The sequence below is a fragment of the Terriglobales bacterium genome, assembly GCA_035487355.1.
Classification (GTDB): Bacteria; Acidobacteriota; Terriglobia; order Terriglobales; family Acidobacteriaceae; genus QIAW01.
This window is the reverse complement of the sequence record DATHMF010000009.1, coordinates 57,672-109,768: the sequence shown is the minus strand read 5'-3', so window position 1 is coordinate 109,768 and position 52,097 is coordinate 57,672. Positions and strand designations below refer to the sequence as shown.

26 protein-coding genes and 1 tRNA gene (1 of these 27 only partly in view) are annotated in these 52,097 nt (G+C 54.7%); 8 read left to right on the top strand and 19 right to left on the bottom strand.

The genetic code is table 11. The features are described from left to right. Positions 1-15 precede the first annotated feature (15 nt). The 4 genes from VK738_02165 to VK738_02150 form a co-directional block, all read right to left on the bottom strand. The gene (locus tag VK738_02165) at positions 16-6,537 is read right to left on the bottom strand and encodes a SpvB/TcaC N-terminal domain-containing protein (protein HTD21427.1); all 6,522 of its coding nucleotides are present in this window, start codon (positions 6,535-6,537) and stop codon (positions 16-18) included. An 18-nt stretch (positions 6,538-6,555) separates the two neighbouring features. Next, positions 6,556-14,868, bottom strand: a complete 8,313-nt coding sequence (locus VK738_02160; protein ID HTD21426.1) for a neuraminidase-like domain-containing protein — start codon at positions 14,866-14,868, stop codon at positions 6,556-6,558. Positions 14,869-14,953: 85 nt separating this feature from the next. Further along, positions 14,954-16,804 (bottom strand): hypothetical protein, encoded by a 1,851-nt coding sequence (locus VK738_02155; GenBank protein ID HTD21425.1) that lies wholly within the window; start codon positions 16,802-16,804, stop codon positions 14,954-14,956. Positions 16,805-16,901: 97 nt separating this feature from the next. Next, positions 16,902-17,447 (bottom strand): hypothetical protein, encoded by a 546-nt coding sequence (locus tag VK738_02150; protein HTD21424.1) that lies wholly within the window; start codon positions 17,445-17,447, stop codon positions 16,902-16,904. A gap of 512 nt (positions 17,448-17,959) precedes the next feature. Between VK738_02150 and VK738_02145 the strand changes: the two genes are divergently transcribed. Then, positions 17,960-20,326 (top strand): BamA/TamA family outer membrane protein, encoded by a 2,367-nt coding sequence (locus VK738_02145; protein HTD21423.1) that lies wholly within the window; start codon positions 17,960-17,962, stop codon positions 20,324-20,326. An 18-nt stretch (positions 20,327-20,344) separates the two neighbouring features. Next, positions 20,345-21,565 carry a hypothetical protein gene (locus VK738_02140; protein HTD21422.1) on the top strand — a complete coding sequence of 407 codons (1,221 nt, stop codon included), beginning with the start codon at positions 20,345-20,347 and terminating at the stop codon, positions 21,563-21,565. Positions 21,566-21,590: 25 nt separating this feature from the next. Here the strand turns inward: VK738_02140 and VK738_02135 are convergent, their stop codons facing one another. Next, a complete protein-coding gene (locus VK738_02135) occupies positions 21,591-21,764 on the bottom strand; it encodes a hypothetical protein (protein ID HTD21421.1) in 174 nt (57 codons plus the stop codon). 257 nt (positions 21,765-22,021) lie between these two features. Continuing rightward, entirely contained in the window at positions 22,022-23,851 is a 1,830-nt protein-coding gene (locus VK738_02130; protein HTD21420.1) for a FlgO family outer membrane protein, read from the bottom strand. 203 nt (positions 23,852-24,054) lie between these two features. Between VK738_02130 and VK738_02125 the strand changes: the two genes are divergently transcribed. After that, a complete protein-coding gene (locus VK738_02125) occupies positions 24,055-25,647 on the top strand; it encodes a hypothetical protein (GenBank protein ID HTD21419.1) in 1,593 nt (530 codons plus the stop codon). Next, positions 25,644-26,108: a tail fiber domain-containing protein gene (locus VK738_02120; GenBank protein ID HTD21418.1), complete on the top strand. Its 465-nt coding sequence runs from the start codon at positions 25,644-25,646 to the stop codon at positions 26,106-26,108. Before VK738_02125 ends, VK738_02120 begins: the two co-directional genes overlap by 4 nt. A 252-nt stretch (positions 26,109-26,360) precedes the next feature. Here VK738_02120 and VK738_02115 read toward each other — a convergent pair. The 6 genes from VK738_02115 to VK738_02090 form a co-directional block, all read right to left on the bottom strand. Next, positions 26,361-26,437 (bottom strand) — tRNA-Asp (locus VK738_02115). Between the two features lie 247 nt (positions 26,438-26,684). Further along, positions 26,685-27,971: a hypothetical protein gene (locus VK738_02110; protein HTD21417.1), complete on the bottom strand. Its 1,287-nt coding sequence runs from the start codon at positions 27,969-27,971 to the stop codon at positions 26,685-26,687. 321 nt (positions 27,972-28,292) lie between these two features. Continuing rightward, entirely contained in the window at positions 28,293-29,312 is a 1,020-nt protein-coding gene (locus VK738_02105; protein ID HTD21416.1) for a hypothetical protein, read from the bottom strand. Positions 29,313-29,364: 52 nt separating this feature from the next. Next, positions 29,365-30,639 (bottom strand): selenium-binding protein SBP56-related protein, encoded by a 1,275-nt coding sequence (locus VK738_02100; protein ID HTD21415.1) that lies wholly within the window; start codon positions 30,637-30,639, stop codon positions 29,365-29,367. Between the two features lie 69 nt (positions 30,640-30,708). Next, complete coding sequence (locus VK738_02095; protein ID HTD21414.1) at positions 30,709-31,941, bottom strand: vanadium-dependent haloperoxidase; 1,233 nt, start codon at positions 31,939-31,941, stop codon at positions 30,709-30,711. 166 nt (positions 31,942-32,107) lie between these two features. Then, positions 32,108-34,723 (bottom strand): Ig-like domain repeat protein, encoded by a 2,616-nt coding sequence (locus tag VK738_02090; GenBank protein HTD21413.1) that lies wholly within the window; start codon positions 34,721-34,723, stop codon positions 32,108-32,110. Positions 34,724-35,094: 371 nt separating this feature from the next. On the opposite strand from VK738_02090, the gene VK738_02085 reads away from it, so the two are divergent. Continuing rightward, a complete protein-coding gene (locus VK738_02085; GenBank protein ID HTD21412.1) occupies positions 35,095-35,670 on the top strand; it encodes an ECF-type sigma factor in 576 nt (191 codons plus the stop codon). Beyond that, positions 35,667-38,210 carry a protein kinase gene (locus VK738_02080; protein ID HTD21411.1) on the top strand — a complete coding sequence of 848 codons (2,544 nt, stop codon included), beginning with the start codon at positions 35,667-35,669 and terminating at the stop codon, positions 38,208-38,210. Before VK738_02085 ends, VK738_02080 begins: the two co-directional genes overlap by 4 nt. Before the next feature lie 393 nt (positions 38,211-38,603). Here VK738_02080 and VK738_02075 read toward each other — a convergent pair whose 3' ends face one another. The 6 genes from VK738_02075 to VK738_02050 form a co-directional block, all read right to left on the bottom strand. Further along, a complete protein-coding gene (locus VK738_02075) occupies positions 38,604-40,448 on the bottom strand; it encodes a phosphoenolpyruvate carboxykinase (GTP) (GenBank protein ID HTD21410.1) in 1,845 nt (614 codons plus the stop codon). A 531-nt stretch (positions 40,449-40,979) separates the two neighbouring features. Continuing rightward, positions 40,980-44,186, bottom strand: coding sequence for a carboxypeptidase regulatory-like domain-containing protein (locus VK738_02070; protein HTD21409.1), 3,207 nt, complete (start codon positions 44,184-44,186; stop codon positions 40,980-40,982). A 156-nt stretch (positions 44,187-44,342) separates the two neighbouring features. Then, positions 44,343-45,758 (bottom strand): TIGR00366 family protein, encoded by a 1,416-nt coding sequence (locus tag VK738_02065; protein HTD21408.1) that lies wholly within the window; start codon positions 45,756-45,758, stop codon positions 44,343-44,345. Between the two features lie 31 nt (positions 45,759-45,789). Continuing rightward, positions 45,790-47,334 carry an alkaline phosphatase family protein gene (locus VK738_02060; protein HTD21407.1) on the bottom strand — a complete coding sequence of 515 codons (1,545 nt, stop codon included), beginning with the start codon at positions 47,332-47,334 and terminating at the stop codon, positions 45,790-45,792. A 256-nt stretch (positions 47,335-47,590) separates the two neighbouring features. Then, the gene (locus tag VK738_02055; protein ID HTD21406.1) at positions 47,591-49,060 is read right to left on the bottom strand and encodes an ATP-binding protein; all 1,470 of its coding nucleotides are present in this window, start codon (positions 49,058-49,060) and stop codon (positions 47,591-47,593) included. Then, positions 49,057-49,737 (bottom strand): response regulator transcription factor, encoded by a 681-nt coding sequence (locus VK738_02050; protein ID HTD21405.1) that lies wholly within the window; start codon positions 49,735-49,737, stop codon positions 49,057-49,059. The genes VK738_02055 and VK738_02050 overlap by 4 nt, the downstream gene beginning before the upstream one ends. A gap of 168 nt (positions 49,738-49,905) precedes the next feature. Here VK738_02050 and VK738_02045 point away from each other — a divergent pair, with 168 nt between their 5' ends. Then, on the top strand, positions 49,906-50,922 hold the full coding sequence (locus VK738_02045) for a WD40 repeat domain-containing protein (GenBank protein HTD21404.1): 1,017 nt from the start codon (positions 49,906-49,908) through the stop codon (positions 50,920-50,922). Positions 50,923-50,967: 45 nt separating this feature from the next. Then, positions 50,968-51,996: a substrate-binding domain-containing protein gene (locus VK738_02040; protein HTD21403.1), complete on the top strand. Its 1,029-nt coding sequence runs from the start codon at positions 50,968-50,970 to the stop codon at positions 51,994-51,996. 12 nt (positions 51,997-52,008) lie between these two features. Here VK738_02040 and VK738_02035 read toward each other — a convergent pair whose 3' ends face one another. After that, positions 52,009-52,097, bottom strand: the end of a protein-coding gene (locus VK738_02035; protein ID HTD21402.1) for a serine hydrolase domain-containing protein. 982 nt of this gene lie beyond the right edge of the window; 89 of the gene's 1,071 nt are visible here — the last part of the coding sequence; its start codon lies off the right edge, out of view; the stop codon is at positions 52,009-52,011.

The window sequence follows — 52,097 nt, the reverse complement described above, 5'->3', positions numbered from 1 at the left end:
TTGGACTCGCGGATCTCAGGGACCATAGACGCCTCCATGTGCTTGCTCATACATCCATACGCCACCGGTATGCGCCGGAGCGTGGTCAGCGACGGTCATGAGATACATCCTGCCTCGTCCGGTTGCCGGCGAGTAGTTATGATAATGATGCCAGACGAAGCCGGCGGGGGTGGCCCCGATGCCAGCGGCAGCGTTGGCTGCAGCGTAATCTCCCGTGCGGTTGCCGATGTATGTGATGGTCACTACATGCAAGTATCTGTTGCCTGGATGCAGCCCTCGCTTCTTGACTCCCTGGAACCAAAAGTATGGTCGGCCATAATGGCCTCCGGGTGGCGGAGGAGCATATCGGGCTGGCGGTCTAATCTTCCGTGCCTTTCGTCCTGCGTTGTTTATGCCCAGATCCCGGCGCCGTTTGATTTGGCCTAGAGTTGCTGCTTTTCTCTTCTTCTTCTGCTTCGAGACGAAGCCGTAGGGGTCGGTCAGGGTTACCGGATTGTCGTGTACATAAAGGAAGAGGTTGGGTCCGTCTATCTCTCCCATAGGATCGGACGTCAACCACCGCCCCCAGGCAGAGAGGTAATAGCGCCCGCCGAAGTAGGACATTCCGGTCTCTTGGTCACGTTCTTTGCCGTTGAAGCCCAAATCCAGATAGGTGCTTCCATTTACCAAAACGCTCAACTGGCCAAATGGATAGTAGTCACGGCAGCGCAGCACCTGCGCCTGATCGTCAAACTCCACGGTGACCGAGCCGAGATGATCGCACAGCAGATGCCGGTCGAGCCGGCTGCCACCGGCTCCATCGTGGCCCGAGATGAGCAGATCGTCGCCGAAGGCCCGCACCACTACCTGGAACCTGCGGACATCGGGAGCACCGGGTACACGTAGGGTTTCAATATACGTTGAGCCAACGTGCAGGCGTTCGGTGACTTTGTTTTGGGCGTCTGCAACACGCTGACGCAGGCGGATGCCGCGCCTATCGTACCAATAAGAGACTTTTGGGGCAGCCGTGCTCGGCGGGTTTGCGGCGACGAGGCGATTGGCAAAATCGTAGCTAAACGACGTGCCTTCTTCGAGAGATTGCAGATTGCCGGCAGCATCAAAGAAGCTGTCTACACTCTCTCCGGGCTTGATCATGGAGGCCGCCACGCCACGATTCGAATTGCTGGCTACCGTAAGCCTCCGGCTATTGGCGGCAGCGCCGGGATTTTCGTTGATACCAGTCAGATTTCCGCCCGCGTCGTATGTGAAACTCTGTAGATAGGCGCCGACAGTTCTACCCTCGGATCGCTCCCACCCAGTCGCCTCAGTGAGCCGGTAAAGCGCGTCGAAGCTATAGACTTTTTCTGGCGTTGGAGTGGGAGCAACGCCGACGAGTTTGGCCGCGGCCCGATCTTGAACCGAGCAGACATTCTCAGTGGGATCAAGCGTAAAAGTGAGGTCTTGCAACGCACTTTGATCGGAAAGCCGTGTGGTGGCGCTCTGAATCAGTTTTTCTGTGAGTGGATCGTAGGTCCAAGCGATCTTCGCCTGCGGACCCAAGTTGGCTGAGGCAGGAGATGCCGCGGGTGTGTATACCACTGAAGCTGCCGCGGTCACCGGCGCGCCTCCGCCCACAGGCTCGACCTGAATGCCAGCCAGCCAATTATTCGAATAAAAGTTGTAGCGAATCGTGGAGCCATCGGCGCAGTGTTCGGCCAATACCTGCTGGACTGGATTGACCTCCCATGCCATGCGCCACGTCTCGGGTTGAAGAGTGATCTGTGAGGATTTACTCCAGTCCACGATTTGAGCATCGGTCTGCTGTATAAACTGATGGGCCTCTTCAGCAGGATGGCTACCAATGAAGCAGGAGCCTATCGTGTGAATCGCAGTTTGATCCTTTACTTGGGTCAGCCGGTTGACGGTGAGAGTGGCAGGATCGTTGCCGTAGGTGTACGCGGTAATGGTCTGCGGGCCGCTTCCGGAGTCCAGGAGCTGCGCGATCGGCCTTCTCAGGGGCTGATCATAGATGGTTTGCAGGTGATCGCCGCGGGCCGTCCATTCATGAACCGGCAGATCCATGGCGTCGCGCAATAGATGGATGATACCGGCATCGGCACGTTGTATACGGACCGGATGCTGCCGCATGTCAAAGACCGCCGTGTAGTTGTTTTCGCCAGCGGCACCCAGACGAGGATCTGTGCTCTCGACTATCAGGCCTCTAATATCCACGGCCGAATTAAAGTCATAGCGAACGATCTGCCCGTTCTCGACATTCAGATGCTGATCTACGATGTGGTAGCCCTGCGAATCTACTTTCACAATGCGCGGTGTGTTGTAAAAGGAAGCGGCCTGTTGTAGGGCGCGCTGCTCGGACGGAGGCAGATTGGGATCATTAATATGTAACTTGTAATATGTGGAATCGAGCACCGTATCATTATGGTCGAAGTGTTGTTCTTCCCAGGCATTGGGCCGTTCGATGCGGGAAAAATAACCCTTGGGACTGTCAACGCGTGACTGACGATCCCGCCCATCGTAGAGGTACTGCATATAAGGACGGCTGCCGGCTGGCTGGAAGAGGAACGATTCCATGAAAACCGGCAGATAAGAGCGGCACACACGATCATCGTCGCTCAAGGCCATGCGTTTCGTACTTACCCATGCCCAATCCCCGGTTCCGGGAGAATTCTGTGCCGCAGCACGGTCGACGCGCTCGATCAGCTCTAAAGGACGAGAGAGCGAATCCAGATATGTGACGCGGAACTGGGGAGTCGCTGCCGGAGTTGTGGCTGCTGGACCGTTGACATACTGTGCGGCTTCTATGGCAACTGCTGCACGTGGCTGCGAACCTGTGCCGTTCCATGCTGAATCCTGGTGCAGAATGTATGTTCGCGCCCCTTGAAGATAGAGCCCAGGATTAGCTGTTAGAGTCGGCAAATCGGGAACAGGCTGCCGCCGATAGTTGGCCAATTGCATAGAACCCTGATATACGCCTTTCAACTGGCCATGTTCGCAAAGTAACACGACGCGACGGAGCGGATCGAATTGCGCCTCGCGGGTAACACCGTTCTCGTCTGTCACAGAGGCTGGCTCCAGGGCCTGGTAATCAGTTTGCGCTGTCGTCTTATTGCCTAACGCATCCGTGATATGCAGGGGCATCAGCCAATAGGGCTGGTCATAAACAACCATTGTCAACGCCGCAGGAGTTTGAAAGGGCGTCTGGAAAGTTTCGGGAAGAAAGTATCCATTGGCGGCATATTCGATGATGGTGCCGTTGCGCCACCAATATCCGGCATCTTGGTTCAATCCGGCATCCTGGCTCAGCATCGCGGCAGTGATACGCCCTCCGGAAATATCTGTGGGAAAAGTCGTTGGGAAAACGGCATCGCGCTGATGATGCAGCAACCCACGTGAACCACTCGATCCGGCGACATCAGGTCCACTCAGATCATTGTTCCAAAACAGGACCTGACTCCATTCAAAGAGCCGGGTTTGCGCTCCGGCATCAAAGGTTGTTCCGTAGAGAATCCGGTTTGCGCCAGCGGATGCGATAGCGATTTGCGCAGCCAACTCACTGTAACTGAAACCGATCGCATTCGCCGGAGTAAGGCCGGCGACCTCTGACCGGCGAACCTGCCAGGGCAGGTGTACAAGGAACAAGTTACCATTATCCAGGTTGATGTAGTCATTTTCGTGGAGCAGCGTGTGCATCGCCGCTTGCCCGGGCACATCCGGCTTTCGGCGTGGATAGTGAACCTCAACCGACTGCGTGGGTGAGCCGAGCGTATCCCACTGGAGAACTGCGTTGTGTTGGACGCGAGGATCGTTCGCAACGCCCTCGTAGGCGCTGCTGACGGTCTCGCGCAGTAAGACCTGAAAGCTGGCGAGGCCGCCGGGCAAGGCCGGTTGCAGCATCTCGACTATGAATCCATGATCTTCTACCAGCAACGGTACTGCCTGTGGCTGTCCGTTGTCATCGAGTGTGTACAATTCGCGATGCAGTTCCAAACCGGCAAGTGCGACGTATGCTTCGCGTACTGTCTCGCTGCTTTGGGTGGAGATCGTTGAGGCGAAAACGGTCCCTGCAGCGCTTATCGCTTGGTCGTCGCCGTTGAAGAATTTTGGGCGTCCGCTGAGGGTCAGATCCTGAAGATCGGGAGTAACACCTGCGTCCAACCACAAGCGCGTCTGCCGAGTGGCAGCAACAGGAAGCGGGCCTGACGGACCGGCGATCGTTTCCGAAGTCACCGTTTCGACATAACTGAAGCCCCGGAAAATCTGCTCCACGGGATCGTAATAGCCATCACGATAGTGAAACGTCTCGGTTTTGCTGATGCCGGTGGTTTCGTCGCGCTGCTCGAGCCTGGCCAACAGGATGACGGGACTCGACAATGCCGTAGTCCAAGGGACTCCCCGGGCCTGGTCGGCCAGATAAAAGCTGGTGGAGCTGCGGTATTGGAACGAGCTTATGCCGCTCGCGCCGTTGGCACATGTTGCGAGCCGGTAAGGCTGGGCGTCTTCGTCTCCACAGAAATCGAGATATGCATTCAGCTCGGGCCGGTCTGGTTTGATCACAACCAGGCATTCACGGCCTGTGCCACGCATATCTGCCGTGGTCAGTTCGTCAAATCGATCGCTGCCGTTAGGTAGAGCAAGCAAGATGGGTGGTGCAAAGCTGTTTCCGTTCTGGTTGCGATACAACTCCAGGCGACTGGGATAGACAAGCAACAGGTCTGCGCATCCAGAGCCGGTAAAATTCCCAAAAAGGATACGGTCGGGGGTAATCTCCGGCCCGAGGCGCGGTGAACCCGGCATGACATACATGGGGGCGAAACTTCCGTATCCCAAATTCAACCAAACCTGCACGCTGCCATCGCTGACCTTGACACAGTGTGAAAGCCCGTCGCCAAGAATCTCGGTGAATATCGTCAAGGTACGGGCATCGGGAAAATCCAAAGCCGGGAAGCCAGCAGGAGGAGAAACAGTAAGCGGGGCCTGGAAACCGGCCGATCCCTCTGACAGGTAAACTCGCATGCTTCCATTCTGCGGAGCGATCACATCCTTCTTTCCGCCACCATTCAAGTCTACCCAAAAAACCAGGGCGGTTGCCGCTTCAGGAGCATGCTGTGCGAAAGGTTGAAATGCATCCCAGTTTCCATCCAGGCGGTTTTGGAAAAAGCCGCCCATTTCCGGCGCCATCACCATAACGGAATCGTTTTTGTCACCTTCCACATCGTGCAGTGTGTAGCGTATGTCGTCCAGCCAGGGAACGTTGGGAGCCTGTAACAAATTTTTTGGAGCGGCAAAGCTGCCATTAGCTTGAGGCCCGGAATACGACGTGCCGCCATTGGTAAAGCGTAAAATCCCGGGCAGTCCTTCGCCGCGCAGATCAGAGAGGTGCAGGTCCTGGTCCAAGCGACCAGGGATTGTGCCGTGATTGTTCAACTGCAGCGGGTTCCAAGCGGCCTGCGATATATCAACATGCACATACTCGAAGGTAAAGGGCTGCAATGATGCTTGCTCGTATCCGCCTGCTTCGCGACGATACCCGGTGAACTGCAACGAGACCAGAGTAGTATGTACCGGGTCTTCGGCATAATGCAATCCGGCTACCATCGCAAGCGATGGCCCTGGCGCGGGCAGTTCGGGTAGGTGATTTACCAGCAGAATGTTGCGGCACAAGCGCAGGTTCTGAATGGGAAAGCCCGAACGGCAGGTCGTAGATGGATCGGGGCGCAGCGCCCAGGCGCGAGCGGGAGTCAGGTTCTGGTTCGTGAGATCATATTCGCCGTAGTCAAACAGCAATTCAAACGCAAACAGCTCCTCGCCACCGCCTGCAGGCGTATAGTTCGAATAACGGATGCTGGCAATATATTTGTTGGCGAATCCGCCCGGCGGCACCCAGCCGGTCCAGCCGGTCCCATCTTCGGCTTTATAGATGTACACGACGCGATTGCCAAGCGCGTCGCTCTCCTCTTCGAGGAGCCATTCGCAATCATGGCTGGGAGTGACAGGGTCCGAGATCCTGGCTGCCTTGGAGCGGCCGAAGATCGCGACGCCATTAGCTTGATCGCGCACTTTCCAAAAAAAGGAACCATCAGGTGCGTTCCAGCGTTCGATGCGCTCAAGACTCGGGTTGGTTCTAGCCCTGTATGTGCGCACGATATAGGTAGTTCTATTTTCAATCTCGTTGCGCTGGTCAGGCGTCCAGTATGGATCTGTGCCTTTGACGCCGGGAGTCAGCTCCTCTCCGCCGGGACCAAGGAAAACATCTTGATCGTCATAACGCGGAAAGCCGCTGCTGGTGTGCCGCACAATGCTGGGGATATCCAGACGCATTCCCGCGCCGAAGCTTCCGAGTGGAGCATCGTCCGTGTATACGAGTGAGAGAGCAGGAGTGCCGCGCGCCGGCGGAATCGAAATAGGAACGGTTACAGAAAACGTGCCGGTAAAAGGATGCACGCCCAGAACCTCGCCGTAGCCCGGATGTGCGCTGGGCTCCGGTAGTTTCAGTGTGGGAGGCTCCGGCGTCGTTTCTGTGATTTGTGTTCTGATCACTGTCGATCCTTATGCCGTTTAGTTGGAGGAGAAGAGCTTTACTTTGCAATCGAACAGCAGCTCAACATCGAGGAGCTTGGCTGGATCGAACCATTGACCATCAGCCAGCAGCGACGACAATGTAGTCGATTGACGGATTTGCTTCAGGTCAAAAACGATTTTCCATGGACCACCCGCAGGCTCGCGTTTCCATCCTGGGATTTTGACGGTTGCCAATCCGTTGGTGAGCTGAATGTCTTGCGCCGCGGTCTTGTCCCAGGTCAGAGTGCCGATCTTGACTTGCGGTTGATTATCCAATGGGACTGAAGAATCGGTCGTGAGCCGCAGGCTTACGCTCACCAAATCCATCTCGAGCAGATAACCCAGCCACGCCGGCGTGTAATTGAACTGCAGGGTTTGTGAATCGGCTTGAGAATGGTCTGCCAGGAAACTCTGCCACTGCACGCCAAAAGATTGCTGAACGGAGAGGTAGTATCCAACATCCAAAGGATGCGTGGAAAGGGTGGTTCTCACGGACGTTTTCAGCCCGTCATCTTCTAGAGCCGTGTAGCGCAGCGTGATGATGACGTCGGAAAGCTGGTTGAAATCAAAATGATTGGTTTCACGGGGCAGTTCCAGAGTCCAACTGGAGACCGCACCGGTGCCTTCGAATGGCAGGTAACGTTCATCATGAAAATCCAACTGGAACACGCCGGAGTCATCCATCCCGTGGGACACGGCAATTTGCCGGTTGTTGGCCTGCCAATCTTTCCATACGGTCGAAGGCATGTTTCCGCTTCCTTGGCCATTTTTCAGACCCAAAAGGTATTTGACATTGGCTGCGTCGTTGGTCGCCGCAACGTAGCTGTGATTTTGTGTGAGGCTGGCCCTGATGTTCTGGTAAGGACCAACGATCGCGGGAATGGACATGGAAAGAGACTGGATCTTACGCACGTAGTGGCCGGGATAATCGTAATCAAACATGATTTCCGGAAACTCGAAGTTGCACGTTCCCGTTGTCTTGAGGGCATCGAGGGCCAACGGATCGAGCGCCGCAAGTGAAATGGTGCGTTCGATCTCGAGCCGGCGCGTGTTCCCCTGCGCATAGGCGGATTCTATCTGGTCGAGCGAGAACAAGAGCCCATCGGCGGCACGCAGACCCTTGTGAGCGCTATCCCAATAGTCGAAGTTGATGAAGGTGTTGCTGTTATCCATCTCGTATTGGAAGGATTTTTGAGCAGATAGCGCGCTTTGAACGGCGAGTTGATAGGACTGATAGTAGAGAGCTGACAACCGGCCGGCCGTCCACAGATACAGATCCTCATTGGTAAATTTGCCGGCCAGGAAATCATCCGTCTCCTTGTTTTGTGCGATTGCCTTCTTGTGAATGACGAGGTCTTGCTGGGCTGTGGCAAGATCGGCCGCGGCAGCGGCGATCTGCTGCGTGAGAGAGTCGTATTCGTTCTGAGCGACGGTCTTGGCCAGATTCCAATCGTCGGTGCGGCGCTGATATCCGGCCATAGTGAGGGCGCGTTGCGAGACGTAGGCCGATATCTCAGCGCCTATCTCTGCAGCCCCTGCGGTGGCATCAACGACAGCCCCGATTTGCTGGCCGCCATAGGTCATGGCAAAGGGCGAGCCCGCCTGCGGAACCGCATAACCGATGGCAGATGAGGTCTTGAGAATATTGGCGGCTAGCGTAAACCGCAAGCCGGTGGCGCTTGCATCCAGGTTGAGTTGCTCCTCGGGAATGAGCCCGGTACTGAGCGCATTCGTATAAAAATCGATTTGCGCCTTGGCGGTCTGCTGGCTTACCTTCAGGGCCTCAACAGAGGTACTCATGCGCGTGATCTGACTCTGCTTCATCTGCGTGGTCAGAGCTAGGATCTGGGCCTCCTGGGTGTTGCGCAGCAAGGCGAGCGCTTCGCCGTCTTTTGCCTCGAGTGCCGACTGCAACAATGTTCCCAACTGAGCTGCTGTTGAGGCCAGACGCCGCGCCCGGTCGAGTGCGACCTGGAAGCGATAGGGCGGAACTGTGTTCGCCGCGCCGCCTCCTGCCGTAAGAAAGTTATTCGTTGCACCGGCCGCCCGAATGAGCGCCAGCGGATCAATCGGCGGCTCAAACAGCGCCAACAGACGGAATCTTCCGTGGATATCTTGCGAGTGGCGAATCTTGTTCAGGCGGTCTTCCACACGGTCCCAGTAGCTGATGAAGACGTCGTTTTCAGGTACACAGAAATAAGTGCCAAGATCGTTGAACGCATGCGCCTGGACAGAAATCGCCTCGCCCTGGGGCGCCTCAACGGAAGGCAGCATGGTCTCAAGGTCAATCAGGAACTCGGGAACGGGTTTGTCTTTGTAGTGCTGGACGATATCGGCGTAAGTCGCAGTCGCAGAGGCTTCGCACACCCCGACCTGCTGCGGGCGTGGGCCCAACAGATTGTAGGCATACACATAGACCATAGTGGCGGCAACGATTGCTTCCCAGGTGTCCTGGCCGAAATAGTAGTCTCCCCAGTTCAAGAGCGTGTCTATGTACTGCATGACCGTGGCCTTTTCAAAGGCTCCGATACGCAAGCGCGCGATCGCAAACGGATTAAAGGGATCGTTCTCGTAGGCCTGCACCGCTGGACTGCCGTCGGTGAGCATGGCACGCAGCGTTTCCAGGTTATAGGTGCGAAACGGACGAAAGCGCCAGAACCTAGCAGACGGCTTAGCGAGTTGGTAGTTGAGAACGACGTTCGTCACCATCTGCATCTGATCTGGAGTAAATGAGGTGGACGATAAACCGAGATTCGTCGTCGGAGTGAGCGCCGGATTCACTCGTCCATTCGCATCCACGATGGGGGCAGATGGATTGCCGATCATCGTGCTCTGCAAGGTCGTAAGCGCTTCCGCCGAGCCCTGCGGCGAGATCGCCTGATTGGTTGCGTCGGAGAAAGTCGTTGAGGTGATGAACGACTCCTGCACGGTCGGATTGAAAACATACTGGAACCACGAGATGGCTTCGCGGAACTGGAGATTGGCAGCCAGCGAATTGGCCACAAGCATGGGACCGTGATAGAAGACTTCCCAGAAATACTGGCCATAGAGTCCGTCAAAATCCACTTGGGCGCCGTCAATTGCGCCGGGCCAGGCCACACTCGTCGATGGACCCAGGCGACCGAAGGGCAACACTGGAATCGCCGGAATATTTTGTGTGTCGAGGCTCAGCAGCCGGTCAATGCCTCCGGTGAAGAGCGCGCGGCTCATCGGCTGAATGGCCGAAGTGGTCAACCGTGTGACAGTAAAATTGGCGCTGGAGAGTGTGGAGAAGCTGGAGGCATCTCCCGGGTTCCAGTAGCTGAAGGTGAATGCGACCGGAGTTCGCACCACGGTACGGTAGATCGCTGCGACGTCTTTTTGCAGAATGGTTTGCTTCATGACCAGATTCGCCAGAATCCGGTTCACGAGCGTGCTTGTCACCATATCCAGGTGCAAGCGGTTGTTTCTGTCAATCAGCGAGAACTGCTGCATCAGCGTGTAGATCTGCAATGAGACATCTTTGCTGATGCGGCTTGAGACGAATGTGTCACTGAAGATGACCGGATAGTTGTAGACAATGCCGTTCACCATCGCGAGCTGATCATCAGACAATTGAAGATTTGCCAGCGCCGTAGCAAGTCCTTTGGGAAGCTTCTTGATTGAGGCGAAATCGGGAATGCCGCGCGCGTCAACCAGACTGAAGCTCTGCATCAAATTGAAAATCTGGACCGAGACAGAACCGTTGATCTTCGGGGCACTAGGATTGGCGGGATCAGGAACGACGAACGAATTTGAGTTCAGGGGTGGTTGAGAGACGAGCAAAGATTCGTTAATGGCGCCGAAAGCAGTGCCGGGTTGGGGCTCTAGCAGGAACATCTCATCGCCGTTGTTAAATACGAACCAGCCGGGCTGGTTCTTCACGGTAAACACCTGTGCGTTGGAATTAGTGGCGGATGAGAAAAGAACCGGACTGCCCAGGTTGCGCAGCAGTACGTCTAATATTCCGGGAAGCTGAGTGGCGTTGATCGTCCCGTCGGCGAGCAACGCGCCAAGAGCGATGGTGAGATCAAGGTTAGCCATCGCCGTAGCCGAAATGTTGCCCCTTTGATCCAGCACTTGAGCGGCGATCAGGGCATTGTAGATCTTGGTTGCCGCATCGTTGGAGACGGTCTCGGTTGCAAAGAATGCCGAGCTCACTTGCGTGGGTTGTGCGGGAGAACTGGCGAAGCCCGGAAGATCGGCCGTATAGTTGGCCGAAATGGGGCTTGTAGTGCGCACCAGTTGTACCTGCAAGCTCAGATCGTCCATGTTGGGGGCAAAGCTGGAAAGTGGCGCGCCGGGTACGTAAGGATCAAGCAGAATAAACTCGGCGTTGTGGCCGACAAAATTGCTTTGCAGACCGGAATCCAGCACCCAATAACCGTTCACCGGAAGCTCACCGGACAATCGGCCTGCAGTAGTGAGCGTGTGCTCGAACACACGCTGCTTCAAATTGTTGACAAATGCAACTGCGTCCCGGTTTGTCGGCTGGTCAATGGGTGGAGTCTCTACACCCTCTGCGCGCACGTACGGCCCGAAGCTGACGACGATGCGGTCGCTGTCACTGATCGGCCCGTTGCCGCCAGGCCAATTGGCTCCTGTCACCGACACTGCAAAGACCTTGCTCCAGGGGATGGAGTCTAAATCAAAACATCCGTTGAACAACGGGTCGTTGGTCAGCTTAACGGCGTCGGTGCCCTGTCCCGTAAAAAGAACCACAATGTCTTTGGCCAAGGTTTGCGCCGGGACCCACTTGCCCTGATGGTTCTGAAACGAGTATTGGATCGTTGCCCGATAGACCTGATTGTTGTTGGTCTGGCCGCCGGTGGTCCCTACCTGAATGCTGGGAGTGCTCTCGGATTTCACCTCGACCCAGAAAACGAACAGGCGGGTGAATGCGTATACCAGTGTGACAGATGGAGCATTGATGGTCAGATCAATCTTTTCCCATTCCGTCCACGGTGTAGCTTCGAGCTGCCGGCAAAGGAAAAAGGTAAACGGAGCAGTTTCGGTCCGGGCCAGCAGATACAAGGCCCTGATCTTTCCCTTTTTGGGATCTTCCACTGTACAACGATAGGAATCAACAGGCTTCAGGCGGGCCAACTCCCCGAAGCCATCCATATAGTTGTTATAGACCGACTCGACGTAGTCGCTGGTGATATCCGATTGCCGCAGATCGCTGCTCAGGGTCCTGAAGACGCTGGTTTGATCGCGACGGAGTGAGGGCAGGAGATAATTTTCGGGATACAGGAAGATTCGGCGGTTTGCCTCCCAGACGCGGTAATTCAGCATCCAGTCCCACCAAATGGGAGGAATCTCGTCGAGAATCTCGACGCCAGGCTCAAGTCTCAGCCGGCAACGCTGCAAATAGAGCTGCACAGCGTTAAGGGCTTCCTTGATGTAGGAAATCTGCGCTTCCGGCCCGGTTTCTACGTCGGTCAGTAGAAATTCATAGACATTGTTGGGCGTCTGGATGTCTTTGTAGGTCGCGCGCAGAGCCGCAAGTTCCAACCCGACTAACGCGTCGCGCAGGTTGACTTGCAGCTTGCCTTCTACTTGTCCACCTAACTGCTGCCAGCGGTTTTGTCCATAGCGTCCACTCACCTTCGATTGGCACAACGCTGCCTGCTGGAGGTAGACGTTCCAATCCTGGTTTGTGGCCAAGCCGACAATTCCTTGCATGAAAGCAACGTCAGCGCCCAGTGTCGAGATCTGGCCAAAGCAAGCTTTGAGACGCTGAAGACGCTCTGGCACGCTCTTTATACCCACCACGACTGAACTGAGCAACTGGGTCACTTGAGATGGATCCCAGCCGGTGGCATCGGCGAGTTTCGCCAAAGCATTTGCGTCGCCGTCTTGCGCCGGTGGCTGGGACAGCGCGACATACTGCAGCAGATTGCCACGCCGGTCACCGAACTGGCGTGTGAGCGCAGCAAAGCGTTCTATGCCCTGCGCAGCCGCCCAGGGAAGAGCAGAAAAATCGGCAGGCAATCCATACGAGGCCGCATATGTAGCTACACTGTTTAACAATTCAGCTGTCAGGTTTGCCTGCTGTGCAAACACCAGCCATCGTGAGACCCAGCGTAAGACCTTGGTGACATAGTCGGCATACGGGGTGTTCGCGGCCAAGAAAGCTTTGATCCAATCCTTCACATTGACAGGTGGAAGCGTTTTTACGGCATCGGGTACAGGCACGGCCTTGATTGCCATTTGCATACAGACCGTGGCCAGTTGCACCGAGACGCTGAAAAAGACCGCCACTTGCTGCATGATCGTTGCCTCTGCCGTTGGCGCAGAGAGATCTGGAATGGTGCTTACCAGTCCTTGCAGCCAAGGTGTGACGGCTGAGTCCTGGAAAAGAGGATCAACAAACACGCTGGGAGTCGCCTGCAAGATATAGTTCAGAGTGTAAAGATCCAGGCCGGCAGTATTCATCCATTGCCAGGCGGCGACGAGGCTGTCTAGATCCGGGCCAGCAAAGGGATTCTTGCCTGTGATTCCCTGCAGAGACAACAGAATCAGATATTGGTCCATCGGCAGGTTAAGGGCCTGGCTCAAAAGAGCATGCCGGTAGAGACTCGATAGCACATCCACTGTGAGCTGCTGGCTAGTCGTGCCGAAAAGCTGCGCTCCCAGAGCATTGGCTGCGGGAAGAGTGAGGCCTAGTCCTGGCGCTACACGCGTGATGCTAGCAATGTCCGCTGCATTCTTCGATCCAGGCTGCCAGGAAAGAGGCGTATCGGTGTAGGTGGAATTGAGGGAATTGCCCGACGGATGATAATCGCTGCCACCGGACAGGGTGCTCGGGTCGTTGAACAGGCGATCAAAGAGTGATACCGGATCGGTGCCGTCGCCTCCATATGTTTTGATCGGTCCGAAGAACACTGAGGCCTGAATGGGCGACAAATTGAATGCAGCAGCCAGACGGTTGACTCGTTCGAGGCCTGCCAGGGCGTCAGCATCTATCGCGGGAGCTTTACCGGGCTTGACCGCTCGTACGCACCAATCGGTGGTTTCGACCGACCAGCCAAGCGTGGCGGCCAGTCTCCGCAGGCGGTTGATCTGATCCAGCGCAGTGTTGCTCATGTTCTGGATCGTTGAGGAACTTTGGTCGTCAGCAGAACTCAGCTTGAGAAAGGCCGCACCCAACCCTTGATTGATAAATAGGTTCTGTGGAACACCGGCGGTGATCTCGGTGGCGCTCATGTTCTGCTGGATCAGGTCAATGACGTCTTTGACCGCCAGACCGGTCTGCTGCATGAATACGCCAACCTGGGCCAGGGTGCTGAGGCTGGCGGCCGGAACGCCGTAAAACTTTGCCAGCGTCCCCGGGTCCGAAACAGTGTTTTTGACAATCGCGAGTTGCTCCAGCGAAAGACCGAGACGTTCCCGTACAACTGCGTCTGCTGCCACTCCCCAGGCAGCATAGATATCACCCAGAGGAACTTTGATCTGCTGCAGCAATACCCGCACACGATCGAGCGGATGATTAAAAGGCAGATTGAGTGGATAAAACATCGAGGTCGCCATCTGCTGCAGCAGCGCATCTGAAGTCTGTATCTGCAGAGCGCTTTGGACGGCGTCCATCAGCCGCTCGTTGACAATCTGCAGATAAGGAAGGGTGTTATTGGTCATCGCGCAGGTGAGCGGCAATTTCCATAGATCGGGACGGCGCGATTGCAACAAGAATGCAGCCGGAATTGTGCCTTTGTTCGGCGTCGTAATGTAGCGGTCGGTAATCCGCAGCAGGTCAACCAGATAAGCTGCCGGGCCGAAGATGGACTTACACTCGTCGCAGGCACAGAAATTCAGGCTTCCAAACAGATCCTGATAACTGGGCAGCTTTTCGAATTGCTGCACGAGTTCGTCGCTGACGTTCGCTACGCGTGTAGACCGGAAATAGGTTGAGGTCACAGCGCTATGCGTCGCGGCAAACATTTGCATGGTGCGGTTATGCACGCGGACAGCACGAGCATGCATGGCGCTCGCCTGCTGTTGAGACGCTCCCAACGCCTTCCCCGGGCCCGAGACAAAGGAGCGCCGGGGCATCATGGCAATCTGCGCTGCCGATGAGATGCCCTGCTGAATCAACCCGTGGCTTACATTGATATCCGATGTAACGCTGTACAGACGCGCGTGGGTCGCGAGCACCGCTTGCGGGATTTGTGTTTCCGTTCCCTTGCGGCGTGGAGAGTGAAGAAAGTCAATATCCTTGGGCGTAGCATGCCCGTGCGCCACGAGGTATTGCTTGATTTGATCAGGGGAATAGTCCCGTGCCGCATCCGTCATAACAATCGTCTCCTGGTTACTCAAATCTTGTCGAGAAAAAGCAGGGGGCCGCCGCGGATAACCGGCAGCCCTTGCCTGTGTGGACTTATTTCGCAGTAAATTCGGCGCTGGCATGGTCAGAATCCACGCCATCTCCGAGTAGAGTTGTCAGGTTTTGAATCGTTACCTTGTACTTCGTTCCAGATGTCAGGTCAGCTTTTAGGTGAATGATGAAGTCCTTGCCGGCATCTATCGTGGCAGAGATCACAGTAGCCTTGGGCTCGAAGACGTAGTTGGCGGCATTGACGGCCCCGGTCCTCTCTGGCGCAACGTTCAACGTCAGAGCGACGCCACCGGTTTCAGGCGATGCTGCTTGCAACGCTACTAGCGTTGGCGGCGGACCGCCTGCGCAAGCCGGCAAGCCACCGGCGGCAAGGGCGGACTGTATTGCCTCTAACCGGCACTCGATGGACGGATGACCAATCGGATCGTTCGGATCGCCGCCGGCATTTTCGGAGCTGATTTGAGAGAACAGCTTGTTAATCTGCTGGAAGGCAGGCTGAGCCGACCGCCACCAGCTGTTGCCATACCAAATGGCCCGACTGATCACGCCGAAAGCAAAGTAGTCTGCGGCGCCGGTGCCCACGTAACCGTTGGGGTCTTTGGGCGGCTGACCAACGAAGCGCGCGATGCCATGAGCGACAGCCATGGCCAAGCCTTCGTAAGAAAGCCCTACCATGCGCGCCAAGCCACCTGTGACCACAATGATTTTTTGGCCATATTCCTCAATCGCGTAAACGTTGGGCTCCATCTGATACCAGTCGAGGTAGTAGACAAATTCGGGATAGAACCCTTTCATGATCGCGAATATGTTGGCGATTTCCGTTTTGGGAATTGGATTCGACAAAGGCAGCTGCTGGCCGTTCTCCAGCAGGTCGATTGCTTGCTCCCTGGTAAACAGGCTGGCTCCAGTCTCGGCGGTGCTGGCCTGAAGAAGATGACTGCTCTCGGTATAGAAGGTGAACAAACCGGAGTGGGTCTGTACCCGTTTGGCGGTCTGTTGGCCGGTGGTTGTTGTGAACAGCACTTTCGCTGATGCCTGGCGCAGATGTGTGTACGCTTTGGCGTACGCCGCGGTACCAATTTCCGGCCGGGCGGCGAGATTGCTCGTCTTCAAAGCAGCGGGAATGCTGTCGAAGTGCAGTTGCAGAGTATAGTCGCCCGCGACGACCCCGCCGGCGACTAAAAGATGGCCGTCAACATTGCCATTGAAGGGCAGACCGGTGCTGATATGGTGCACGCCGCCGGTGTAACTGCCGGCGCTGACCGTTTTCACGGTCAATGGGTTCCCATCTTTGTTAATGAGTTGGTCGCCTGGGAAGAGACGTGATGCTGTGGTCAATCCGCCGCTGGCCAGCATGAACACCTGATCGGGTGTGCAGATGAGGTCGCCTCCATCATGAACGACATACATCATGGAGGAATGCTCGCCTCCGGACACGCCTGCGCTGAAATTCACCGGAACAGGATTCCATGCGAATTTCGGCGAGGAGCCGCCTTTGGAGAGTGAACCAGCCAAAACATTGTCGCCAACGGCTATGAATTGGATGGCCTCGACCCCGCTCGGAACCGCGATCAAAGTGTCATAGGCGAAGCAACTGCAGCAGCAGTAGCAATTGTCTACAGCCCATGGATCGCCGAGAGCGGTGCACTTCTTGATAAGATCTTTGGGAGGAAAATACTTCCACTGGTCCGGCTGACCTTGCGGATTGTAATGAATACACACCAGCGCCTGGACTGGTGCGTAATATTGCTGAACTTGTCCGCAGAACGCGTGAACGACAGGGCTGATCTGCTGTAAATCGTCACAGTGAAATGGATTGGTTAAAGCTTCGCAAGCCGGTGTAAGACCCGCAGCTTGAAGCTTGTTCAAACACACAGTTGGGCTATATCCCACGGAGCATCTCCTTCATTGATGTTTTTGTACCGAATGAGTTGATCTTTCAAAATTGAATTAACGACAATAGCGGACCATTCCCTTTGGCATAATGCGGTCATACCATGGGTTCATTCCAACGACTGAGCCCTGGAACGGATGGATGCGGTTCAGGGCACGATTCGCTCGTCAATCGAGCCTTTCGGGCGACTACACAGCCGCAACGGGAACAAACGGCCCTATCCTTGCTCGCGGCGCCTGCGATCATGTAAAGGAGCCTGTTGCCTTCGCGGGGAGAAGATAAATGAGGACACTCCACGCAGGCGGAAAGCCGTTCGCGAAAGATCTCGTCACTCACAACGGAAAAGCCCGTGCATCCCCAGCGCAGAAGGGCCTCCGCGCCTTTGCGAATCAGCTCCATGCCTGAATTTTCCGACGGCTGCCGCGCCTGCGGCTTGGATAAAAGTACCTTCAGGAATTCCTGGTTTCCGCGGCACACCAAGAGGTTGTTGGCATAAGCTGAATCTTCGATGGCGGCTTTCAAAACCTCCTTGCGAACCGGCCCATCCAGACCGAGGATTCTGCCTAGTTCTTCGCATTGTTGCGATAGAGACGGAAGTTCGGCTTCTACCTTGTCATTGAGCAAAGTGATTTCCTTTTTCATACAAAAATTAATTTCTCCAAATCTTTAGGTCCGGTTACTCTAATCCAGTTTTTTGCATCATGCTAGAATGCTCTTTTCTTTTTACTGAAAATTTATTTCGTTTCTACTTTGGGAAAAGTACCGATTTGGTACGGAATTGCTTGCTCAAAAAGTCATAGGAACTATAAACGAAGGTCTCCACGATATCCCTTCGGTTCAAAGGCTTTTGGGATGCTTTTTCGTTTAGGCTTTTGTCGGCTCACGAAAGTTCAGCTATGAGAGGCTATGTGACTCCGCCTAATGCCGGGGTATTCCTATATATTTTTGGACGACGGCACATGACAAGGCCAACCTTATCGCGCATGCTCGGGATTGCATTTGTGTTTGTGATATGGCTGCTCAGCGGTCCATGGACGCATGCCGAGGACAAACTTCCCTGCCGAGTTTTTGGGGCCACTGCTCCCAAGCTATGTGTTTCTGTTGGGGTAAACAAAGGGTATTTGCATGTCGTGAGTACCCAACTGAGAGGGCCATTGTCTAAGTTTCCGTGGGGGCGTTATACGTCGCAGAGTGATGTGTTGGCACATCTGACTCCGTATGTTGAGGCCATGTTCAGAAAACAAAAACTTTTCGAAATGGACTTGCCCATGCCCACCTCAGGGTCTGAGAGCCCGCCGGCATCTGTTCCTCCCGAGGTCCAGACCATCACTGCGGATACTCTGTGCCTGGCAATCGTCAAACTCAAACAAGTGTGGCCCCAAGGCCGGGAGCTCGACCTGTTTATTGCCAACGCGCTGCCAAAAAGACTGGAAGATTTTGGCCTGACGATGGAAACACCGCTATTTCGCCCCTCAACCCAGGGTTCATGTGAGGCTCCGGCCAATGTTGCCGTGTTGACGTTCGATATTGATCCGCCCATGGAGAGCATGAATGCCGACAAAGTTGACATAGGCTTTGACATGGGGGCAAAGGCCTTGGATCACGATGGAAGGCTGTTGAAAGAGATGGATGTCCGATCATGGCTTCACGACAACTACGAGAAGAAGTTTTGGGTTGCCAAGGAGATCAAGCAGCATTTCGAGCGTTTGTATCAAGCCAGCGGACTGAGTCCGACCGTAATCGTCGCCCTTTCGACCGCGAAGAAAAAGTTCTTTGTCGTTGCAGAATCGTTTCGCATTGGCCGTATTCGTTTGCCCGCGAGTGCCGATGGCCTGAGTCCAGATCCCAATGTTTACAAAATCGTATATTCGCTTGTGGATGAGTCACGCTGGAGACAGTTTCGAAAGATTTATAACGGGAATCAAAACGGCTTGCTCATCAAGGCTGGAGATGGCTCTTACCTCCTCTGCTTACCGCAGTTGGACGGCAAGGTATGCAGTGATCCTCCGGCATTCCTTCCTAATGGAGACGAGCAACAGCGTTCTTTGGAATATCTGACGACCTTTTGGATGGCAGACAGAGGAGCCGCGCTGCAAAGCCTGGGGTATGGACTCGGCACTCAACAAGAAGACTTGCCACCCGTGGATAATCCTGAGAAAAGAACCAGCGCGGTTGATCTGGTCGTACAAAAACTCGCTACGAGCACGGGCGCAGCAACGCCTCAACCGACTCCAACGCCAACGCCGTCACCGAATCCTGTTGTACCGGTTGCGACAACTCCTGGTGAGGCTCAAATCACAGAGCCCCAATCTACGGCCGAGTTTCCGTCTCCGCCAGCGCCGCCTTCGGTGGCCAGCAGTCCTGAAAAACCGGGCAAGAACGGGCGGATCAATCCCGCGGGAGTGGAACTCTTGGGCGCGGCAGGCCAACGAATTGCTCCGTTGCCGGCAGGCGCCCCAAATCCACAAACCCAGGCCAGGAGCAAGATTGAATATGCCGTGGGCGTGCAATACCGATCCAACCAGGCGTTACGATTTTTGCTCAACGCGCAAACCATCGAGAAAGCGCTGGGACCGTCACTCCTATCGGCATCCGGCCAAGTTGGAACGGATGGTGCTCATCCCATCGGTAACGGCAATATAAATCTCGACTGGCTCTGGTTTGAAAAGCTTGGCCGACGACTATCGCTTCAAGGATCGGGCTCGAGCGACGCAACCGCGAAGCGACTTTTAGGAGGACAAGAAACAGACGAGCGGCGCGTTGGAGGCAATCTTCATGGCGAACTGGAGCTTCGCCGCGACGACAGAGGTTTTCAGTGGAGCATTTTCGCTGAGCCGCGCAGGGAGTCCGTTTCTTTATCACGCAAAGACACAACGGTCGGCAAGTTAAACCTCAACACCATCAAACTGGGGTCGCCATTTACATACGAGGATCGTATTGCGCTTCATCCCATGCGCATCATGCTTGATTCGGAAGTGCGCACGGGAAGCTCGGGAGCATCGTCGTATGTGGTTTTTACTGTTGACGAGGGATTGCATCGCAGAGTCTCCAACGATTTTCTGATTTCCGTTGATCTGGCGGGCCATTTTCAAGCAGCAACACTGCATACGCCCATCACGGAGGTACCAAGCCTTGGGGGCTCTGAGACTTTGCGCGGATTTCGTACCGACGATGCATTAGGGCGAAGGTTGTGGAGTCTGCAGAGCGAAGTATGGACTCCCATTCCAGGAACTCTCGACGGCAGCGACGCAATCCGGGACTTCCTTCGGCGGAATGTACGGCTGGCTGCCATTTTCGATTTTGGGGCCGTTTCCGCAACGGATTTGAAAAACTCTCCAGGCCTGGCAACGACGGGACTTGCCTCGCGAGAGAACATCCTCAAGAGCCCTGGTCTGGGGATTCGATTCATTCAAGGTCTGGTTGCCCTGAAATTTGATTGGGCATATGGATTTGGCACTGGGATCTCTGGTCCTGGACATGGACGTTTCACTATCTCTGTTAGCAGAAATGGCGCCTTCTAAGGCGCCGGGAGGAATTTTATGGCTGATTTTAGTCTCACAAACGGTACCGACACTTTGGACTTCGATATTCAGGGAAATGTAACCAGGGCTGGAGCATCATTCGGAGCCTGGACGGTGGCTGACGATGCTCAGATCAGCGTCACAGATAACACAGGAACGACTACGACCATTCCCGTTGTCTGGCAGTTTAATACAGGCAATCAACTCGAACTCCGTCAATCGGGGAACGTGGTCTTCAATTTTCACGCGAATGCCAATGTACGCCCCGATCTGCAAGTCGCAAATGGAGTGCTGCATATTGCGCCTGACCAGAACGGCGTTTTTTTCTTCAGCCTGCATGGTGATTGGAGCATGGACAACCAGTTCAATCTCATTTTCACGGTTGCGAGTGTTAAGTCCACCATTAACGGAATTCTGCGGGACACTGACTCCAGTGAATTCATCTACATCTTTATCACGCAAGGTCCTGTGGCCCGCAACTATGAACTGGACTTCACCGGGAAGTGGGAGCAAAACGGCAGCGGCTTAGATGTGGACTTCAGGTACGACAAGGATGGAGGCGCCAGCGGAACCATCCAATTGCCCCCTGGTCTGACGATGGATCCGGTCAAGAACATCTTGGTTTATACCTACAACAAAGGCACGCACAAAGGCAGTCTTGAACTAGCCGGCTCGATTCGGGTCAATTCCAATTTCAGCGTGACGTATGTTCTCGACCAGCAAGACCAGGCAGGGATTCAGTCCACCACATTTTCCCTCGCGGCGCAGATCAAGACAGATACGGTCGGCGAGGGAAACCTTCATCTGCTCATACAGCGGACCGATGGAAGCCAAACCATCGAGATAGGCGGGGACTACCATGGAGCCATCGCTGGTCTTGATTTGACGGTCGGGTTTAACTATAAGAGAACCGTCTCGGGAACAACGATTCACGACTCGGTCGCATTCGACGGCAAGGTGGTCAATCCCAATAATGGAAACCAATTCACCTGGAACTTTGAAATGGGTGGGAACCAGATCTCGGTGGATATTACGGCCCACATCACGTTGCGATCGGGAGCATGCTTGAACGCTTCACTCACGTTCAACATCAGTGGCCAGCAGGTAGGAATTACGGCAATGTTCGGAATCTCGACAAACTGTGGCGCGGCGAGTGCGGCGAATCCTTCGAGTCTTCTCCTGGCGCCAAAAAGCACCGCGCGCAAAGCGACGCTGGCTCGGTTGACCAGTGTGATATAGAGCAGTTGGGGTTCTGATCGAGATCTCAATCAGCAAAAAACTGTAGTGCCTGGTTGGTTGCCGGATTCACCGCTACGCCGATCGGGTTGGTGCCCACGGTAACAGTTGCGGTGGCATTGGTGCCGCCATCAATGACGGTTACCGTGTTATCCATCGCATTGGCTGTATAGATCTTATTGGTGATGGGATTGACCGCCATGGCGCCGACAAAGGGCGCCCGCCAGTACGGTTGTCGCGCTGTTAGAGATGCCGTCGATTACCGTGACCGTACTATCCAGTAAGTTGGAGACATATGTCTTATTGGTTGCAGAATTGACTGCGACGAAACCAGGTGAGGCTCCCACCGAGACGGTTGCGGTGGCATTCGTAGCGCCGGAGCGGCACTCGTCCGAAATCCACCCGATGCGGTGCTGGCGACGAACGAGTATGCAGCGCGACTCCGATTAAATAACCTGTTTATCTCAGCACCGTCTCGCTTTGCTCAGCGGGATTCGGAACTGCATCACCCATAATTGTCGCGACCAAACGATTGAAACGCGGAAGCTTGCGCAGCGGATCAAATGCCGGATCCACCGCCGCGCAAATGAGCCGGGTCGCCCGTTCCTTGTGGGCTTTTTCCAGCCATTCCAGCGCACGGTCGTAGTTTTCCAGCCGGATAAACAAATCAGCCACAAGCCCGGCCAGGGGAAATGGCGTGAATCTCGCCATCCAGGCCATTTTCCGCGTGGTACGTTCGGCGGCGAGGGGATTTCCCAACAGAATCTGTTCTACAGCGTTGGTCCAGGTTGTGGTAAAGGAAAAGGAAAGCAGGCGTTCCCAGTGACGATAGGCTTCCAGCGCCTGCTGCTTCATGCCCATTTGTTCACGGACAAAGGCCAGCATGACCCATGCATTGCCATGTTGCGGGTTGCTATCGAGGACCGCTTGCAACATCTCGGCCGCCATATCGAAACGCCGCTCGTAGTAGAACACCCTACCAAGGTTGATCAGGGCTTCGGCATTCAACGGGTCGTTGCTGAGCACTCGCTCCAACTCATCCTCAGCCTCATCGAGTTGCGCTGTGGGAGCGCACCACAGCATCGCCCGGCTTATCCGGGCAAAACCATAAACGGGATTGGCATCGAGCGCGCTATCGAACCAGCGCCGGGCTTCGGCCCAATTGAAGTCGGCCAGCGCGGCCACAAGCCCCAGCGCAGCATGCGCATCGGGTGAGAGGGCATCGAGCTCAAGGGCTTTTTGGGCGGCAAACCGCGCGCGGGCGATCAGCGAATCCGGATTGCGCAAGCGAAACATCAACGAGGAGGCGCAAGCAATAGAGAGATTCCCCCAGGCAGCGGCGTATCCAGGATCCGCTTTGACCGTCGCTTCCAGCAACTCCATACTTTGAAGATAGCCTTCGCGGTTGCCTTGATGCAGCAGGCGGCGTCCTTGCAGAAACAGCCGGTAAGCGCTGGTGCCGCTGTGATGGGCCGGATGGGCTTGCGCGGCAGGACAGCCGCTCTCCGGCTGATCTTTAAACCTGGATCCGAATCGACCTGCTATCTCACGAGAAATCGTCTCCTGCGTTTCAAGCATGCCTGCGGCAGCCTGGTGATATTCCTGCGACCAAAGAATAGTTGAATCTTCCGCATTCACCAGTTGAGCGGTGATGCGCACCTGTTCCTTGTCACCGCGCAGGCTGCCAGTTACCAGTGTGTTTACTCTCAATTGCCTGGCAATGTGCCTCGGATCACGGGTCGGACCACGAAACTGAAATGCAGAAGTTCGTGCAATCACACGCAGACCCTCGTGCTGGGCCAGGCGGTTCAGGATGTCTTCACTCAACCCTTCGCAGAACAGCTCGTATTCGGCGCGATCGCTCAGGTTCACAAAGGGCAGCACGGCCACCGAAGTACGTTTGAGCGAAGCGAAACTGACGGCCGGTGACTCTACATGGTCGCGTTTGCGGAACGATGGCGCGTAACTGCCCGGCTCCAGGACAATCAGTACCGAGTCCTGCGCACCCTCATCAAGGTAGTACTGCGATAGACGAGCGCGCAGCCTGCGCGCATCAATGCGGACGATGGGATCGGTCCGGGGATCAAAATCCTGGCCGCGATCAAAGACCTCGATGCCCAACACGGTTTCTTTGAGGTGATCTTCCTCTCCCCGGAGTGTGTGCTCAACCAGGTGCTTCAATAACCGGGCGAGACGGCGCGGGCGGGAGAAGGCCGAGCTTGCCAGCACTCTTCCAAGCTCCTGCTGGATTTCCACGGAAGGCGGGGCCGGACCAGTTTTGGGCGCCATAAACGGATGGAAAGGGAAAAGATTATGGTAATCAGTTTACCTCAAGTTACTGCCATTGCCCTGGTTCTTGTTCGTATTCTCTCCCCCAGGGAAAAGGCCGCATCGGGCAATCAGGCCGCAACCCACACCTTTTTGCCCGAATGCGTTTTGTTAGGGGCCACCGCCCTTGGCGCTCTTCCCAATCAAGATTCAAGGAGACATTTATGTCCCAACACCGCTCAGGTTTTGCGATTTCTCTGTTGCTTGCACTCGTAGCCGCATTTTCCGCCCCCGAGGGGCACGCCGCCGGGCCGCATGGCGGATTGGTATGGCAGCGCCTCTCGCCCAGCACCGACGGGCCGGTGCTCTACCAGATCATCTTTCGGTCGAGCGCAACGCCGGGCCATATACCGGCGATCTCTCCCAATCACACGCTGATGAATTCGCCTTTCTCAGTGGGTGGAGATGGCAGTGTAGCGATTGGCGGCCTTTCCATCAGCAGCACGGGCATTATCACGTTTGCAAATGGGCAAACTTTGTTTAGCAGTCTGAATGGACAGACCGGAAGCGTAAACATAGCCGGAAGCAACGGGATCAGCGTTGCGGCTAATGCGGGTAGGGTTACGGTGACGACCAATGCTACATCGGACAACACGGCCAGCACGATAGTCTCGCGCGACAGCTCGGGCAACTTTTCTGCCGGAACGGTCACCCTTAACGGTAATCTGACGCTTCCCGGCACGACCCTTGGTTCCTCAGGACCCTCGGGAGTTCTGTTCCTCGGTATGCCATTCATGCACAACTTCGGCTCAGCCAATGCTTTCGTGGGGAATTTCGCAGGGAACCTGACCATGACGGGGGGAGGAAACTCCGGGTTCGGGATGTATGCGCTCACGAACACCACCAGCGGCGGTTCCGATGCGGGTTTTGGTGTTGATGCACTGTGGCACAACACAACCGGTTCCAACAATTCTGCCTTTGGCGCCATTGCCCTCGCGTCCAACACCACGGCTTCAGACAACTCGGCTTTTGGCACGGGCTCTCTGACCAGCAATACAAGCGGCGAAAAAAACTCTGCCTTTGGCTCGGGTGCCATACAAGCCAACACCAGCGGCAATTTCAATACTGCTTTTGGTTTTTTCACGCTCGGCAACAATACGACCGGAAGCTCAAACGCAGCCTTTGGTACCGGTGCGCTCTTAGCGAACACAATAGGTAATTACAACGTCGCTTTTGGTCATAATGCTCTCTTAGCCAACACCGCTTCTGCGAATTCCGCTTTCGGCTACAGCGCACTTACTTCCAATACAACCGGCCAATTCAACTCAGCATTCGGCCACGAGGCGCTCGTTAGCAACACAACTGGTGAGCAAAACTCCGCATTTGGCGTCTTTGCGTTGAGCTTAAATGCGACCGGCGTGAATAACTCTGCATTTGGTCTCAACGCACTCAACCTCAATACCGATGGTGCAAGCAATTCTGCCATCGGCGCAGGTGCGCTTCAAGCCAACACCCACGGCGGAGATAATTCTGCTTTTGGTCAGCTTGCCCTCTCTTCCAATACCACGGGAGGCAGCAACGTGGCCCTTGGAGAAAATGCGCTCAACACCATGACCACGGGCAGCTCCAACATTGCCGTTGGGAACAATGCCGGTTCAAATCTGATCGCGGGCGAAAGCAACAACATCTATATCGGCAACCCAGGGAATGCGGGGGAGTCAACAGCATCCACATCGGAACTACTGGCACTCAGACGAAAGCCTTCATCGCCGGGGCCTTTGGAGCAACCAGTTCCGGCGGTGTCGCAGTCTTTGTGAATTCGAGCGGCCAGTTGGGAACCATAACTTCCTCCCAACGCTACAAAGAACAGATCACAGACATGGACGCAGAGAGCGACGTTCTGATGAAGCTGCGCCCGGTGAGTTTCTACTACAAGCCCGAACTCGATTCCACCCACACCCGCCAGTACGGGCTTGTGGCGGAAGAGGTCGCCAAGATCGCTCCTGACCTCGTGGTCTTCGACCAGGACGGCAAACCGCAAACCGTGCGCTATCACTTCGTGAACGCCATGCTGCTCAACGAGGTACAGAAGCAAAAGCGGCTGCTCGAACAACAGCAGGAACAACTCGCAGCCCAGCAGCAACAAATTGACCGCCTGAAAGCCACGCTTCAGAGCCAGCAGATTTTGCAACAAGCACAGTTAAAAGAGCTGATGCAGCGGCTGGCAGCGCTCGAAAAATCCGTGCAACCTGAAACTCAGTTGGCCAGCGCGAGATGAACAATCAATCCCATAAGAAGGAAAGCACAATGCGAAACTCAGTGAGAAATCCGGCGTTTACGATGGTTCTACTGTGCTTATGTTTGCCTGTGGCCCACAGCCAGTCGAATCCTGGACGATCTACATCCGGTGAACCGGTACAGATGGCCAGCCTTGCCGTTGTGGGAATGAATACCACGGTGCACTAAAATCTGTGGGTTGGATTGTGGGTTGGAGTTTTCGGTGTCACGTCCGGTAACTCCTTGAAAAGAATGGCGGGGACGACGAGACTCGAACTCGCGACCTCTGCCGTGACAGGGCAGCGTTCTAACCAACTGAACTACGTCCCCACTTGGTTTGGAATGGGTAGTGGAAACCCTAAATATTATTGCCACTTTCAGTATACCAATAGATTCAATTGCTTCAACTGCCTCGGATTTTTATTTCATTTTTCTCAAGTGATGGGATACCCAAAGGGGCCGTGACATGTGAGACAGAGGGACGACGGCAGGTACTTCTAAAGAGGCTGATCGCTAAGGAAAATGAATGTAGACTGACATCCCGTAGATCAACGCGAGTATTTGTTTCATATGCCTCTTACAGAGTGCCCTGATCGGCCCAGTTCCAATTACTAACGTCATCGCAAGCGTTGTTGCAGTAATTCACAACCAGATCCTGGGTACTCCCATCCGTGGCGAAAACGTAAATCCAGGGATCAGGGCTGTAGTGCCAGAACGTAACCGCAGCAGGACTGTTCATGTAATGAGTTGTATCCGAAGGCACGGGAAGGGGATCCCACTGAAGGTTGGTGCCGTTGGCATGATCGCGGTAGAGACGCCCATCGGCTGCGGAAACGAAGACAGAGGTGCGGAATGAGTAGTCCGACTCCGTGTAGGTGACAGCAGTCGGATCGAATACCCAGCGCTTTCCCGAAGGCAATTGCGGTGGCACGTTCTGATCGAACTTTAACTGAGTTTGGAAAAACGTGTCTTTACATCCAATCAAGCCGTTCAAATGCCCATCTGTCGCTCCGGAGAAGACAATGAGCGAATTGCATGGCGACTGCACTTGAGGTGGCGTTGTGTAGGAGTAGATAGCAGTTGACGAAATCCATTTGGAACCGTCGTTGGTTAGTCCGAAGTTAAACAGATTCAGGTTCTGAAAGTCGTCGCCATCAGCCGCCCACAAGGTGCCATCGGCGCTTGTGCCAGTGATAGCGATCTTGGGAATTCGAGAGCCGTTGGGATAGGAGTCGTAAGAGAGAGCAGAAATACAGCAAACTGGTACATGCCCCCAGATTGAGCTGTAGTTGAACCAACTCCAGTGCGAACCATTGATGACCTGCCACTCGCAGAGACTGGTGCAACTGACGACGACCAGATTGGCATCTTTGTCTTCGGCAAAAGCAAAGACGCGATGGTTCCCTGACGCGTCCACATCAGTTATGGCAGACAAAGAGCTAAGTTCCCCGATACCGCCGGGTAGGTTAGTTAAGTCTACCCAGGCAGCACTTCCATTCCCGCGCTGCGGAGCATAGACCGCAAGGTGGCCCTGATCGGTGAGTACAAACACAAACTGGTACTGTCTCCCTTTTGAATCCGTATATGTCACCGCCGATGGACTCCAGATGCTGGCAGCACCGGCTGGTAGTCCTAAGTCCTCCCAGTCCCAACCTAAACCTCCAACGTCTGCCCAGCGATTTGCCACCAAGGTTCCGTTGTCGCCTTCGGCATAAACATAAATTCTGGTGTACGCCTCTCCATGATCATCCAAATAAGCAATGACGGACGGCTTGCCTTGGATGCCGAATGCCGAAATGCTGAAAACACACATCAGCAATAGCGCACTGGTTATCAACAACGATTGCAACGTTTTTCGCTTCATGTCTTACTCTCCCTTACGTTTGTTGAAACTTGATTCAAACTGATGTCGAGTGTTGTTGGATGGCGAACCATCCACTTCATTGCTCCATGTGGCCGGGATGGTTCTGAACTGAACGCAGGGTGTCCAGTTCAACACCGATCCAGCACTATAGCCACCTCCCCGTGACCCCCGGCCACATGGATCTTGTCATCGCCCTCGGCGCGGATCTAACCGAGGTGCCTACTTGGGCTGAGCGATAATCCTGCGATAAAGCCTGATGCGTAACAACATAGTTCGTTCGTCTTTCTCCAAAAATGCGGCACACTCCCTCTCCGACTCCTACTAAGCAACGGCAGCCTTCAACGGTTTCAATTGCGTGACTCCCCGAGAGATCTTCGGAACAAAACTCGTGGTCACGTGAAATACCAACAAGTAGATAAAGAACTTAAAGTCGAATGGAACCCGCAGTGCCGGTGATAGACGCAGAATGTAGTATGCGTATGCACATCCCATAAAAAATACATTCATCGCCACCACTGCCTTCAGAAAGCCTGGCACGGTGCGAAGGAATTGCAGAAATGCGCCTAATCCCACCGCCTGCTGTACAACCGGCGAGGTGGGCCGCACACCGGCCCGCTCCAGCGAGAACACGTACCAACTGAAATAGTGGAACACTACCAGGAACGCGAAGAAGGATGGACTGCTCAACGCATGCATGCGCAGCACCTTGATGACAGCCGCAGCCCCGACAAACAAGAGCAACGCCAAGAAGGCATAGCACAATCCCGATCGTCTGCGAACCCACTGCTTCGGCCAGAAGAGGCAGGCCATCCCGCTCAGCAAGCCCGCGACCACACACAATCCCAGGTAGAGCTGTAGCTTGCCGTTCGGGCCGTGCACGGGTAGCTGTCCGATGAGAGCCACTACGGCTGCGCCCAACATAATGCCCAACCCGTTGCGATCAAGTACGCGTCCGAAAAAGCGATAGCCCGTTCTGCGCTGGTGATAGATGAAAATTTCATCGCGGAATGCATGAAAGGTGAAATATAGATAAATGATCGTGGTCAACGGCCGCATGCTGTTCACAAAACCAATCACTAGGGTTACTAACAGCAGACTCGCGAGAGCCACGCGATACCCACGATCGCCGTCAGCTACCTTGCCAAGGTTGAACAGAAAGCCAAAGATCACATGCGGCCACCCCATGCCCACGATCAGCAGATCGAAGCCGACTCTGCCCCACAGATATCCAACCAAGCCTAGACTGACGGCGGTCAGCAGGTAAGAAATCAAGAATCCACGCAGTAGTCGGTCGAGGCTGGCGCTCTCAATCACCGTTGTGGATTGGTTTCCGCTTGCCATTCCCTCTCCTCCAATTCATTTATGCCGGGAGTGCCAGCATTTCCGAACGCAACTACTTGATCGCGATGCCATGCGGCCGGGCCGGGCCTGAGCTGAACGCAGTGTTGAAATCCAGATCGAATCGCGAGTCCAGCACTAAGCCATTTTCCGTAACTCGCGCCACGTGAACCTTGTGGTCGCCTTCAGCATGGACTTTTCCGAAACTATCCTCATTCAGGAAGTAGTCGCTGATTACCAGCCGCTTCTCATCTGGCGTAAGCGCGATGTAGTGCGGACCGGAATTGGGCCCCAGATCGAGCGCTTTGAGCAATTTCGGTTCGTCGGGATCGGAGATATCAAACATGGCAATCTTTCCCGCCTGGTTCATAGAGACGAACAGCCTTCGGCCATCGGAGGTAACGCGCATGAGTTGCGGCCATCCCCCTTTGGCGATTGAAGTGAAATCAAAGACTGCGCGTGCTGTCCCGCGCCGGGTATCGAGCAGGTAAAGCTTGTCGTCCAACATGCCGGCGGTGAAGCCGCGGGCGCGGCGATCGCGGGGAATGAGCCTCACATCAATGGTTCCACCGGCGTTGGGGATATCAATAGTGCGCAGGATCTCCCGGCGCTTCAGGTTCCAAACGCGCACGCTGCCACGTAGATCGAGGCCGCCGGCAACGGCGTTCAAGGTAGTAGACGGACAGATGAAATCGCTGGTCACCATCAGGTTGAGTTCCGATCGCACCGAAATGCCATGAGGGTCGAATCCATCGGTGGGTGGATTTTCCGGATGTTCGCGAACAAGGTTGAGGTTCTTATCGAACTCGGCGACGCGTCCAGGAGCGTGTCCCTGGGCTCCGCCCATCATGGTCACCAGGAAGCCGCCTTCCGGCAAGGCATGGAACTCATCTGTAATCGCAGAGAGTGGCGGATCAGCCGAGGAAAGAAATTTGGGAGACTCCGGGTCAGAGACATCCCAGAAAAAGACTTCTTTCTGTCCCTTCAGAACGCTGAGCAGACCGCCGCAGGCGACGACTTTCCCATCAGCGGAAAGACCAATGTGGTGAAACTCGTTTCCGGTCGCCCCCGGCTCAGGCAGGGGAGCTTGAGCAATCACTTTTCCATAGTGCGGCGAATCCTCGTCAAAATTTATAACAGCCAGAAAATCGGGAGAGGTGCGTGCCTGGTCACCGGCACAAATAAAGAGGTATTTCACCTCTTGCCTCCGCCCATGGTGCTCATCCTCAGCAAAGGACTGCTGTCCAGCAACGAGGAACAGAAAACATACTGTTATCGTCAGCGTGGCGCTCTTCGTTACACTCTTTGAGTAAAAATTCCAGGGTCTCATTATTTTCTCCTTCGTTCGTATGTTCTTGCGGGCCAATTCCGCTCGCAACCAGGGCCATTCGGAATACGTTCAATGAACCGGCTGCAGGTACTGCTGGGCCGCGAGTTCGCCAATCTTTCTGCCCATGGCTTTACCAACCACAGTTGAATTTCGGTAGTGGATTCCACCATAGATCCTCGCGCTGGAAACTTCATCGGCCCATTGCCGGATGGTGATCCATTTGCGCACCACACCCGGCGCCGTAGAACTCGTCATGGTCAACGCCCGAACTGGTCCCGTGCCAAATTCGGATTCGAGTACGGTCGCCGCAGCGGAAGAAGTGATGCAATGCGCGCAAGGGTATTCCGGGTGAAGCGGGGTATCAACCGCCGGTTCCCAGTCAGGTTCGCGTTCGGTGGCGTCGTTGCCATCAATATCCCCGTTGCGTATCGCAGTAATCGGGCGCCAGAAATTGAAGGTGTACTTGGCGTCGAAGACCGCAATATATGCGTCGGCAGTTGCGATTTCGACCAAGGCAAACAGGCGGGCGTTCTCAATCAAGCTTCTCCCTGGAGTGGCGGCTAATTGACGCACGATCGGGTCCCAACTTGCGGGGCCTGTAATGGTCCAGAACCGTGCGATGTCAGTTTGTTCACTGGTCCGCAGAGTGCTCTTCTTCCTGCCGACGCCTTTGATCTCGTTGTAATCGCTGGCCCATTCTGGGCTTGTCAATTGCGGCGGCGCTTCGGGACGAAACTGTGAACCGCGTTCCATCGCCCAAGGGGTCACACTCCCCCATTGCGACCCTATCGGCAGCGTCGTCATGACATACACGCCCGGTGCCGTTGTGGGTCTGTAGGTATTAGGGGCGTCTGCTCCATCCGAAGCGCGGAGAGCAAGAATTTCAGCAGCAACTTTTTCTCCGACAGCAATGCCTGCAGCCTTGCCGCTGCCATCGGGGACTTGCGCCATGGACGCCGTGTAGGCCGCATCGAGATCTGTTTTCTGGTCTGGAAAAAGATTGAGCAGAACAGCATGTGCCGCAGCAATAGCGGCGGCTTCAGGGGAACTTCCCGGAGGGGCCGATTCTTTGACCTTATAGGGAGTGTAGCGGCCTTCGATGGAGTTAACGGCATCGAACATCGCCGTGTGAACCATTGCCATGGTGCGGGCGCCAGCGAAAGGTAGCTGCTTCGCGGTGGTCGCGCAAGCCAGGGCTTTTTCGTTCCATTCGGTGACGACATCGGCCGCAGCCACTGCAGGAGCTGCGAGGACTGCGAAGGCTATAAGCCAGTTGCAAAAATACTTCCTGAAATGGTTCATTTCCCTTCCTGGGACAATTCGTACTAAATCAAATGGCGCAAGAAATGAGAGGAATTGATAGCAACTCAATAGATTTTGTTGAAGCTATCGAAAAGAGGGCTAGATTTTCTTTTCGGACGTAGCACGCGATAACCAACAAACTAAGTATTCAAGTTATGAAACCGGTCTAGCGTGGCTTGGGCCGAGGTGAGGCGGTTACGGGTTGCGCTGTTGAGGCACTTCCGTTGAAGTTGTTGTTGCCGAGATAAACCGCCTGAATGTTATGCACGCTGGGATGCAGCGGCGTGCTGAAAGTGGCTGCGCCGCTGCCATTCAGCGGCAGAGAGGAACCAAGCTGTTGGTTCCCCTCCAGCAGGATTATGTTTCCCGTTGCCGTGCCGCTGGTCGCCGTGACTTGTACCGAGAAGACGACAGGCTGGCGAAAGAAGGTTTTGGCAGTCGCATTCAGAGCCGTGGTCGTGCTAACAGCACCTGTAGCGGTTATCACTTCTGTCATTGCCGCAGAGGTGCTGGGCAGATAGTTGCTATCGCCACTATATAATGCCGAGATGTTGTGAGCTCCCACACTCAAAGACGACGTCATGTACGTTGCGGTTCCATTCGCTAAAGTGACGGGAGGACCAAGCGTGCTGGCTCCATCCATAAACTGCACAGAACCAGTCACCCCTGTCGGAGCCGCCGTAGCAGTAAAGGTCACCTGTTGACCGGCCACGGAAGGATTGCTGCTTAACGCCAGCGCTGTGCTGCTGGTCTGCATGGCTGATACCTTGATCTGATTGAGTACAAACGTGCCGCTAACGTTGCGGACCAGAATGCCGTGGCTTCCAGCCGCCAGGCTCGGCGTAACCAGCGAGGCAGTATCAGCGAATACAGAGACGCTTCCTGTATTGGGAACGGTAAGAATACCCAAGGACTGTCCATCAACAAAGACTTCCGCCTGCGCGCCTGAGCTGGTGGCAGCAACGTTGAGCACAATGTGAAATGGCTGCGCTGCCGCTGTGTATACCGGATAACCCAGCCAGTGGCGGTTTGCCAATGTGGTTCCACCTCCAAACCAGCTTGGGGGTATGGCATACGTCGAAGCCGCAATGGTGGCTGGTATGGGCATGCCATAGGTCGAGCCCTGAGCAGTTGAATTGTTCAGATCATCAATGCCGACCAGCTTGGGAGCAGTGAGATCGTACACATCATCGGTGAAGCCAAATTGGTAATCTCCAGTCAGTTGAAAATAGATCAGGAGGTCGCCGGCATTCTGGCTCCAAACATTATGCTCGTTGATCACGACCTGGGTCATGCGCGGGTCTGCCCAGGCGGCGGATAAATTCGCATTCACGGTTGGGTTCTGGGTTTGCTGCAGGCCAGGGCCGCCCTCGTAGGCGATGCGTTTTATTCCAAAACAGAGAGACCAATTGGCGTCTGCCTGCAGGCTTGCACGAAAGGTGCTCGCCATAGTGGCAAATATTTGGTCCACCGAACTGGCGTCAGTAGGGCCGTAATAACCCGACCCGCCGGCTGCATAGATGTAATAACCTGGTGGCCGCGGCGCGTTTACATAGACAGGATTGTTGTAATAATTCTGCATCATATGCATTTCTTGAAGCAGCGGACCATTGGTATAACCAAGCTGCGACATCAGAACGGGACGAATGCGGGTCATCATATCGGCATCGCCGAAGACTGACCTGAAGATATTGCTGATCTCAATGACACGCTTGGCCACGCGACGCCAGGCCCAATACCAATCGTTCGTCGAACCATCAAAGTTCAACGGAGAGCCTCCGGCGTTGACCTCGGCGATTGCGGTATTGTGGTTGTCCTGAGTTTGCGGAAAGTTCGAGGCTCCGTTCCATAACTCGTTACTGTTCTCGACATACAGATTCAGATTGGAATTAAGCGGCGGCCAGACCGGCGCAACCTGTGGGCTGGTATATGGATTGACTCCATCTGAGCCATACTTGAACATCTGCGCCACCTTGGTCACGTAGTCATCTGTAGCACGGTTGGGCAAGCTGATCCAAACATCTTTGCCGGTTTCGTTGGCCAGTTCGATGACATATTCCCAGGCCGCGCCTCTTCCCTGCCACATGCCAGGCGGAGAGTTGGGATTGCCGATGGCCTGCGAAGCCGTGGTCGGCAGAGTGCGGTCGCTCCAATTTGCTATCTGATTGCCATCGGTAGATGTGAAATCCTTGGTCCTAAGTACGGAAAACTTGGCGAGGATGGCTTTGAATGGATCGGTGAAAGTCTCCGTGGTGTAGGGCGTAGTTCCGCCTACCGTGCGGGGCCGCATCAGCTTGACGTTTGTGATTCCCGTATTGGTAGCGCTGGCAGCAGTTCGCTGCGTGCTGGCAAAGTTGAGCAGCAGGCCTGCGCCGCCATTGTAGATCAAATCGGCAGTGGTCGTATTCGAGGGCGCATCGTAGTTCAAATTGGTAATTGTTGCGCTGCCGTAGCCAGTCGTCACATTGGCTTTGCCCGTGAAAGAAAACCGATAGGTCCCCTGCATGTTCGGAGGGCCAGCCCAGACTACGATGTTGGCATCTTGCGTAGGCCAGCCGTTGCCATCTACGGCAGCCGGAGTGTTGGACTGGGTCAGCCACTGGCGCGAAGCCTTCATTACGTCGGTAAAAGCCCGGTCTCTGATCCAATCCAGAGGCGTATCAACGTTGATTCCTATCTTGTTGGCCGGAGCCGGCACTGCGAAAGCCGCGACAGGGGCTCTCCAGGCAAATACCAAGGCTAAACACAATATCCAAAAACGCTTCAAAGCGAGGACACTCATTGCAACCTACTTGGGGGGAATAGAGAGGGGGAATTCTTATCCAAGAAAGCCATAGGTGCGAGATGCGGGTCAAGTGACATCGGCACATAGCCTGCTGATATGGCACACTTATGCGTCACATTCTTCGAGTAAGAATTCCAGAGCTTCATTTTTAATTTTAAGAATCTTTAAAGCCTACCCTTTTTTCACGGGCGGGCGATCTTTACCTTTCTCCTTATCTCAAATAGCGCAAAAAAAGCAGAAAACTGATAGCCGTGCAATCACATTCAAGCCAGAATATTGAAAAGAAAGGAGTTTTCTTACGTAAGTCCCAAAAAAGGTCGGTGCTTAAGTTGTGAAACTAGGTATACAATTCGTTCACTATTCCCTTTATGGAGCCGGATCGCGGCCAAATTACGGAACTGTTGCAGCGCTGGAGTGACGGAGACCAGGAAGCTCTGGACTCATTGATTCCCCTCGTCTATGGAGACCTTCGGCGTCTGGCCAACTATTATCTACAACAGGAAGCCCATGCCCAGACCTTGCAGAGCACGGCGCTGGTTCACGAGGTGTATTTGCGGTTGTGCCGCCAGGAATATCCACATTGGGAAGGCCGTGCCCACTTTTTTGCGGTTGCCGCCAAGATGATTCGCCGCATCCTGGTGGACCATGCTCGGCGAAAGTTGGCTGGGAAGCGCGGTGGACGACTCCACCCCGATCAACTGGATGAAGCGCTCACCTTGCCGGTATCGTCGAATCTTGATCTGGTTGCCCTGGATGAATCTCTGAAAGAGCTCGCCGAGTTCGACGCCCGGAAGTGCCAGGTCGTCGAAATGCGTTTTTTTGTTGGATTATCGGCGAAGGACATCGCCAAGGTGCTCCACACTACGGAGGCGACCGTTCGCCGCGACTGGAACATAGCCCGCGCATGGCTCTATCGCCGGCTCAAAGGAGAAGCTGCGTCGTGAAGCACTCAGACTGGCAGCAGATTGAACGCGTGCTGGCAATAATCCTGGAGTCTCCCGAAGAAGAGCGCCGTGCCCAAATTGAACAACTGTGCCAAAACGATCCGGAAATACGCACCGAGGTTGAGTCTTTATTAACGGCCCATAGTAACGCGGCCTCGTTCCTGGATGTGAAGACCCAAATCGACTCCGATTCCGTTCATAGCTTTTCTTTGGCAGGCAGAACACTGGGACCATATCTGTTGCTGGAAGCGATCGGTCACGGAGGCATGGGAACGGTTTACCGGGCGGAGCGGACCGATGGCCGTTTCCAGAAGCAGGTAGCTGTCAAAGTAGTTCCGGCGGCCATGCATTTCCCCGAGCTGCTGCGGCGCTTTGCCAGTGAGCAGCAGATCCTGGCAACCCTGGAACATCCTAATATTGCGCGCTTGCTCGATGCCGGCGTTTCTCCGGAAGGCATACCTTACCTTGTCATGGAGTATGTGGAAGGCACGCCGGTGACTGAGTATTGCCGCACCCGCCGGCTTTCAACCCGGCAACGCCTCATCCTGTTTCAAGCGATATGTTCCACAGTCCACTATGCTCACCAGCATCTGGTTGTGCATCGTGATATCAAGCCCGCAAATATTTTGGTTACCACGGATGGCATCCCGAAGCTGCTGGATTTCGGCATTGCCAAGTTAATGGGCCACTGGAGCGGTTCCGCCGCAAGCGCAACCCGCTCGATTCTGAACCCGATGACTCCCGATTATGCCAGTCCAGAGCAGGCGCGCGGGGAAACCATCACGACAGCTACGGATATTTATTCACTCGGCGTGATCTTATATGAATTGCTGACCGGGCAACGGCCCTATACGGTTGCAGATAAGTCGTTGACGGAGGCGGTTCGCGTTATCTGTGAAATCGACCCCGAAAGACCTGCGGTTGTGCTGCGCAACCGCATGAAGCGAGCCGGTGAACGAGCAGGACGAGAAGTTGATTCCTCTGCTGACCTCGATGCCATTGTGGCCAAGGCAATGCGCAAGCATCCCCAGCAACGCTATGCCTCGGCCCAGGAACTCGAGAGTGACATTTCACGGTATCTCGCCGGCTTGCCGGTATCGGCGCACCGCGGATCGTTTCAATACGTGGCCAGCAAGTTTATTCTGCGTCACAAGCTTGCGGTCGCATCGTTCCTGATTACCGTGCTGCTGGGAGCAGCCGGCGTCAGCGCCGTCGTGTGGCAGGCCCGTATCGCGCAGCGCGAACGAGTCAAAGCGCAGCATCGCTTTGATCAAGTGCGCTCGCTGGCGAAATCGTTGATGTTTGAGATTCACGACAATATTGCGACCCTGCCCGGTTCGACAAAAGCGCGGGAATTGCTCATCAGCCGGGCAGTGCAGTATCTCGACTCTCTGGCCGGAGAATCTTCAGGCGACACATCATTGCAGATGGAGCTGGCGGCGGCCTATGTTCGCGTCGGCGACCTGCAAGGCGGCTTGGCGGGCTCGGGAAATCTCGGTGATCTTACAGGAGCGTTAGCCAGCTATGAGAAAGCACATTCCATTCTGGCTTCTGTTATCGCGCTTGAGCCGGACCGCGTGGATGCCTCCCAGCAACTGGCCCGGCTCTATGGAAGCATCAGCAATTTACATATGAGACTTCGTCATCAGGCAGAGGGCCTGAGCAATGCTGAAGCAGGACTTGCGATTTGGGAGTCGCTGACAGCGCGTTCCTCGAACGATGAGGACACACAGCGTGGCCTGGCCGGCGCTTACTTCAGGCTTGCAGATGCCTACGGATATGAAAAAGATCCGAAGTCGGTCGCGATCCGGGGCAAGGCGCTGGTGATGTATGAGTCATTGCTGCAACGCCACCCCAACGATCCTGAGGCCATGCGCAATGTGGCGTTGACGCACAAAACTTTGAGCGCTGGTTTACTCGACACTGGTCGCAATGTTGAAGCTATCGAGCACCTGGAGAAAGCACGGGAGCTTGACCAACAACGAACTGCGGCCGATGCTAACAACGCTCAGGCGAAACTCGATCTCTCATTCGATTTGAGCGAAATAGCTCAGGCCTATGACAACCAGAAGCAACCGGGAAAGGCGCTCGGGTACATGCAGCAGACCCTGGACATCCGCCAGGGGCTGGCAGATGCTGATCCCAAGGACGCCCGCATCAAAGGACGAGTGGCTTATGCATTGCTTCGTATGGGGCAGTTGCACCTGGAACTGGACGAATATGCATCCGCGCTGCCGAACTTGCGCTCTTCCATCATTATTAATAAAGCATTCGGCAGCGATCCGGCGGCCATCGCGGATACAGCACAAGCCTACATTGCAATCGGGGACTCGGAATCTGGATTGGCCCACGCCATGCCGCCCAGCACTCCCCAGCACACCAGCCATCTTCAGGCGGCCTGCTCTTCGTACCACACCGCGGTCGAGCGGTATCGTCAATTGAAAGCACATAACCAGGCCGATTCAGATGACTTGAAAGATGCCGCCGGAGCGACTGAAAAAGCCGCCTCCTGTGACAAGCTGTTGCACACAGTACATTGAGAGCAGGAGGGAACTTTCACCGCTGTTGCTTTTCTTGCAACCTGTAGCTCTTTCCGCAAGCAGTACGCCCACTAGCTCAAACAAGTCTCTGACGTCTTAAATCATTACAACACAAAGACATATGGAAGACAGAAGGGGGATATGCAGGTAGTCTCGGATATGTACTATTCGGTAAACCCGCGCTCCCGCGCTTCACAGGGATTTGCTGCCAACTGGTGCTCTCTTACAACTCAAAGCCTGAGCCTTAAACGCATGCCTCTTCGAAGCGATAGCACGAGGTAATCAATTCTCAAAGACCAAAAAGAGCTTTCGCCCTCGCATTTCTAGAATGCTGAATCAATGATGGCGCAATTTTCTGCAATATTCGACCGTTTGATATCACATTCTTTGTCACTACAGCCGGCAAATGAGCAGTTCCCTCTCGTAGACCATCTCTGGCGGCAGGTGAGCGTGTAAAACGATAAACAACTCTTCGTGCTGGATAACTTCTCGCCGCCAGGCTGCGTTGTCGAAAGCCTGCAGTTGATCAAACGCCTCTTTGGAAAACTTGAGCCCGGTCCACTCGATATCCTCATATCTGGGCACCCAGCCAATGGGGGTCTCCTTGCCCAAGGCGCGGCCACGAGCGCGGTCAATAATCCATTTGAGTACGCGCATGTTCTCGCGGAAGCCTGGCCACAAGAAGTTGCCGTCGGCGTCTTTGCGAAACCAGTTCACCTGGAAGATGCGAGGTGTTTCGGTCAGCGAACGCTGCATCTTGATCCAGTGGCGGAAATAGTCGCCCATGTGATAACCGCAGAAAGGCAGCATTGCCATGGGGTCGCGGCGGACCTTTCCTGTCGTGCCCTCGGCGGCGGCTGTCATCTCTGAACCCATGGTGGCGCCGGTGTAGACGCCTGCGGTCCAATTGAAGGCCTGGTACACGAGGGGCATAGTAGTACCCCGCCGCCCGCCAAAAATAATTGCGCTGATCGGCACTCCCTCCGGGTCTTCCCATGCCGGGTCAATCGTCGGACACTGCGATGCAGGAGCAGTAAAACGGGCGTTGGGGTGTGCGGCTTTTGCGCCTGTTTCCTTGGCAATCTGCGGGGTCCACTTCTTCCCCTGCCAGTCAAGGCATTCCGCCGGCGGCTCGTCTGTCATTCCCTCCCACCACACGCCACCTTCGGGGGTCAGCGCAACATTGGTGAAGATGGTATTGCGGGAAAGCGTCGCCATCGCGTTAGGGTTGGTCTTGACGGAGGTGCCGGGCGCGACACCGAAAAAACCTGTTTCGGGATTTATGGCGCGCAGGCGGCCGCTGGCATCCGGCTTGAGCCAGGCGATATCATCGCCGACTGTCCACACCTTCCAATCGTCGAGACCCTTGGGCGGAATCAGCATGGCGAAGTTGGTTTTGCCGCATGCGCTCGGAAAAGCGGCGGCGACATATGTCTTCTCACCCTTCGGATCTTCCACACCCAGGATGAGCATGTGCTCGGCCATCCAGCCTTCGTCGCGAGCGATATTCGATGCGATCCGCAGGGCGAAGCATTTCTTGCCGAGAAGAGCATTGCCCCCGTAGCCAGAGCCAAAGGACCAGATTTCACGCGTCTCGGGAAAGTGGACGATATACTTCACGGGGTTTGAGGGCCAGGGAACATCTTTTTCGCCCGGCGCGAGCGGAGCGCCAACGCTATGCAGGCACGGCACAACGCGTTTGACATCCTTATCTATCTCGCGAAACACAGGCAGACCGATACGGGCCATGATCCGCATGCTGGCCACCACATAAGGAGAGTCTGTGAGCTGGACCCCGATCTGCGACATGGGGGTCCCGACCGGCCCCATGCTGAACGGCAGCACGTACATGGTGCGGCCCCGCATGGCCCCATCGAAAAGCCCTCTCAGCTTCTTTCGCATTTCATAGGGGTTTTCCCAGTTATTGGTCGGCCCGGCATTATCCTTCGAAAGTGAGCAGATGAACGTACGGTCCTCGACCCGGGCAACATCGCTCGCGACCGACCGGGCATAATAACAGCCGGGCCAGAGCTTCTCATTGAGTTTGATGAAGGTGCCGCTCTTGACCATCTGCGCGCACAGCTCATCGTATTCTTCCTGGGAGCCATCCACCCAATGGATGGTATCGGGCCGGGTAAGTTGCTCCATCTTCTCAACCCACTTCAGAAGATGCTTGTTTTCACTCAAAGGCACGGCTGGATCCCGGCCTGCGATCACCGCCGTCGAACTATACTTCATAACTGCACTCCTCTTTTTTCAAATAACTGCCTCTTTGATGCTATCAGCTTCAGAAGATTCTTTGCATCAGGGGGTACTTGCTGGATGGGCTATTTCAGTGTTAAGTCATTAAAATTAAATGACATATGCCCACATAGCCCCACACTAGCTAGACAGTCTTGATATATGTCTTCGTCTTCTCCTTAATTCTAAGACTTTTTAAGAGCTCGCAACGCTTCCCCTTCATCCGGCGGTCGCGTTGGCTCACACGATCGCCGAATTCCGGACATACTTCAAGCGAAATGATAGAACGACAATCTCTCGATGACCAACGGTTTGATACCCCTTTGATATCATTTGAATCTTAACCAAGGCGAAGCAACTGTAAAAGGCACTATCGCTGTTATAGATTCTGTTTGGACAACCCAGGGGCTATTGATGCCCGCGTAAATAATCTCCTACTCACAAAGAAGCCCAGGGCTAAAGCCCAAAACTCTGCTAACCTTTCCCCCCGGCTAAAGCCGGGGGCTCCCACCGATGCGCGCATCCCGCTTACCAGATAAATTTGACCGCAAACTGCATCTGCCGTGAAGAAGTCGAAGTCGAGTTCAGCAGACCGGCGTTGCCATTCAGAGCCCCGGCTGCAGTGAATATTTGACGGTTCGGATTTGTGGGCGGATTGAAGTTTGCACGGTTCGCGACATTGAAAACCTCCCAGCGGAACTGTACGTTGAATGTCTCGGAAATGTTGCGAATCGGATTGTTCTTGAATAGAGAAAAATCAAATTCCTCAAGTCCCGGCCCGATCACCGTATTGCGGCCTGCATTGCCGAGCAAGCGGGGCAAGGTGGTGTTTGAAGGGAGATCAGTTACCGGAAATGAGAAACATGCCGTGTTGAGATAGTGCGGACCGTTGGGTGTCGTTTTGAAGCTACCGTTCACCGGGCTGCATCCCGCGATGCGATCCGGGAAGGCGTAGGGATCCGCACTCTTGAGGCCGAGTGGATCGCCGCCAATCGTTGTCGTGAAAGGCAGGCCGCTTGTCAGCGTCAAGATACCGCCGGGTTGCCATCCGGAAGCCAGCCATTTGGGGACTCCGCTCCACGACTTTGGACTCGGAATCATCCACAGACCATTGATCATGAGCACGTGGCGAACATCGAAGTCAGAAAGCCCGCGTCTTACTTTTGCGTCGAAGGCCGGCAGGCTTGAGACAGAGTTGCCAAACGTATCTCCCGCGATCCCCGAGGAGCTGGTGTCAATGCTCTTGGAGAACGTATAGGAGGTCTGGATCTGGAAGCCGTGGCTTAGACGCTTGATCGCCTCCACATTCAGGCCGTGGTAAACCGAAGAGGTGTTCCAGGTGACGGCGCTGATTTGCCTGACATTCGGATTCAGTCTCGTTGTCCCAATAGTGGAGGCAGGCCAGGCGAAGCCGGCTGGGGTGAGCGTCGGCTGGACAACATTAATGTCATCCACATGGAACGGTTGGTGAACACCGTGTGAGCCGATGTATCCCAGGGTTACCGTGAAATTTCGCGCCAACTCGCGCTGCACGTTAAAGGACCATTGCTCGACATAGTTGCGATGCGGGTTCTGCTGAACGTAGCCATTGCGAAGGGTCGTCACGGTCAACTGGTTAAACGCACCTGTCGGAAATGATCCCACTGGCGCCGGCGTGACATTTCCTGCCAGAGAAAAAGGCGCGGAGAGCAGTGAAATAAGCTCGAACTGATATGGCAGGGGCAGAACATCATAGATTCCAAATGCGCCCCGGACCGAAGTTTTGCCCGTGCCAAACGGGTCCCACGCGAAGCCGACGCGCGGCGCAAAATTTTTGAGCGTAGGATTGGAAAAGTACGGCGAACCGAGTCTCGGAGTAGTATCCGTATTCAGGTTGACCAGCGTTGACAGCCGATTGGAACTTTCAGTCGGCACCGTGGCCATCTCGTAACGGAGACCGAGGTTAAAAGTAAGGTTCGGCCTGAACTTGTAATCGTCTTGAACGTATCCGCCGTAGATATCCTGGCGGAGATCACGCGGAGAGATGGCCGAGCTGATGGGTGCATTGAAGCTGGTGGGGTGGTTGGTCAGGAATGCCGCCAGCCCGCCAAATATATATTGTCCGTTGGGGTTCGCCGTACCGAGCTGGTTTGACTGGATGTGCTCGGCGTAGAAGCCCAGTTTTAGCGAATGCTTGCTCCGGGTCCAGTAGAGGTCATCGTAGACCTGGTAAGAGTTGTAGTGAAAATCGAATTCCCCCACCGCCCTCAGGCCGCCTTGGAAGTTAGTGAGACCGGTCACGTTGATAAGGCCCACCGGGAGTCCAGGCACGAAGCCAAGCGATGTGCTCGCAGCCGCGGGATTAATCGCGCTCAGAGTCGTCGGCGCGATGGATACAGTTCGATTGAAACCAAAGCGCGCCACATTGACCAGCGCCGGAGAAAAGGTGTGTGACTCCTCCAACGCAAACGTGTGGCGGCGCGATTTGGTTCCGATATTCTTGAAGTTGTAGGTATCGGGACTGGTTGTCTCGCCCCGATCAAACACATAAGTTCCAAAAAGACTGTCGGATTCGGAGAGCTTGTGATCAATGCGGCCGGTGACGAAATCCTCATTTGTGACCTGCTGGGCAACAAAGCTGAATTGGCCGGTATCTCCATTCACAATACCGTTGGGAAGCGGAAATAGATTCAGGTACGGCACAACCAGCGGATCAACCGTCACGTTGCCGGCAGCAAGCTGGCCCGAGCGTGCCGCCACTGAGGGCACGTTATCAACATTGGTGTTGCCCTGGCTCTGGCGCAGCCCCTCGTAATCGGCGAAGAAGAACGTACGGTCCTTGACGATGTGCCCGCCTGCAGACCCACCAAATTGGTTCCGTTTAAATGGAGGCCTTATCGCTTTCCCGTTTACTGTGTCGAAGAAATTGCGCGCATCAAACACATTGTTGCGCAGAAACTCATAGCCCGTACCATGAAAGGAGTTCGTGCCCGAACGCGAAGCCGCGTTGATGACGCCGCCAGAGGTTTTGCCGTAGTCGGCGGGCGCGTTACTGGTAACCACGGAAAATTCCTGCACCGCATCCACGCCAAGCACGGCGCCCTGTATGCTGCCGGGCGCGCCGGAAGCGTAGTCGTTAATGCTGACGCCATCGAGGCGGTAGTTGTTCTGTTGAGGACGATTGCCGCCGATAGTGACCTCCGATCCCAGGCCGCGGTTCGGGCGATCGTTACTGATCGCCAGCGGCTTCTGCGTGCGCACCTGGGCGACACCAGGCTCCAGCGTTACAAGCAAGGTCCAGTCGCGCCCGTTCAGGGGCAAATCAACGACGGTATGCGAATCCACAACGTTGCCGACCGAAGAAGACTCGAGTTGCATCAGCGGAGTTCCGCTTTCTACGGTTACAACCTCCGATGTCGCCCCTACTCCGATCTCGAAGTTGATGGCGAGCGTATCTTGCACGTGAAGATCAACGTCAGACTTGACGACTGTCTTGAATCCAGGTTTCTCGACCTGAATGCGATAGGTACCGGGCGGCAGGTTCGCGATGGTATACCCGCCCGAGGCGTTGGTCATTGCCTCATAACGTATGTTCGTGCCTACGTTGATGGCAGTTACTTTGGCATCCGGGATCACTGCCTTGCTCGGATCGCTAACGTAACCGGTCAGTGAAGCGTTTGTGGACTGGGAGTAAAGAGCGCCATTCAAACAGAGCACAAGAACAACAGCGAACGCGATATGGGCCATTTTATACATAAGAATTCTCTCCTTTAGAATTTCTCCTTTGCCTGATTCAGGAAACATTCAGGTCTACCCAATAGGTGCCAAATCCATATCTATGACAAGTTCTGTATCACTTTCCCCACGTGCACGATTTCAAATAACCCATGACTTACCCACTACAACGGCCCCTCAGGCCTTAGGAACTAAGAACAGCAAGGCCAGGCCAAACGCGACCAGCGCGACCACAAAAGTAATGACCATAAATCCCATCATCCGCCGCATGCCAATACCCGCGATGGCCAGAATGGGCAGAGCAAAGAAGGGCTGTATCATATTTGCCACAGACTCCCCCATGGCCACTGCCATCGTGGTTCCTGCCATGGAAGCGTGAAGATCTCTTGCCGCCGGCAATATAAAAGGTCCCTGGACCGCCCAATGACCGCCGCCACTGGGAATGAAAAACGTGATAATTAAAGACGATATGTACGTCCAGAATGGCAGAGTTGTCGCGGTCGAAAATGACAGGAACGCTTTTGAGATCACGCCTGCCAATCCGGTAGCGGTCATGATTCCCATGATTCCTCCATAGAGCGGATATTGAAGAATCAGCGGCCCTGTGATCCGGGCGGCGTTTTTTACCGCGTCCACGTAAGCAATCGGTCTCCAGTGAAACAGCAACCCGAGCAGCAAAAAAATAAGGATGACTGAATTGATATCGAAAGAGAACCCGGCTTGACGCCAATGCCCTGCCAGCGCCGCTGCACCAAACGCGACCAGCAAAATATTGAGGATCCAGGCGCGATCCAGCCAGGCTGCAAGGGTGCCGGTTTTTTCCGTAGCCTGTTTCCGCTGGTCTTCGGTGCGCAATCGTTCCGGGTCCACAATGACCGAGTCCTCCGGTGCAGGCTCGGTATACCGGAAAATAATTGGCAGCAAAACGAACAATGCGATGACAGGCACCAGATTCATGCGGGTAAAAATGGTCTGGGTCAAAGGCAAGCTATGCCCGGCGATTTTCTCCACCAGGTTGAGCGCTGAGCCAGGAGTCGCTTGCGACAGCGCAATCGAGCCCGACAGGCCCTCCGTAGAAATGACAAAGCCGGTGTAGGCGGCGGCCACCAGCCAGCCAAAATCGAGGCGCACGCGTTTTGCAATCTCGCGCGCCAGCAAACCTGCGACGACCAGGCCAAAACCCCAGTTGATCCAGGAGGCGAGCATGCCGATCACGATGGTCAGCGAAACTGCATCGCGCGGAGTTTTTGGAAGAGAAGAAATTTTTTCGAGAAGCTTGTGGACCCATGGTGAAGTGGCCAAGGAATACCCGGTCACCACCACCAGCACCATCTGAAATGCGAACGTCAGGATATTGAAGACGCCGTTATACCAGGCCACTCCGATATCACGAACAGAAGAATTGCCTGTCAATGTATATGCCAAAATCGCGGTTGCGAAGGTGAGAATCACGGCAAAGACATATGGATCGGGCGCCATCTTTTCGAACAGGTAAACCAAAAAGGTGCTGACTCCTCCACGCGATGAGCCAGGCTTTGCCGTCTGAGGCCCAGGAGAAGCTTGCGGCTGAGGTAGAACGTTTGTTGTCGTCATCAAATTAGCCTTCCTTGCGATCGAACTATGCTTATTGCAGCGGCAACCATGGCAGCACCTCAGTGTGTTCCAGCTGGACCGACTGCAAAGAATTTGGATCTAAACCCAATGCTTTAAGAATCGTGGGCGCAACCTGGGTGGTTGCAACCGGGGTCTTGACGGTTTGCCCTTGCGCTCCCGGTATGGAGACCAACAGACCAACGTTCGTATCCTGCTCGAGGAACCCTCCGTGCTCCGCAAGTTTGGTGCTGGGCTCGCTGTACATCACTCCCAAAATGGGCTGAACGATAATGTCGGGCGCGCGTGGATCGTGTTGAGGATCAGGAAATTTGAGCTTCAAAGATTCGCCGGAATATATCTCCTGAATTCCCGCTTCCACTTGTTTTGTTTCTATGGCCTTCACTACCTCTGCTGTTTTGCTCTGATCTTTCAGCCAAAGAAATGCGACTGTATCCACGGTGGAGTGGGCGAGCAATCCCTTTTGCACCCATTCGACAATATCGGGAACAGTGCCTTCGTCCATCAGCTTGCGTTTGGTTTGATCGATCGGAGACTGGCCGTGCTTGGCGCTTATGACGATCAGTGTAGAGTCAAAAATACTCTGGTCTTTAAGTTCTTTTACCATTTGGCCGATGGCGTTGTCCGTCCAGTCCATCGCACCTTGCAGTCCTGGACTGGGTGTGCCCCTGCCATCCAGGTACCCGTTTCCCGCCAATTTTTGCACCACGCTCACGGTGATGAACGTCATTCCAAAGAGCTTGGGAACGCCGCTCTGTCTGGCGCCCGTGTGGTCAAGCCCTTTGATCTGATTGAGCACCGCCTGCACTTTCAATGCGTCGTGTTTTTCAGCACCGGCAATGCCCTTCTTCACTCCTGGCGCGTGTGCTTCCGGCGTATAGAGATCATCAACGCCGGTTCCCGAGGGACCCAGCAGGAAATCGCCAAAAGTCGGATGCTGATCAGACCAAGCCGTCTTGCCACCGCTCTTCTTCACGACTTCAAAGATTGTGTTGACGCGCAAAAAATTGTGGGGAAATACCGGTGAACAATTCTTCTGAGGATCGAGGGCCATCTTCTCTGGATCCATTCCTCCGCCAGCATCTTCGGCGTCGGGGTCCTTGTCTGCGGTTTCGTCAAAAGTGATGACTGCGCCCCGGGTCGCGCATCCCGATTTGGGCGGAGACAGGGTGCGATCGTATCCATCGCTGTAGTAAACGCCGGTCGAGTTTGGAGTCCCCCCGGTAACCAACGCCAGCAGTCCCGGCGTGGAGTCTGCAATCGGAGTTGACGCATTCGAGTAAATGATTCCTCGTTTGCTGAGTTGGGAGAGAGTCGAATCGGGCCGGTTCGCTATGTAGGTCGCGAGGTCGAGTGCATGAAGACCATCAATGCTGATGAGCAGGGCATGCTTGATTTTGGTAGCGCTTTTCTTTGTTGCGCCCTGCTTGGCTGCACCCCGCTTGCCCGCAGCGGACTTGGCTGCAGAGTTCCTGGATTTCTTGGGAAGCTCCGTCTGCGCGGTCACAATTACACTGCAGGCCAAAAACAGCGTCACCGCAATTTGCGGTTTCTTCATTCTTCTTTTTCCCCCGTTGCACTGGTTACGAAAGACGAGTGCATTCATCATTAATCTATGACTGTTTCTTAAAACCCGAATAATCGTAGGATTTGATAATGAAGCGACGCTGAAGCCTGAATGAAAATACTTTCAGATTCCGCCGGGGGTGTTAAGTATGACTTCTGCGCCGGGCGCAAGAAAAAAGAGGACGAATTTGAGACTGCTTTTAACACTGCCTAACCCCAAGGGAGCGGCTGTAACATATTGCGAAGATTCAATCTCTTCGCAACGAAGACAATGCTCCGAGCAAGGGATCGGCACTGGCTGGTTCTGCTTTTTTCGCTGGTATTCGCGGCAATTCAATACGCACCAGGGTCCCCTCCCCTTCTTTGCTGGAAACTTTTATCTCTCCGCCTAAAACCGTGCAAATGGACTTCACAATTGAAAGTCCCAGACCGGCACCGCCAGAATGCCGTGACCTAGCTTTATCGGCGCGGTAAAAACGCTCACAGATGTGGGGCAATGCTTCTGTGGGAATGCCCACTCCAGTATCCTGAACCTCCAGCACCGAATGCTTATCGTTCGTCTCAACAATCAGGCGCACAGAGCCTTCGTCCGGCGTGTATTTGAATGCGTTGTCCAACAAGTTGACGACAACCTCTTTCAATAACGCCGAGTCACCTCTCACCATAACGTCAGGCGCAATGAGATAGAGGACGTGAATGGATTTCTCATCCGCCAGCAATCGCATCTGTTCCGCTGTGCTCATGGCCAGCTCGCCCAAATCAATCACTACAGATTCCGGAACCGCCTGGCCTGCTTCTAAACGCGATATCTCGAGCAAGTGATTCACGATCTTGGTGAGACGCTCAATTTCCTCCAAGGCGCTGCCAATGGTCTCAAGCATCTGCGGGGAAAGCTGCTGGTGCTCGGCAACGGATTCCAGCTCACCCCGCAAGATCGCAAGCGGTGTACGCAACTCATGCGAGACATCGGCCGAGAAGCGGGAGATGTGTTGGAACGATTCTTCCAGGCGCGTCATCATGCGGTTCAGCGACGTCGTGAGCCGTTCGATTTCATCCCCGGTGTGGACCACAGGCAAGCGCTCCCCGAAGTTGTGGGAGCTGACCTTCTCGGCCCTCTGTGTGATCTCATCAAGCGGCTTCAAAGCGCGCTTCATCACGATGTAGCCGCCGGAAACCGCGCCCGCGATAATGAGCGGCATCCCTAGCGCAAGCATAAGGACGAGCGCATGCAACACGGTTTCACTGGCTTCGGAAGAAGCTCCAACTTCGATCAGGAAAGAGCGGCCGTCCCGATTAACAAAGGGAATGGCGGTAATCAGTACGCCGTAATGGGCGGCTCCGTGTTCTTCACGCCAGAGCTCACTACGCACAGTCCCTTTGACCGGAGGAACCAGGGCAGGATCAAAACGCTTATCGAGAGGCGCGGGCGAGACGTACATCACCGTGCCATTGCTGCGTGTAACGCGAATGAAACGGCCGGTGATCTCCGGCGCCATCTCGTTAAGTTCTCCAACCACAAAAGCCTCGCCTTTGCGGTCAACATCTACCAGCAGCTTGTCGCCAATGGATTGGGCATCGTCGAGAAGAGAATTTCGCAAGCTTCTGTTCAGGTAACCGGAAAGCCCCAGATATACGCTGACGCTAAAGAGGACCAGGCAAACTCCCAGAACTCCCGCGTACCAGACCGCCATGCGAAAGCGCAACGAGTGGATGTTCATGCTTCCACCCCTTCCCGGATACTGTAGCCCACGCCGCGCACGGTGCGCAGCAACTTGAGATCATGTCCGCTGTCCACTTTGTTTCTAAGATGCCGAATGTACACATCCACAATGTTGGTGATCCCGTCGAAACTCTGGTCCCACACGTGTTCGATAATCATGTTGCGTGAGAGTACACGGCCGGCATTGGTCATCAGGTATTCCAGAAGAGCATATTCTTTGGCGGTAAGTTCGATGCGGTGCCCACCTCTTTTTACCTGTTGGGTCAGCCGGTCGAGTTCCAAATCGCCAATTCGCACCGTGCTGGCTCGGTTTACCGGCCCTCTTCTCATGAGCGCTTTTACTCTTACGAGCAATTCGGCAAAGGCAAAAGGCTTGGTAATGTAATCGTCAGCCCCCAGTTCGAGGTTGGCCACCTTGTCCTGCACCGCGTCGCGGGCGGAGAGAATAAGGACAGGAACAGCAGAATTTTGGCGCCTGAGCTTTCGCAACACTTCACTGCCGTCGAGTTCGGGTAACATCAGATCGAGGATGATCAGATCGTACTGATATGTAGTAGCGAGTTCGAGTCCGCTGCGCCCGTCGCGCGCTGCGTCTACTGCATACCGCTCTGCGACCAATCCCCGTTTGATGAAGCCAGACATCTTTACTTCGTCTTCAATCAAGAGAATGCGCATTTCGATACGACCCAATCATAACGTATCGCCGAACACCGCATGAACTAAAAAGGGAAATTTTGCTGATTCATGGTGCCGCTAATTCTGAACAGAATTTCATTTTGCTTTCAGAAGAGAGTCATACATCTTGCGTAGTGTCTGGGAATCTCTGTTGGAAAGGGATTGACCATGAAAAAACTTTTATTAGCTCTCTTTGCTTTCTTGCTTGCTATGACTCCACAGGCGAAATCAGTGGATGATGCCCCTCTCAAACTCGTCCAATCCGTTGATCTGCCCAACTATTCCGGCGATTTTGACCACTTCGCCGTAGATCTGGATGGCAAGCGCCTGTTCCTGGCCGCGGAAGACCACGGCACAGTAGAAGTTTTCAATTTGAACAGTGGAACGAAGATGCGGACCATTGAGGGCTTCGAAGCTCCTCACAGCTTTCTTTTCATGCCGCAAGCCGACCGGTTGCTTGTTACCGACAGCGGCAAAGGTCTTTCCAAGATTCTGGACGCCAATAGCTTCAAGGTAATCAAGACCGTACAAATTACACAAGGCGCGGATTCCATCGGCTTTGACCGTGGCGCTCATCAACTTTATATCGTTACCGGCGGCAAAGATGTGCAGATGGATCACTCTTTTTTATCCATTGTTGATCCGGTCAACGGCAAGCACCTCGGAGATATTCCCTTTGACGCCAACCACGTCGAGGCAATGGCCATTGAGCAGAGTGGGCAAAGATTGTTTATCAATGTTACCGATCAAAACCACATTGCCGTCGTTGACAAAAACAAACGCCAAATCATTGATCGCTGGCCAGTCAACGAGTGCCAGCAAAACTCGCCGATAGCTCTGGACGAGCCTAACCACAGACTATTCGTCGTGTGCCGCAAACCTGGAATGCTGGTGGTCTTCGATACCTCCACCGGGAAATCGGTCGCCAGCCTTCCTGCACCCGAAAGAGCCGATGACGTTGCTTTTGATGCGCAGCGCCACCGCGTCTACATCACCGGCGGAGAAGGCTATATTGGCGTCTATCAGCAAAAAGATCCCGATCACTATGAGCTGATCTCCAAGGTCCCAAGCGCTGTAGGAGCGAAAACTGCTCTGCTGGTACCTCAACTGAACCGGCTGTATGTCGCGGTGTCTCCCGGCGAAGGAAAAGTTGGGGCCAAGGTTCTCACATTCCAAATTGAATAGACTTTTCCCGGCGTTAGAATTCCAAGCGTTAAAAAGGGGGATTGCATGAAGCAAACTCTACTGATGGTTTTCGTATTGGCATGGGCGGTCCCGATGTTTTCGGAAAGACCGCCGCATGCCAGGCCTAACCCTGAAACCTTCCATGCCACTCTTGATCCAAAACTTCCTGCCTACAAGCCGCGCGGCCAGCTCTCGGGCTCGCTCAACGGAGTTCAATCTGATACCACTCCGGGACTTGTCGCTCTATGGATCGAAGGATTCAGGAAGTATTATCCGAATGTCGAAATAAAAGCCTCCATCGAAGGATCGGGCGCTGCCGGACCGGTGCTTACCGAGCAAACCGCGGAATTTGGACTCATCGCGCGCGAGATGATGGAGAAGGAAGAAACCCCATTCGAACAAAAGTTCGGGTATAAGCCCCTTGAGGTTGCTATCGCTGGGGGAAGTTACCGGACCGTGGCCTTTACCGACGCCCTGACGTTCTTTGTGAACAAGCAGAACCCTCTTGAAAAACTCTCTTTCAACCAGATTGACGCGATTTATTCCAAAACCAGAAATCGCGGCGGGAAGGAAGATATCACGAAATGGGGGCAGCTTGGCTTAAAGGGGGACTGGGCGGATAAACCGATCCACCTCGTTGGAGTGAAAGAACCGAACGGCTTTGAGCACTTCCTGCGTTTGCGCATTCTTGGCGATGGACAGTGGAAAGACGGGATCACGGTGCAAGACACGGTGTTTCCGCTGGCCTCCATGGTTGCTTCTGATCCATATGCGATTGGTTATGCCGGCTTTGGCTATCTCAACGATGGCGTAAAACCGCTGGCACTGGCGAAAACAAATGGAGGTCCTTATTACAAAGGCACGTTCGAGGAAGTAGCGGAGCAGAAATATCCGCTGAGTCGCGTCATCTATATTTACGCGAATCGGACGCCGGGAAAACCGCTCAATCCAGTCCTGAAAGAGTTCGTGCGATACATTCTCAGCCGGGAAGGCCAGCAGGCCGTGGTTCAAGATGGAATTTTCCTGCCTCTGCCCGAAGCATATGCACAACAGGAACTGAAAAAGCTCGAATAAAAAGACGCCTGATCAACGACCTTTCACGGGCGACTTCCTGTCGGGATGGGTAAGCACGCCTGCGAGCTGATCTGCCAGCTTCCATAATCCGGCGGCATCAG

Excerpts from the sequence above, each read along its gene's own strand:
- VK738_02060 (HTD21407.1), bottom strand. The coding sequence starts at position 47,334 with ATGAAGAAACCGCAAATTGCGGTGACGCTGTTTTTGGCCTGCAGTGTA.
- VK738_02095 (HTD21414.1), bottom strand. The coding sequence starts at position 31,941 with ATGAACCATTTCAGGAAGTATTTTTGCAACTGGCTTATAGCCTTCGCA.
- VK738_02045 (HTD21404.1), top strand. The coding sequence starts at position 49,906 with ATGAAAAAACTTTTATTAGCTCTCTTTGCTTTCTTGCTTGCTATGACT.
- VK738_02040 (HTD21403.1), top strand. The coding sequence starts at position 50,968 with ATGAAGCAAACTCTACTGATGGTTTTCGTATTGGCATGGGCGGTCCCG.
- VK738_02065 (HTD21408.1), bottom strand. The coding sequence starts at position 45,758 with ATGACGACAACAAACGTTCTACCTCAGCCGCAAGCTTCTCCTGGGCCT.
- VK738_02090 (HTD21413.1), bottom strand. The coding sequence starts at position 34,723 with ATGAGTGTCCTCGCTTTGAAGCGTTTTTGGATATTGTGTTTAGCCTTG.
- VK738_02055 (HTD21406.1), bottom strand. The coding sequence starts at position 49,060 with ATGAACATCCACTCGTTGCGCTTTCGCATGGCGGTCTGGTACGCGGGA.
- VK738_02100 (HTD21415.1), bottom strand. The coding sequence starts at position 30,639 with ATGAGACCCTGGAATTTTTACTCAAAGAGTGTAACGAAGAGCGCCACG.
- VK738_02140 (HTD21422.1), top strand. The coding sequence starts at position 20,345 with ATGGCTGATTTTAGTCTCACAAACGGTACCGACACTTTGGACTTCGAT.
- VK738_02110 (HTD21417.1), bottom strand. The coding sequence starts at position 27,971 with ATGAAGCGAAAAACGTTGCAATCGTTGTTGATAACCAGTGCGCTATTG.
- VK738_02075 (HTD21410.1), bottom strand. The coding sequence starts at position 40,448 with ATGAAGTATAGTTCGACGGCGGTGATCGCAGGCCGGGATCCAGCCGTG.
- VK738_02050 (HTD21405.1), bottom strand. The coding sequence starts at position 49,737 with ATGCGCATTCTCTTGATTGAAGACGAAGTAAAGATGTCTGGCTTCATC.
- VK738_02105 (HTD21416.1), bottom strand. The coding sequence starts at position 29,312 with ATGGCAAGCGGAAACCAATCCACAACGGTGATTGAGAGCGCCAGCCTC.
- VK738_02135 (HTD21421.1), bottom strand. The coding sequence starts at position 21,764 with ATGGCGGTCAATCCCATCACCAATAAGATCTATACAGCCAATGCGATG.
- VK738_02125 (HTD21419.1), top strand. The coding sequence starts at position 24,055 with ATGTCCCAACACCGCTCAGGTTTTGCGATTTCTCTGTTGCTTGCACTC.
- VK738_02160 (HTD21426.1), bottom strand. The coding sequence starts at position 14,868 with ATGACGGATGCGGCACGGGACTATTCCCCTGATCAAATCAAGCAATAC.
- VK738_02085 (HTD21412.1), top strand. The coding sequence starts at position 35,095 with ATGGAGCCGGATCGCGGCCAAATTACGGAACTGTTGCAGCGCTGGAGT.
- VK738_02150 (HTD21424.1), bottom strand. The coding sequence starts at position 17,447 with ATGAAAAAGGAAATCACTTTGCTCAATGACAAGGTAGAAGCCGAACTT.
- VK738_02070 (HTD21409.1), bottom strand. The coding sequence starts at position 44,186 with ATGTATAAAATGGCCCATATCGCGTTCGCTGTTGTTCTTGTGCTCTGT.
- VK738_02130 (HTD21420.1), bottom strand. The coding sequence starts at position 23,851 with ATGGCGCCCAAAACTGGTCCGGCCCCGCCTTCCGTGGAAATCCAGCAG.